Source organism: Streptomyces sp. NPDC058864 (genome assembly GCF_042742985.1).
Taxonomy (GTDB): Bacteria; Actinomycetota; Actinomycetes; order Streptomycetales; family Streptomycetaceae; genus Actinacidiphila.
This window is the reverse complement of the sequence record NZ_JBHYMQ010000006.1, coordinates 55,107-111,878: the sequence shown is the minus strand read 5'-3', so window position 1 is coordinate 111,878 and position 56,772 is coordinate 55,107. Positions and strand designations below refer to the sequence as shown.

Annotated in this window: 49 protein-coding genes and 1 tRNA gene (1 of these 50 cut by a window edge); 29 read left to right on the top strand and 21 right to left on the bottom strand. The window is 72.9% G+C overall.

Annotated features, from left to right (window positions below; genetic code table 11):
* Positions 1-48 precede the first annotated feature (48 nt).
* Genes ACFW3D_RS07265 through ACFW3D_RS07250 form a run of 4 tightly spaced genes read left to right on the top strand, consistent with a single transcriptional unit; the run spans position 49 to position 7,215 of the window.
* Positions 49-1,548: a cytochrome ubiquinol oxidase subunit I gene (locus ACFW3D_RS07265; protein WP_500502392.1), complete on the top strand. Its 1,500-nt coding sequence runs from the start codon at positions 49-51 to the stop codon at positions 1,546-1,548.
* An 11-nt stretch (positions 1,549-1,559) separates the two neighbouring features.
* Positions 1,560-2,561 carry a cytochrome d ubiquinol oxidase subunit II gene (cydB, locus tag ACFW3D_RS07260; protein WP_500502389.1) on the top strand — a complete coding sequence of 334 codons (1,002 nt, stop codon included), beginning with the start codon at positions 1,560-1,562 and terminating at the stop codon, positions 2,559-2,561.
* Positions 2,562-2,574: 13 nt separating this feature from the next.
* On the top strand, positions 2,575-6,057 hold the full coding sequence (cydD, locus tag ACFW3D_RS07255) for a thiol reductant ABC exporter subunit CydD (RefSeq protein WP_500502387.1): 3,483 nt from the start codon (positions 2,575-2,577) through the stop codon (positions 6,055-6,057).
* A 27-nt stretch (positions 6,058-6,084) separates the two neighbouring features.
* Positions 6,085-7,215, top strand: a complete 1,131-nt coding sequence (locus tag ACFW3D_RS07250) for a GAF domain-containing sensor histidine kinase (protein WP_500502384.1) — start codon at positions 6,085-6,087, stop codon at positions 7,213-7,215.
* 15 nt (positions 7,216-7,230) lie between these two features.
* Here ACFW3D_RS07250 and ACFW3D_RS07245 read toward each other — a convergent pair whose 3' ends face one another.
* Positions 7,231-8,091: an HAD family hydrolase gene (locus tag ACFW3D_RS07245; protein ID WP_500502382.1), complete on the bottom strand. Its 861-nt coding sequence runs from the start codon at positions 8,089-8,091 to the stop codon at positions 7,231-7,233.
* Positions 8,092-8,199: 108 nt separating this feature from the next.
* On the opposite strand from ACFW3D_RS07245, the gene ACFW3D_RS07240 reads away from it, so the two are divergent.
* Positions 8,200-8,616 carry a DUF6083 domain-containing protein gene (locus tag ACFW3D_RS07240; protein ID WP_500502380.1) on the top strand — a complete coding sequence of 139 codons (417 nt, stop codon included), beginning with the start codon at positions 8,200-8,202 and terminating at the stop codon, positions 8,614-8,616.
* On the opposite strand, the gene ACFW3D_RS07235 is transcribed toward ACFW3D_RS07240, so the two are convergent.
* On the bottom strand, positions 8,609-9,499 hold the full coding sequence (locus tag ACFW3D_RS07235) for an LLM class flavin-dependent oxidoreductase (RefSeq protein WP_500502378.1): 891 nt from the start codon (positions 9,497-9,499) through the stop codon (positions 8,609-8,611). The genes ACFW3D_RS07240 and ACFW3D_RS07235 overlap by 8 nt on opposite strands.
* A 381-nt stretch (positions 9,500-9,880) precedes the next feature.
* On the opposite strand from ACFW3D_RS07235, the gene ACFW3D_RS07230 reads away from it, so the two are divergent.
* From ACFW3D_RS07230 to ACFW3D_RS07195, 8 genes are all read left to right on the top strand, one after another.
* Positions 9,881-10,513 carry a DUF6344 domain-containing protein gene (locus ACFW3D_RS07230; protein WP_500502376.1) on the top strand — a complete coding sequence of 211 codons (633 nt, stop codon included), beginning with the start codon at positions 9,881-9,883 and terminating at the stop codon, positions 10,511-10,513.
* 807 nt (positions 10,514-11,320) lie between these two features.
* The gene (locus tag ACFW3D_RS07225; protein ID WP_499512942.1) at positions 11,321-12,235 is read left to right on the top strand and encodes an ABC transporter ATP-binding protein; all 915 of its coding nucleotides are present in this window, start codon (positions 11,321-11,323) and stop codon (positions 12,233-12,235) included.
* On the top strand, positions 12,222-13,127 hold the full coding sequence (locus ACFW3D_RS07220) for an ABC transporter permease (protein ID WP_500502373.1): 906 nt from the start codon (positions 12,222-12,224) through the stop codon (positions 13,125-13,127). Before ACFW3D_RS07225 ends, ACFW3D_RS07220 begins: the two co-directional genes overlap by 14 nt.
* Positions 13,124-14,041: an ABC transporter ATP-binding protein gene (locus ACFW3D_RS07215; protein WP_431958914.1), complete on the top strand. Its 918-nt coding sequence runs from the start codon at positions 13,124-13,126 to the stop codon at positions 14,039-14,041. The genes ACFW3D_RS07220 and ACFW3D_RS07215 overlap by 4 nt, the downstream gene beginning before the upstream one ends.
* Before the next feature lie 23 nt (positions 14,042-14,064).
* The gene (locus ACFW3D_RS07210) at positions 14,065-14,784 is read left to right on the top strand and encodes an ABC transporter permease subunit (protein WP_500502371.1); all 720 of its coding nucleotides are present in this window, start codon (positions 14,065-14,067) and stop codon (positions 14,782-14,784) included.
* Between the two features lie 108 nt (positions 14,785-14,892).
* Positions 14,893-15,150, top strand: a complete 258-nt coding sequence (locus ACFW3D_RS07205) for a hypothetical protein (protein WP_500502369.1) — start codon at positions 14,893-14,895, stop codon at positions 15,148-15,150.
* 26 nt (positions 15,151-15,176) lie between these two features.
* The gene (locus tag ACFW3D_RS07200; protein WP_500502366.1) at positions 15,177-15,785 is read left to right on the top strand and encodes a YceI family protein; all 609 of its coding nucleotides are present in this window, start codon (positions 15,177-15,179) and stop codon (positions 15,783-15,785) included.
* Between the two features lie 41 nt (positions 15,786-15,826).
* Entirely contained in the window at positions 15,827-16,552 is a 726-nt protein-coding gene (locus tag ACFW3D_RS07195; protein ID WP_500502364.1) for a rhomboid-like protein, read from the top strand.
* On the opposite strand, the gene ACFW3D_RS07190 is transcribed toward ACFW3D_RS07195, so the two are convergent.
* The 9 genes from ACFW3D_RS07190 to ACFW3D_RS07150 form a co-directional block, all read right to left on the bottom strand.
* The gene (locus ACFW3D_RS07190; protein ID WP_500502361.1) at positions 16,488-17,303 is read right to left on the bottom strand and encodes a Cof-type HAD-IIB family hydrolase; all 816 of its coding nucleotides are present in this window, start codon (positions 17,301-17,303) and stop codon (positions 16,488-16,490) included. The genes ACFW3D_RS07195 and ACFW3D_RS07190 overlap by 65 nt on opposite strands.
* Entirely contained in the window at positions 17,300-18,577 is a 1,278-nt protein-coding gene (gene serS / locus ACFW3D_RS07185) for a serine--tRNA ligase (protein ID WP_500502359.1), read from the bottom strand. Before serS ends, ACFW3D_RS07190 begins: the two co-directional genes overlap by 4 nt.
* A gap of 586 nt (positions 18,578-19,163) precedes the next feature.
* Positions 19,164-20,093, bottom strand: a complete 930-nt coding sequence (gene pheA, locus ACFW3D_RS07180) for a prephenate dehydratase (protein WP_500502357.1) — start codon at positions 20,091-20,093, stop codon at positions 19,164-19,166.
* 35 nt (positions 20,094-20,128) lie between these two features.
* Entirely contained in the window at positions 20,129-21,364 is a 1,236-nt protein-coding gene (efeB, locus tag ACFW3D_RS07175; RefSeq protein WP_500502354.1) for an iron uptake transporter deferrochelatase/peroxidase subunit, read from the bottom strand.
* Positions 21,361-23,247, bottom strand: coding sequence for a copper resistance CopC/CopD family protein (locus ACFW3D_RS07170; RefSeq protein WP_500502352.1), 1,887 nt, complete (start codon positions 23,245-23,247; stop codon positions 21,361-21,363). The genes efeB and ACFW3D_RS07170 overlap by 4 nt, the downstream gene beginning before the upstream one ends.
* A 10-nt stretch (positions 23,248-23,257) precedes the next feature.
* Positions 23,258-23,707, bottom strand: a complete 450-nt coding sequence (locus ACFW3D_RS07165; protein WP_500502350.1) for a copper chaperone PCu(A)C — start codon at positions 23,705-23,707, stop codon at positions 23,258-23,260.
* Positions 23,704-24,369, bottom strand: coding sequence for an SCO family protein (locus tag ACFW3D_RS07160; RefSeq protein WP_500502347.1), 666 nt, complete (start codon positions 24,367-24,369; stop codon positions 23,704-23,706). Before ACFW3D_RS07160 ends, ACFW3D_RS07165 begins: the two co-directional genes overlap by 4 nt.
* Before the next feature lie 77 nt (positions 24,370-24,446).
* Positions 24,447-25,214, bottom strand: a complete 768-nt coding sequence (locus ACFW3D_RS07155; protein ID WP_500502345.1) for a YcnI family copper-binding membrane protein — start codon at positions 25,212-25,214, stop codon at positions 24,447-24,449.
* A 96-nt stretch (positions 25,215-25,310) separates the two neighbouring features.
* Positions 25,311-26,054 (bottom strand): hypothetical protein, encoded by a 744-nt coding sequence (locus tag ACFW3D_RS07150; protein ID WP_500502343.1) that lies wholly within the window; start codon positions 26,052-26,054, stop codon positions 25,311-25,313.
* Positions 26,055-26,266: 212 nt separating this feature from the next.
* Between ACFW3D_RS07150 and ACFW3D_RS07145 the strand changes: the two genes are divergently transcribed.
* Positions 26,267-26,713 (top strand): ATP-binding protein, encoded by a 447-nt coding sequence (locus ACFW3D_RS07145; RefSeq protein WP_018558220.1) that lies wholly within the window; start codon positions 26,267-26,269, stop codon positions 26,711-26,713.
* A gap of 63 nt (positions 26,714-26,776) precedes the next feature.
* Here the strand turns inward: ACFW3D_RS07145 and ACFW3D_RS07140 are convergent, their stop codons facing one another.
* Positions 26,777-28,264 (bottom strand): aminopeptidase P family protein, encoded by a 1,488-nt coding sequence (locus ACFW3D_RS07140; protein WP_500502341.1) that lies wholly within the window; start codon positions 28,262-28,264, stop codon positions 26,777-26,779.
* A 45-nt stretch (positions 28,265-28,309) separates the two neighbouring features.
* Positions 28,310-29,701, bottom strand: a complete 1,392-nt coding sequence (locus ACFW3D_RS07135) for a PP2C family protein-serine/threonine phosphatase (protein WP_500502339.1) — start codon at positions 29,699-29,701, stop codon at positions 28,310-28,312.
* A 588-nt stretch (positions 29,702-30,289) separates the two neighbouring features.
* On the opposite strand from ACFW3D_RS07135, the gene ACFW3D_RS07130 reads away from it, so the two are divergent.
* Together ACFW3D_RS07130 and ACFW3D_RS07125 are read left to right on the top strand one after the other, a co-directional pair.
* The gene (locus tag ACFW3D_RS07130) at positions 30,290-30,943 is read left to right on the top strand and encodes a bifunctional DNA primase/polymerase (protein ID WP_500502336.1); all 654 of its coding nucleotides are present in this window, start codon (positions 30,290-30,292) and stop codon (positions 30,941-30,943) included.
* A 148-nt stretch (positions 30,944-31,091) separates the two neighbouring features.
* Positions 31,092-31,622, top strand: a complete 531-nt coding sequence (locus ACFW3D_RS07125; protein WP_500502334.1) for a hypothetical protein — start codon at positions 31,092-31,094, stop codon at positions 31,620-31,622.
* Positions 31,623-31,824: 202 nt separating this feature from the next.
* On the opposite strand, the gene ACFW3D_RS07120 is transcribed toward ACFW3D_RS07125, so the two are convergent.
* The 3 genes from ACFW3D_RS07120 to ACFW3D_RS07110 all read right to left on the bottom strand — a co-directional run bounded on the left by ACFW3D_RS07120 (position 31,825) and on the right by ACFW3D_RS07110 (position 34,462).
* A complete protein-coding gene (locus ACFW3D_RS07120; protein WP_500502331.1) occupies positions 31,825-32,796 on the bottom strand; it encodes a DUF5926 family protein in 972 nt (323 codons plus the stop codon).
* Positions 32,797-32,906: 110 nt separating this feature from the next.
* The gene (locus ACFW3D_RS07115) at positions 32,907-33,428 is read right to left on the bottom strand and encodes an ATP-binding protein (RefSeq protein WP_500502329.1); all 522 of its coding nucleotides are present in this window, start codon (positions 33,426-33,428) and stop codon (positions 32,907-32,909) included.
* A 158-nt stretch (positions 33,429-33,586) separates the two neighbouring features.
* Complete coding sequence (locus ACFW3D_RS07110; protein ID WP_500502327.1) at positions 33,587-34,462, bottom strand: glycerophosphodiester phosphodiesterase; 876 nt, start codon at positions 34,460-34,462, stop codon at positions 33,587-33,589.
* Between the two features lie 154 nt (positions 34,463-34,616).
* Here ACFW3D_RS07110 and ACFW3D_RS07105 point away from each other — a divergent pair, with 154 nt between their 5' ends.
* The 3 genes from ACFW3D_RS07105 (at position 34,617) to ACFW3D_RS07095 (ending at position 37,200) form a co-directional block, all read left to right on the top strand.
* Positions 34,617-36,179 carry a S1C family serine protease gene (locus tag ACFW3D_RS07105; protein ID WP_500502324.1) on the top strand — a complete coding sequence of 521 codons (1,563 nt, stop codon included), beginning with the start codon at positions 34,617-34,619 and terminating at the stop codon, positions 36,177-36,179.
* Positions 36,180-36,238: 59 nt separating this feature from the next.
* A tRNA-Ser gene (locus ACFW3D_RS07100) sits at positions 36,239-36,325 on the top strand.
* Positions 36,326-36,678: 353 nt separating this feature from the next.
* Positions 36,679-37,200: an SMI1/KNR4 family protein gene (locus ACFW3D_RS07095; RefSeq protein ID WP_500502322.1), complete on the top strand. Its 522-nt coding sequence runs from the start codon at positions 36,679-36,681 to the stop codon at positions 37,198-37,200.
* A gap of 112 nt (positions 37,201-37,312) precedes the next feature.
* On the opposite strand, the gene ACFW3D_RS07090 is transcribed toward ACFW3D_RS07095, so the two are convergent.
* The 3 genes from ACFW3D_RS07090 to ACFW3D_RS07080 all read right to left on the bottom strand — a co-directional run bounded on the left by ACFW3D_RS07090 (position 37,313) and on the right by ACFW3D_RS07080 (position 41,862).
* Complete coding sequence (locus tag ACFW3D_RS07090; RefSeq protein WP_500502320.1) at positions 37,313-37,630, bottom strand: hypothetical protein; 318 nt, start codon at positions 37,628-37,630, stop codon at positions 37,313-37,315.
* A 205-nt stretch (positions 37,631-37,835) separates the two neighbouring features.
* Positions 37,836-40,808 carry a hypothetical protein gene (locus ACFW3D_RS07085; RefSeq protein WP_500502318.1) on the bottom strand — a complete coding sequence of 991 codons (2,973 nt, stop codon included), beginning with the start codon at positions 40,806-40,808 and terminating at the stop codon, positions 37,836-37,838.
* A 256-nt stretch (positions 40,809-41,064) separates the two neighbouring features.
* Positions 41,065-41,862, bottom strand: a complete 798-nt coding sequence (locus tag ACFW3D_RS07080) for a DsbA family protein (RefSeq protein ID WP_500502315.1) — start codon at positions 41,860-41,862, stop codon at positions 41,065-41,067.
* Positions 41,863-42,199: 337 nt separating this feature from the next.
* On the opposite strand from ACFW3D_RS07080, the gene ACFW3D_RS07075 reads away from it, so the two are divergent.
* The 3 genes from ACFW3D_RS07075 to pip all read left to right on the top strand — a co-directional run bounded on the left by ACFW3D_RS07075 (position 42,200) and on the right by pip (position 45,132).
* A complete protein-coding gene (locus ACFW3D_RS07075; RefSeq protein ID WP_500502313.1) occupies positions 42,200-42,487 on the top strand; it encodes a hypothetical protein in 288 nt (95 codons plus the stop codon).
* A 240-nt stretch (positions 42,488-42,727) separates the two neighbouring features.
* Positions 42,728-44,095, top strand: a complete 1,368-nt coding sequence (locus ACFW3D_RS07070; RefSeq protein WP_500502311.1) for an FtsK/SpoIIIE domain-containing protein — start codon at positions 42,728-42,730, stop codon at positions 44,093-44,095.
* Positions 44,096-44,169: 74 nt separating this feature from the next.
* Positions 44,170-45,132, top strand: coding sequence for a prolyl aminopeptidase (gene pip, locus ACFW3D_RS07065; protein WP_500502309.1), 963 nt, complete (start codon positions 44,170-44,172; stop codon positions 45,130-45,132).
* A gap of 37 nt (positions 45,133-45,169) precedes the next feature.
* Here the strand turns inward: pip and ACFW3D_RS07060 are convergent, their stop codons facing one another.
* Positions 45,170-46,654: a multicopper oxidase family protein gene (locus ACFW3D_RS07060; protein WP_500502306.1), complete on the bottom strand. Its 1,485-nt coding sequence runs from the start codon at positions 46,652-46,654 to the stop codon at positions 45,170-45,172.
* A gap of 464 nt (positions 46,655-47,118) precedes the next feature.
* On the opposite strand from ACFW3D_RS07060, the gene ACFW3D_RS07055 reads away from it, so the two are divergent.
* From ACFW3D_RS07055 to ACFW3D_RS07025, 7 genes are all read left to right on the top strand, one after another.
* Complete coding sequence (locus ACFW3D_RS07055; protein ID WP_500502304.1) at positions 47,119-47,424, top strand: hypothetical protein; 306 nt, start codon at positions 47,119-47,121, stop codon at positions 47,422-47,424.
* Positions 47,425-47,627: 203 nt separating this feature from the next.
* Positions 47,628-48,530 carry a Zn-ribbon domain-containing OB-fold protein gene (locus tag ACFW3D_RS07050; RefSeq protein WP_500502302.1) on the top strand — a complete coding sequence of 301 codons (903 nt, stop codon included), beginning with the start codon at positions 47,628-47,630 and terminating at the stop codon, positions 48,528-48,530.
* A gap of 16 nt (positions 48,531-48,546) precedes the next feature.
* A complete protein-coding gene (locus tag ACFW3D_RS07045; RefSeq protein ID WP_500502548.1) occupies positions 48,547-48,933 on the top strand; it encodes a MaoC/PaaZ C-terminal domain-containing protein in 387 nt (128 codons plus the stop codon).
* Positions 48,930-50,120 carry a lipid-transfer protein gene (locus ACFW3D_RS07040; protein WP_500502300.1) on the top strand — a complete coding sequence of 397 codons (1,191 nt, stop codon included), beginning with the start codon at positions 48,930-48,932 and terminating at the stop codon, positions 50,118-50,120. Before ACFW3D_RS07045 ends, ACFW3D_RS07040 begins: the two co-directional genes overlap by 4 nt.
* Positions 50,121-50,229: 109 nt before the next feature.
* Positions 50,230-51,249 (top strand): DUF1906 domain-containing protein, encoded by a 1,020-nt coding sequence (locus ACFW3D_RS07035; RefSeq protein ID WP_500502297.1) that lies wholly within the window; start codon positions 50,230-50,232, stop codon positions 51,247-51,249.
* 172 nt (positions 51,250-51,421) lie between these two features.
* Positions 51,422-51,946: a SigE family RNA polymerase sigma factor gene (locus ACFW3D_RS07030; RefSeq protein WP_500502295.1), complete on the top strand. Its 525-nt coding sequence runs from the start codon at positions 51,422-51,424 to the stop codon at positions 51,944-51,946.
* Between the two features lie 78 nt (positions 51,947-52,024).
* Entirely contained in the window at positions 52,025-53,674 is a 1,650-nt protein-coding gene (locus tag ACFW3D_RS07025; RefSeq protein WP_500502292.1) for a long-chain fatty acid--CoA ligase, read from the top strand.
* A 294-nt stretch (positions 53,675-53,968) separates the two neighbouring features.
* Here ACFW3D_RS07025 and ACFW3D_RS07020 read toward each other — a convergent pair whose 3' ends face one another.
* On the bottom strand, positions 53,969-56,772 hold the 3' portion of the coding sequence (locus ACFW3D_RS07020; protein ID WP_500502290.1) for a hybrid sensor histidine kinase/response regulator. Its footprint extends 574 nt past the window's final position; only the last 2,804 of its 3,378 coding nucleotides appear in the window; its start codon lies beyond the right edge, outside the window; its stop codon occupies positions 53,969-53,971.

Sequence of the window (56,772 nt, the reverse complement as noted above, 5' to 3'; positions counted from 1 at the left end):
TTGTGAATGCGTTCACTTTCACAAGCTCGGCATGTTAGGAGGCGTGACGTGGACCTGGCACTGGACTCCGTTGCCGTCGCGCGATGGCAATTCGGCATCACGACCGTCTACCACTACCTCTTCGTCCCCCTCACGATCTCCCTCGCCGCCCTCACCGCCGGCCTCCAGACCGCCTGGGTGCGCACGGGCAAGGAGAAGTACCTCCGGGCGACCAAGTTCTGGGGCAAGCTCTTCCTGATCAACATCGCCATGGGCGTGGCCACCGGCCTGGTCCAGGAGTTCCAGTTCGGCATGAACTGGTCGGACTACTCGCGCTTCGTCGGCGACGTGTTCGGCGCCCCGCTCGCCTTCGAGTCACTCATCGCCTTCTTCTTCGAGTCCACCTTCATCGGCCTGTGGATCTTCGGCTGGGACAAGCTCCCGCAGAAGCTCCACCTGGCCTGCATCTGGCTGGTCTCGCTGGGCACGATCCTGTCCGCGTACTTCATCCTCGCCGCGAACTCCTGGATGCAGCACCCGGTCGGCTACCGCTACAACAAGGTCACCGGCCGAGCGGAGCTGACCGACTTCTGGGCGGTGCTCAGCCAGAACACCACCCTCGTCGTGGTCTTCCACACGCTGACCGCGGCCTTCCTGACCGGCGCCGCCTTCATGATCGGCATATCGGCCTACCACCTGGCCCGGCGCAAGCACGTGGCCGTCATGCGGACCTCGCTGCGCCTCGCCCTGGTCACCGCGGTCGTCGCCGGCCTGCTCACCGCGATCAGCGGCGACCGGCTGGGCAAGGTCATGTACGAGCAGCAGCCGATGAAGATGGCCGCGGCCGAGGCCCTGTGGGACGGCGAGGCCCCGGCACCCTTCTCGATCTTCGCCTACGGCGACGTCGAGAAGGGCCACAACTCCGTGGCCGTCGAGGTCCCCGGCCTGCTGTCCTTCCTCGCCCACGACGACTTCGACTCGTACGTCCCCGGCATCAACGACGTCAACAAGGCCGAACAGGAGAAGTACGGTCCCGGCGACTACCGGCCGAACATCCCGGTCGCCTACTGGGGCTTCCGCTGGATGATCGGCTTCGGCATGACCTCCTTCGCGGTCGGCCTGGCGGGACTCTGGCTCACCCGCCGCAGGTTCTGGCTCGCCGAGGACCTGCGCACCGCCGAGGACGAGCCGCCGCGGCTGATGCTCACCAGGAACACCGCCCTCTCCCCGGCGCTGTCCCGCTGGTACTGGCGGATCGGGCTGCTCACCATGGGCTTCCCGCTGATCGCCAACTCCTGGGGCTGGATCTTCACCGAGAACGGCCGCCAGCCGTGGGTGGTGTACGGACTGCTGCGCACCGAGGACGCGGTCTCCCCCGGCGTCTCCACCGCCGAGATGCTGACCTCGCTGATCGTCCTCACCGCGCTCTACGCCGTCCTCGCCGTCGTCGAGGTCAAGCTCCTGGTCAAGTACGCCAAGGCCGGGCCGCCCGAGCTCACCGAGGCCGACCTGAATCCCCCCACGAAGATCGGCGGCGACGCCGACCGCCCGATGGCCTTCTCGTACTAGGGAGAGACGGCATGCACCTCCACGACGTCTGGTTCGTCCTCATCGCGGTCCTGTGGACCGGCTACTTCTTCCTCGAGGGCTTCGACTTCGGCATCGGCGTCCTCACCCGGCTGCTCGCCCGCGACCGCCCCGAGCGGCGGGTGCTGATCAACACCATCGGCCCGGTCTGGGACGGCAACGAGGTCTGGCTGATCACCGCCGGCGGCGCCACCTTCGCCGCCTTCCCCGAGTGGTACGCCACCCTCTTCTCCGGCTTCTACCTGCCGCTCCTGGCGATCCTGCTCTGCCTGATCGTCCGGGTCGTCGCCTTCGAGTACCGGGCCAAGCGCAGCAGCGAACGCTGGCAGACCGCCTGGGAGCAGGCGATCTTCTGGACCTCACTGCTCCCCGCGTTCCTGTGGGGCGTGGCGTTCGCCAACATCGTGCACGGGGTGGAGATCGACGCCTCGGGCGAGTACACCGGCGGGGTCCTGGACCTGCTCGGCCCCTACGCCCTGCTCGGCGGGCTCGTCACGCTCAGCCTCTTCACCTTCCACGGCGCGGTCTTCGCGGCGCTGAAGACCCTCGGCGACATCCGCGCCCGCGCCCGCCGCTTCGCCACCCGGGCCGGAGCGGTCACCGCGGTGCTCGCGGTCGCCTTCCTGGCCTGGACGCAGGGCAGCGGCGGCGACGCCTGGAGCCTGGCCGCCGCGGCCGTCGCCGTTCTCGCGCTGCTCGCCGCGTTGGGCGCCAACCTGAGGGGCCGCGAGGGCTGGGCGTTCGCCTTCTCCGGGGTCACCGTCGTCGCCGTGGTGGCGATGTTCTTCCTGGTGCTCTTCCCGGACGTCATGCCCTCCACGCTGGACCCGGCGTGGAGCCTGACGGTGGAGAACGCCTCCTCGACCCCGTACACGCTGAAGATCATGACCTGGTGCGCCGCGATCGCGGCCCCGCTGGTCGTGCTCTACCAGGCATGGACGTACTGGGTGTTCCGCAAGCGGATCGGCACCCAGCACATCGCCGAAGCGCACTGAGGAGCTGTTTCACGTGAAACCCGTCGACCCCCGGCTCCTGAGGTACGCCCGCGCGACCCGTGTGTTCCTCGCCGTCTCCGTCCTGCTCGGTCTCGCCGGTGCGGGCCTGGTCATCGCGCAGGCGATGATCGTCGCGGAGATCGTCGTCGGGGGTTTCGAGGACGGTCTCGACGCCGGGGCGCTGCGCACCCCGCTGCTGCTGCTCGCCGGCGTCGCGGCCGGCCGGGCGGCCGTCTCCTGGCTCACCGAACTGTGCGCGCACCGCGCCTCCGCAGCCGTCAAGTCCCAGCTGCGCACGCGGCTGCTGGAGCACGTCACCGCGCTCGGCCCGGCAGGCCTCACCGAGCGTCGCACCGGGGAGCTCACCGCTCTCGCCACCCGGGGAATCGACGCCCTGGACGGATACTTCGCCCGCTATCTGCCCCAACTGGGCCTGGCCGTCGTGGTGCCCGCCGCCGTCCTCGCCCGCATCGTCACCGAGGACTGGATCTCGGCGCTCACCATCGCCCTGACGCTCCCCCTCATCCCGGTCTTCATGGTCCTCATCGGCTGGGCCACCCAGGCCCGCATGGACCGTCAGTGGCAGTTGCTCGCCCGGTTGTCCGGCCACTTCCTCGACGTCGTGGCCGGCCTGCCCACCCTCAAGGTCTTCGGCCGGGCCAAGGCCCAGGCCGAGTCCATCCGCGCCATCACCGCCGACCACCGGCGCGCCACGATGCGGACGCTGCGCATCACCTTCCTCTCCTCCTTCGCCCTGGAACTGCTCTCCACCATCTCCGTCGCCCTGGTCGCCGTCGGCGTCGGCATGCGGCTGGTCCACGGCGAACTCGACCTCCGCACCGGGCTGGTCATCCTCGTCCTGGCGCCCGAGGCGTACCTGCCGCTGCGCCAGGTGGGCGCGCACTACCACGCGGCCGCCGAGGGGCTCTCCGCCGCGGACGAGGTCTTCGCCGTCCTGGAGACCGCGCCGCCCCGCCGCGGCACGGCTCCGGCCCCCGATCTGCGGACCGCGGTCGTCGAACTGGACCGGGTCGCCGTGCAGGGCCGCCTCGGCCCGGTCTCCCTGCGGGTCTCCCCCGGCGAGACGATCGCCCTCACCGGCCCCAGCGGTATCGGCAAGAGCACCCTGCTCTCCGTGCTGCTGGGCTTCACCGAGCCGACCTCGGGACGGGTGCTGGCCGGCGGCACCGACCTCGCCGCCCACGACCCGGCCGGCTGGCACCGGCAGATCGCCTGGGTCCCCCAGCGGCCGCACCTGTTCGCCGGGACCATCGCCGACAACGTACGGCTGGCCCGGCCGGACGCGAGCCCGGCCGAGGTCCGCGCCGCGCTCCGGGACGCCGGCGCCCCGGAACTCGACCCCGCGACGGCGGTCGGCGAGGGCGGGGCCGGGCTCTCCGCCGGCCAGCGGCAACGCGTCGCGCTGGCCCGGGCGTTCCTCGCCGACCGGCCGCTGCTGCTGCTCGACGAGCCCACGGCGGCCCTGGACGGCGAGACCGAGGCGGCCGTGGTCGACGCCGTCCGGCGGCTCGCGACGGGTCGCACGGTGCTGCTCGTGGTCCACCGTCCCGCGCTGCTCGCCGTGGCGGACCGCACGGTACGGCTCGACGGCGCTCCGCGGCGCGCCGTGCCGGCCGCCGCCGAGCGCCCCGCCCGGACCGCGGCCGCCGCGCCCGCCCCCGAACCCCTGGGCGCCGCCCACGCCGTCGCCCCGCCGGCGTCCTCTCCGTCCTCCCCGTCCTCCCCGGCCCCCGCCCCGCTGACCCGGGTGCGCCGGACGGCCTCGCCGCTGCGGCCGCGGTTCGCCCTCGCGCTGCTGCTCGGCACCCTCGCCCTGCTGAGCGCCGTCGGTCTGATGGCGACCTCGGCCTGGCTGATATCCCGGGCCTCCCAGCAACCGCCGGTCCTGTACCTGATGGTCGCGGTCACCGCGACCCGGGCCTTCGGGATCGGCCGGGCGGTCTTCCGCTACGCCGAGCGCCTGGTCGCGCACGACGCCGTCTTCCGCGCCCTCGCCGACCTCAGGGTCACGGTGTACGGCCGGCTGGAACGGCTTGCACCCGCAGCGCTGCGGGACACCCGGCGCGGCGACCTGCTCTCCCGCCTGGTCGCCGACGTGGACGGCCTGCAGGACTACTTCCTGCGCTGGCTGCTCCCGGCCGGCGCCGCCGTGCTCACCGGCACCGCGGCGGCCGCGTTCACCACGTGGCTGCTGCCCGGCGCCGGAGCGGCGTTGGCGGTGGGACTGCTCACCGCGGGCGCGGCCGTACCGGCCGCGTCCGCGGCCCTCGCCCGGCGCGCCGAACGCGCCCTCGCCCCCGCCCGCGGCGAACTGGCGGCCCAGGTGGTCGAGGTCCTCACCGGCACCGCCGAACTGACCGTCGCCGGGGCACTGCCGGGGCGCCGCGCCAAGGCGGCCGAGGCGGACCGCGTGCTCACCCGGATCGCGGCCCGGTCCGCGGCCGGCGCGGCGCTCGGGGCCGGGCTCAGCGCACTGGTCAGCGGACTCACCGTCACGGTCTGCGCCTGGGCGGGCGTGCGGGCGGTGGCAGGCGGCGGACTGTCCGGGGTCGCGCTCGCGGTCGTCGTGCTCACCCCGCTCGCCGCCTTCGAGGCGGTGGCGGCCATGCCGCTCGCCGCGCAGTACCGGCAGCGCAGCCGGCAGGCGGCGCGGCGCGTCCACGACGTGCTCGACACCCCCGAGCCCGTACGGGAGCCGGAACACCCCGCGGCCGCGCCCGCCGGACCCCACCCCCTGGTGCTGCGCGGGCTCACCGCCCGCCACCCGGGGCAGCCGCGGCCCGCGCTGGACGGCGTCGGTCTGGAGCTGACCCCCGGTCGCCGGATCGCCGTCGTGGGCCCCTCCGGATCGGGCAAGACGACCCTCGCCCATGTGCTGCTGCGCTTCCTGGACGTCGAAGCGGGCACGTACACCCTCGCGGGCACTGACGCCACGTCCCTCGACGGCGACGCGGTGCGCCGCCTGGTCGGCCTGTGCGCCCAGGACGAGTACGCCTTCGACAGCACGGTCCGGGAGAACCTGCGCCTGGCCCGCCCCGGCGCGGACGACGCGGAACTGCGGAAGGCGCTCGCCGCGGCCCGGCTCGACCTGGACCTCGACCTGCCGGTCGGCGAGCACGGCACCCGCCTGTCCGGCGGCCAGCGCCAGCGCCTGGCGCTGGCCCGCGCGCTGCTCGCCGACTTCCCCGTCCTGGTGCTCGACGAGCCGGCCGAACACCTCGACCTGCCCACCGCCGACGCCCTGACCGCCGATCTGCTGGCCGCGACCACGGGCCGGACGACCGTGCTGATCACCCACCGCCTCACCGGTCTGGAGGAGGTCGACGAGATCCTCGTCCTCGACCGCGGCCGGGTCGTCCAGCGCGGTACGCACCCGGAGCTGGCCGCCGCCGACGGCCCGTTCCGCCGCGGACTGGACCGCGAGCGCGCGGCCGGAGCACCGGGCGCGCCGGAGCCGGAGTCGATCACGGCGTAGGACGCGGCACCGCCCTAGGCTCGCCGTATGGCAGAACCACTGGCCAAGCTGCTGGACGCCGTCGGCTCGGTCACCAGCGCGCTGCTGGCGGACGAACAACCGGGCGAGGACGCGCTCGACGTCGTCGCCGAGCAGGCCCGCGCGCTCGTGGGGGCCGACGCGGGGCTGGTGCTGCTGCCGACCGTCGAGGGAGGCCTCGAGGTGGTCGCCGTCTCGGCCGAGCAGCCCGCGGGCCTGGTCGGCACGGTGCTCGAGGCGGACAGCCCGCCCGTGGCACCGCTGATGGCGGGCGAGCCGGTGTTCGTGGAGGACGCCTCGGCCGACGACCGGATGACCACGGCGATCGCCCCGCGCTTCGGCGCCTGCATGATCCTGCCGCTGCAGAGCAGCGGCCATGTGATGGGCGCGCTCGCGCTGCCCAGGACGCACGGCGTGCCGGGCTTCACCGAGGACGAGCGCTTTGTGGCCACCCAGTTCGCGGCGCAGGCGGCGCTTGCCCTGCTGCTCGCGGACGCGCAGCGCGACCGCAACCGGCTGGCCGTCTACGAGGAGCGCGACCGGATCGCCCGCGACCTGCACGACCTCGTCATCCAGCGGCTCTTCGCGACGGGCCTGATGCTCCAGGGGGCCCGGCGCAAGGCGCTCCCGCCGGACGCCGAGGAGGGCATCGCGCACGCGGTCGAGGAACTGGACGCCACCATCCAGGAGGTGCGGACGGCGATCTTCGCGCTGCAGCAGGAGCCAGGGGACGACGCACCGTCGGGACTGCGCGCCCAGGTGCTGCGCGAGACCGGCTCCGCCGCGCGTGGCCTGGGCTTCCCGCCCTCCGTCCGCTTCGTCGGACCCGTCGACCACCGGGTCGGCGCGCTCAGCGCCCGCAACCTCGTGGCGGCGCTGCGCGAGGCGCTGTCCAACGTGCAGCGGCACGCGGGCGCCACCTGGGTCGAGGTGGTGCTCGACGCCACCGCCGTGCTCGCCGACGGCCGCGAGGGGGTGCGGCTCATCGTCTCCGACGACGGCGTCGGCATCCCCGAGACCGGGCGGCGCAGCGGGCTGCGCAACCTCGCCCGCCGCGCGGAGTCGCTCGGCGGCGAGTCCACCTTCGGGCCGGGGCCGGACGGCAAGGGCACCACGCTGGCCTGGGAGGCGCCCCTGTGAGCCGGCCGGGCGGGGTCAGCGGGCGGCGAGGATCCGCTCGATGACGCGGGCCACGCCGTCCTCCTCGTTCGCCGCGGTGCGGTGCGTCGTGGCGGCCAGCACGTCGGGGTGGGCGTTGGCGACGGCGTAGGAGGTGCCCGCCCAGGACAGCATGGCGAGGTCGTTGGGCATGTCCCCGAAGGCCACCACCTCCTCGGCTGCGATGCCGAGGTCCGCGCAGCAGCGCGCGAGCGTCGTCGCCTTGCTGACCCCCGTGCCGCTGATCTCCAGCAGCGCCGACGCGCTGGACCTGGTGATCTCGGCGTGCTCCCCGGCCACCGCGCGCGCGGTGCGCAGGAACACGTCCGGGTCGATGGAGGGGTGTTTGGCCAGCAGCTTCAGCACGGGCTGGCCCTGCCGCGCGCCGTCCAGCAGGTGCTCCACCGGGGCGACGACCGCGTCGGGGGCGGGCGCGTACGGCGGGTACTCCGGCTCGTACGCGAAACCGCCGGTCAGCTCGACGGCGAAGGTCGTGCCGGGGACGGCGGTGCGCAGGGCCGCGATGACCGCGAGGGCGTCCCGCGGGTCGAGGGGGTAGGCCGCCAGCAGCCGCCTGCCGCGGTGCAGGTCGTAGACGGCGGCGCCGTTGGCGCATATCGCCATGCCGTGGCCGGCGGTGTGCGCGGCGACGACGTCCATCCACCGGGCGGGGCGGCCGGTGACGAAGAAGACCTCGATGCCCGCGGCCTCGGCGTCCGCCAGGGCGGCGATCGTCCGGGCCGAAACGGTCTTGTCGTCGCGCAGGAGCGTGCCGTCCAGATCGGTGGCGATCAGCCGCGGCGCGGGGGCCGCGAGGGTGGCGTCCGGGGTCCGGGGATGCTGGGTGGCTGAGGTCACCGACCCATGGTCCCCCATGTGCGTGCATATGACAGCAGGCGGGTGCGGAGTGCGATCACCGCCACACTCTCCGTCGCCGTTGTCAGTGCCGGGTGCCACCATCTCGCCATGGCCCTTCTGCGTTGTGAAGAGCAGCCCGACCGGGAACCGGTGCTCCTGGCCGACGCTCTGCCGACCGTCGTGGACGGCATCCGCCTGGCCGCGCGCACCGCGATACCCGTCGTCGACCCGGCGGCCGGCACCGCCACGACCTGCGGCCGGTGCGCCTGCGCCGCCCACCGCCACCGCACCGCCGGCGGTCACTGGATCCTGGTCGAGCCCGGCGAGTGGCCCCTGGCCGCCGTCCCGGCCGGCCGCCGCTGGCGCATCGCGGGCGACGGCACGGCGGTCAACCTGCGTGCCGCCGTGCCCTCCGACACCTGCCGGATCAGCCATTTCGACGTCTGTCCCGCGGGCCCGCCGCCCGCGGCGTCGCCCGTGCTGCTCGGCCAGTGGCGGCGCAACGCCCGCCGCCGGCTCAACTGAGCTGGGCCGGCGCCTCGGTGGCGATGCGCTCGAAGACCTTCTCGTCCGCCGCGTAGACGGAGTCCGGTACCGGCCAGTGGAGCACGATCTCCGTGATGCCGGCCTCCGCGTAGCGGCCCGCGAAGTCGACGAAGGCGTCGAGCGACTCCAGCGGGCGCTCGGCCGTGGACCCGGTCAGCAGGATGCGGTCGAGCTCGCCCGGATCGCGCTCGATCTCCGCGCAGGCGATCTCCAGCTGGTCGTACTGGTGCGAGACGACCTCGGGGCACTTGTCCACCGGCACGTCCGCCGGGCCCTTCGGGTCGCCGTAGGTCACCCATGCCTGGCCGTAGCGTGCCGCCAGCCGCAGTCCGCGCGGGCCGGTCGCCGCCACCGCGAAGGGCACCCGGGGCCGCTGCACGCAGCCGGGGACGTTCCGCACCTCGTGCGCCGAGTAGAACTCGCCCTCGTAACTCACCACCGGCTCCGTCAGCAGCCGGTCCAGCACGGCGACGAACTCGCCGAAGCGGTCGGCCCGTTCGCGCGGGGTCCACGCGACCTGGCCCAGCGCGGTCGCGTCGTAGCCCACCCCGCCGGCGCCGATGCCGAGCGTCAGCCGCCCGTCGCTGACGTCGTCGAGGGTGATCAGCTCCTTGGCGAGCGTCACCGGGTGCCGGAAGTTCGGCGAGGTCACGAGCGTGCCCAGCCGGATCCGCTCCGTCGCCGCGGCCGCCGCCGTCAGCGTCGGCACCGCCCCGAACCACGGGCCGTCGCGGAAGCTCCGCCACGACAGGTGGTCGTAGGTGTAGGCGGAGTGGAAGCCGAGCTCCTCGGCCCGCCGCCACACCTCCCGCCCCTGCTCGTGCCAGCGGTAGATCGGCAGGATCACAGTGCTCAGGCGCATGTTCCCCACCCTACGGGGTGGCCCTCGGAGCGCCCGGTCCGAAGCGGTCGGGTGATCGGGCCGGCAGCCGCCGTCCGGTGGAAACCCCTCGGCGAGCCGGGCCCGCCCGGCCGGTGCCCGCGCACGTCACGGGAGCGCGGGACCGCCCCGCAGGCGCCCCGGCCGGATCCTCGACCGCTACCCCGAGGGGTGAGGGGCCGCAACTCGGGGCGCACCGCGCCGAAAGGCCGTGGCCGGAGCGGCCGCCCGGGGCACGGCTGGGCCACCCGGGTGGTGTTGATCGGAATATCGGCACCCTCGGGGTGCGGCACCGAGGATTTCGTGCTCACTTCCGCATCATCGGATTAGTCGCTCCCGACTCACCGAAGGAAGTGAGAGGTCATGGCTGCCAACAACCATGTCAGGACGTTCTGGGACGTCTTCGTGACGCTCCTGCTCAAGATGGTCGCGTACTTCGGGTTCGCCGTCCCGGCGTCGCGTAGCACGGCTCCGGCCGCGCCGCGACCGGAGACCGTCCCCGGCACCCGGTTCCTGCCGACCGCCGAGGCGGTGCAGCGCTGGGCACCGGCCCCGCGGACGGAACCGGCGCCACAACCCGTGGCCGTGGGTGCCGCCGCGTCCGGTACCGGACTGCGCGTCGAACCAGGCCTCCGCGTCGAACCGGGGCTCCGTTCCGAACCGGGCCTCCGTGCCGCGCCCGCCCGACGCACATCCGAGGTCCCGCCGTCCCGCAGCGCGTCGCGTCGGTCGTCCCTCACGCCGTACCGCGACGAACCCGTCGTGCCCGAGCCGTCCGCACCCTTCGTCCCGGCGCCCTGTCTGACCGCCGCGGCCGACGCCCAGTCCCTGCCGCCGACGATGAAGCAGCGCATCCGCGCCGAGGCCCACGGCGCCTCGCCCGTGGCCCGCGTGCGCACCCGTCCGATCGGCGACGCCGGCCTCGATCCCGCGCTGAGCGACGTGACCGAGGCCCCGGCCCGTACCCCCCGCCGCGAGTGGGCGCTCTGCGCATGACCGCCGCGGACGCACGTGACCAGCCGGTACGGCATGCCGCACGGCCTCCGTTGACGGAACGTCAAGCCGTACCGCCCCCGAAGTCCCCGCAGGACCGCGTCGAGCGGACCGTCCGAGGACAAGCGCACCAGCACCAGCACCGGCACGGCGCCGGACACGGCGCCCGCTCCAGCGCAACCGTCCGGACTCCCCGGACGACGGTCGCACACACGGCCCCGGCCCGGAGCACGGCGGTGAGCACGACCCCCGGCACCACCCGGAGCAGGACCACGAGCACGAGAACGAGCACGAGAACGAGGACGACGATGCCGGAGACGACCCGCACCCCCGAGGCTGTGACGGTCACCGCCGGCCCGACCCGGCCCCACCCGCGGGCCACGGACCGTCCGGTCGCCGACTCGCCCGCGCACGACGGCGGCCCCCACCGCCGCATCCGCGCGTACGGCGAGGCAGGCACACCCACGCACCGCACACCCACGCATCGCACACCCCCGCACCTCCCACGCGAGCGACGTACACGCACATCCGTGCATCCGCACCCGTGCCCGCATGCGCGCCCGCACCCCACGACCCGACGCAGCACCACGCGGCAGCACCGCGGGGTCCGGCCCGTCGGGGGCGACCGGTGGAGCCGACCGTGCTCCCGGACGACGCCCCGCCACGGCTGAACCGCGCGACCCGCAGGAGGAAACCCGGCAAGACGGACGTGAGCATCGCCTCCCCTACGGGGAGGTCAACCCGAAGGACTACGCACAACCGCCCCCCAGACTGACGACGGGGTGTGGCCCGCGCCACTAGGTTCGTGGCGTGACTGTGATCGCTACCGAAAGCCTGACGAAGCGGTACCCGAGGGTGACCGCTCTGGACCGGCTCACCGTCGACATCGCACCCGGCGTGACCGGGTTGGTCGGTGCCAACGGAGCCGGCAAGTCGACCCTGATCAAGATCCTCCTCGGGTTGGCGCCGGCCACGGAAGGCCGGGCCGCCGTCCTGGGCATGGATGTGGCGACAGAGGGCGCGGCGATCCGCGCCCATGTGGGCTACATGCCGGAGCACGACTGCCTGCCCCCGGACGTGTCGGCGACGGAGTTCGTCGTCCACATGGCCCGCATCTCGGGGCTGCCGCCGGCCGCCGCGCGCGAGCGCACCGCGGACACGCTCCGCCACGTCGGCCTGTACGAGGAGCGGTACCGCCCCATGGGCGGGTACTCCACGGGCATGAAGCAGCGGGTGAAACTGGCCCAGGCGCTGGTCCACGACCCCCGGCTGGTGCTGCTCGACGAGCCGACGAACGGGCTGGACCCCGTCGGCCGTGACGACATGCTCGAGCTGATCCGCCGCGTCCACACCGAGTTCGGCATCTCCGTGCTGGTCACCTCGCACCTGCTCGGTGAACTGGAGCGCACCAGCGACCACATCGTCGTCATCGACGGCGGCTCCCTCCTGCGCTCCTCCTCGACCAGCGACTTCACGCAGGCGACCGCCTCGCTCACCGTCGAGGTCACCGAGCACGAGGACGAGCTGGTGGAGAAGCTGACCGCCGCCGGGCTCAACGCGCACGCGGACGGCCGGCTGGTCATGGTCGACATCGACGGGGACGAGACGTACGACGCGGTCCGCGACGCGGTCGCGGAGCTCGGCACGGGCCTGGTGCGCATGGAGCAGCACCGGCACCGCATCGCCGAGATCTTCCGGGGAGGGGACGAGCATGACGCAGCTTGAGGGCAGGCCGCCCGCCGCCGACGTCATCCACGACATCGGCTACCGGCACTACGACGGCCCGCGCCTGGGCCGTGGGTACGCGCGCAAGTCGCTGTACGTCCAGAGCCTGCGCAGCGCGTACGGGCTCGGCCGTTCGGCGAAGTCCAAGGTGCTGCCGATGATCCTGCTGGCCGTGATGTGCGGCCCGGCCGCGATCATGGTCGCGGTCGCGATCGGCACCAAGGCGACCAAGCTGCCGATCGAGTACACCCAGTACGTGATCATCATGCAGGCGGTCATCGGCCTCTACCTGGCCGCACAGGCTCCGCAGTCCGTCTCGCTCGACCTGCGGTTCAAGACGACCCCGCTGTACTTCTCCCGTCCGATCGAGGCGGTCGACTACGTCGCGTCGAAGTTCGCGGCGCTGACCACGGCGCTGTTCATCCTCACCGGGACGCCGCTGCTGGTCATGTACATCGGGGCGCTGCTGGCCAAGTTCGACGTGAGCGACCAGAGCGCGGGCTTCGCCAAGGCGATGCTCGCCGCGCTGCTGCTGTCGATGCTGTTCTCGGGCATCGGCCTGGTCATCGCGGCGCTGACGCCGCGCCGGGGCTTCGGCGTCGCCGCGGTCATCGCCGTGTTCACGCTCTCGTACGGCGCGGTGAGCAGCGTCCAGGGCGTGGCCTCCATCAACGGCAACGAGACCGTGATCGCCTGGCTGGGCCTGTTCTCGCCGATCACGCTGATCGACGGCACGCAGACCTGGTGGCTGGGCGCGACCTCCAGCTTCGTCGAAGGCGCGGGCCCGAAGACCGCGGTCGTCGGCACGGTCTACCTCCTCGTCCTCCTCGCCGTGATCGCCGGCTCCTTCGGCCTGCTGATGCGCCGCTACCGAAAGGCCGTTCTGTCGTGACCACCCTGTCCATCGACCATGTGTCCCGCTGGTTCGGCAACGTCGTCGCCGTCAACGACGTGACGATGACGATCGGCCCCGGCGTCACCGGCCTGCTCGGCCCCAACGGCGCGGGCAAGTCCACCCTGATCAACATGATGGGCGGTTTCCTGGCCCCCTCGGCCGGCACCGTCACCCTCGACGGCGCCACGGTCTGGCGCAACGAGCAGGTGTACCGGCACATCGGCATCGTCCCCGAGCGCGAGGCGATGTACGACTTCCTGACGGCCCGCGAGTTCGTGGTCGCCAACGCCGAGCTGCACGGGCTGGCCGATCCGGGGGCGGCGGCGCAGCGCGCCCTGGCCACGGTCGAGATGGAGTTCGCCCAGGACCGCCCGGTCTCCACGTACAGCAAGGGCATGCGGCAGCGCGCCAAGATGGCCTCCGCGCTGGTGCACGACCCGTCGGTGCTGCTGCTGGACGAGCCCTTCAACGGCATGGACCCCCGGCAGCGGCTGCACCTGATGGACCTGCTGCGGCGGATGGGCGCCGAGGGCCGCACGGTGCTGTTCTCCTCGCACATCCTGGAGGAGGTCGAGCAGCTGGCGAGCCACATCGAGGTGGTGGTCGCCGGACGGCACGCCGCCTCGGGCGACTTCCGCAAGATCCGCCGGCTCATGACGGACCGGCCGCACCGCTACCTGGTGCGCTCCAGCGACGACCGGGCGCTCGCCGCCGCGCTGATCGCGGACGGTTCCACGGCCGCCATCGAGCTGGACTGGAAGGAGCGGGCGCTGCGCATCCAGGCGATCGACTTCGCCGGCTTCACCGAGCTGCTGCCGCGCGTCGCGCGGGAGCGGGGCATCCGGCTCTACACGGTCTCGCCGTCCGACGAGTCCCTGGAGAGCGTCTTCTCCTACCTGGTCACGGCGTAGGCACACGGCTGTAAGGAGCTCCGATGTTCAATCCCACCGTGGCCAGGCTGACCTACCGGGGGCTGCTGGGCCGCCGCCGGGCCCTGGTCCTGTTCGCCCTGCCCGCGCTGCTGATCCTGATCTCCGTGGCGGTGCGGGTGCTGGTCGGCGCCGACGACTCCATCGCGAGTTCGGTGCTGGGCGGTTTCGCGCTGGCGACGATGGTGCCGCTGGTCGGCGTGATCGCCGGCACCGGCGCCATCGGGCCGGAGATCGACGACGGCTCGATCATCTACCTGCTGGCCAAGCCGGTGCGGCGGCCGACGATCATCGTCACGAAGCTGCTGGTCGCCATCGCGGTGTCGGTGGTCTTCTCGGCGGTGCCGACCCTGATCGCCGGGTTCATCCTCAACGGCAACAGCCAGGGCATCGCGGTCGCGTTCACCGCCGCCGCGGCGGTCGCCTCCGTCACGTACGCGGCGATCTTCCTGCTGCTGGGCGTGGTGACCCGGCAGGCGGTGGTCTTCGGCCTGGTCTACGCGCTGATCTGGGAGTCGCTGATCGGCAGCCTGGTGCCGGGGGCGCGCACGCTGAGCGTGCAGCAGTGGGCCCTGGCGCTGGCCCAGAGGATCGCCGGCGAGGGCATGGTGACCTCCGACGTGGGGCTGCCGCTCGCGGTGGTGCTGCTGGTCGGCGTCACCCTCGCCGCGACGGCCTTCGCGGGGCAGCGGATGCGGTCGCTGACGCTGGCCGGCGAGGAGTGATCGTTCCGGCCTAGGGCCCGTTCCCCCGTAAGCCGCCCGGGTGGTCTTCTTCCGCCCGGGCGGCCGTGCTCCCCTGACGTCCGCACATCGGATTGTCAGATTTGCGGCGTGATGTCCGAGACTCCGCTGCTCTTCGCCGTGGGCTTGTTCCTGGCCGCCCTCGGCCTGCTCATCGCGCTGTTCAGCCCGGAGCTGGCCCACCGCATCGACGCGCTCGCCGCGCGCTCCGCCGCCGGGTTCCGCCGCCTGTGGTCCCGCGGCCGGGACCGCCGGCGCTTCGTTCCCGTTCCCTGGAAGTGGGCCACGTCACAGGACTCATTGAAAATTCAAGGGAATGCGGTTACGGTGAAGGAGGTTGAATCGTAAACCAACACGTCCCCAAGGAGATCATCATGGGCCTCTTCAGCCGCAAGAGCGACGCCGCCGAGACCGCTGCCGTCACCACCGCGCCGTCCGCCGACCTGGCACACCTGACCGGCGAGTACACCATCGACCCGACCCACAGCGAGGTCGGCTTCGCCGTGCGCCACGCCATGGTCACCACCGTGCGCGGCCAGTTCGCGGAGTACGAGGGCAAGCTGCAGCTGGACGGCGGCAAGCCGGCCAACTCCTCCGCCGAGGTCACCATCAAGGTCGTCAGCATCGACACCAACCAGGCCCAGCGCGACGAGCACCTGCGCACCGGCGACTTCTTCGACGCCGCCACGTACCCGGAGATCAGCTTCCGGAGCACCTCCGCCGAACAGGTCGACGACGAGACCTACCGCATGCACGGTGACCTCACGATCAAGGAGACCACCAAGCCGGTCTCCATCGACTTCACCTACAACGGCTCCGCCACCGACCCCTACGGCAACCTGCGTGTCGGCTTCGAGGGCTCCACGACCGTCAACCGCGGCGACTGGGGCCTCACCTACAACGCGGCCCTCGAGGGTGGCGGCGTCCTGATCAGCGACAAGGTCAAGCTGACCTTCGACATCTCCGCGATCAAGGCGGCCTGAACCCGCTGAAGTCGCCGTCCCCCTGCCGCACGATGGAGGGGATGGCAGCGGACGAGACGGCCGGCACCGCCGGCACCGGGCGCCGCCGCTCCGCACTGCGCGGCGCGGCGGCCCGGGTCGTCGTCCCCGAGCCGGGCGCCTGGGTGCGCTCCACCCCCGGGACGCACATCTGGCTCCTGGTCCTCGCCGTGACCAGCTGCATCATGGCCGCCGCCCCGCCGGAACTGCGGTCCTTCCTGCTGCACGACAACAGCACCAACCTGGCGGAGCTGGGCTCCCGGCCGGTCCGCGCGCTGCTCGGCAGCGCCCTGTGGACCGAGTCCCCGGCGGCCTTCGGGCTGTACCTGCTCTGCTTCGAGGCCGTCCACGCCCCCGCCGAACGCTGGCTGGGCACCCGGCGCTGGCTCTGCGTCGTGGCCCTGGCCCACGTCGGGGCGAGCGTTCTCAGCCAGCAGGCCGTCCTGCTCGGCATCCACGCCGACCGGCTGCCGGCCTCGCTCGCCCGCACCGTCGACATCGGCGTCAGCTACGGGCTGGCCGGGGCCATCGGCGTGCTCACCCACCGGGTACGACCGCCCTGGCGGCTGCCCTACCTGCTCGCCGCCGCGGGCTTCTTCGCGTACCCCCTGGTCACACCGGGCCGCACCTACACCGACCTCGGACACGTCATCGCCCTGCTGACCGGCCTCGCGTGCCGCGGGCTCACGCCCCGGGGAAGAGCCGCTCCAGGACCAGGGCGATCCCGTCCTCGCTGTTGGAGGCCGTGACCTCGTCGGCGGCCGCCTTCAGCAGTGGATGGGCGTTGCCCATCGCGACGCCGTGGCCCGCCCACTCGAACATCGGCAGGTCGTTGGGCATGTCACCGAAGGCGATGGTCTCCGCGGACGTCACGCCCAGCCGCCGCGCGGCCAGCGACAGCCCCCGGGCCTTGGACAGGCCCAGCGGCAGCAGCTCCACGATGCCGGTACCGGACATCACGGCGCTGACCAGGCCGCCGGCCGCAGCGGTCGCGGCCTGCGCGAGCTCGTCGTCGTCCATCCGCGGGTGCTGGATGTAGAGCTTGCTGACGGGCGACGCCCACAGCCCCTCCACGTCGTCCACGGCGCCGCCCACCGGAAGTTCGGAGTCGAACAGCCGGTAGCCGGGGCCGAGCACGATGTCGCCGTCCACGCCGTCGAGTGCCGCCGCCACGGCCAGCCGGCCGGTCTCCGCCTCGATCTTGGCCAGCGCCGCCCGGGCGGTCTGCCGGTCCAGCGTGACCGAGGTCAGCAGCCGGCGCTCCCCCGCGTGGTAGACCTGCGCGCCCTGCATGCAGACGGCCAGGCCCTCGTAGCCGAGGTCGTCCAGGACGTGCACCGTACGGGCCACCGGGCGCCCGGTGACGACGATGTGGTCGGCACCCGCCGCGGTGGCCGCGGCGAGCGCCTTGCGCGAACGTTCGGAGACGGTGTGGTCGGGGCCGAGCAGCGTGCCGTCGAGATCCGTCGCGACCAGACGGTAGGGGAGCGGAGCGGTCACTTGGCGACCGGCTCCAGCACCTCACGGCCGCCCAGGTAGGGGCGCAGCACCTCGGGGACGCGGACCGAACCGTCGGCCTGCTGGTGGTTCTCCAGGATGGCGACGATGGTGCGCGGGATGGCGCACAGCGTGCCGTTGAGCGTGGCCAGCGGGCGGGTGCCCTTCTCGTCCCGCAGCCGCACCGAGAGCCGGCGGGCCTGGAACTCGGTGGTGTTCGAGGTCGAGGTCAGCTCGCGGTACTTGCCCTGGGTGGGGATCCACGCCTCGCAGTCGAACTTGCGCGCCGCGGAGGAGCCGAGGTCGCCCGAGGCCAGCTCGATCACCCGGTAGGGCAGCTCGAGCGAGGTCAGCCACTCCTTCTCCCACTCGACCAGCCGCGCGTGCTCGGCCTCGGCGTCCTCGGGGCGGGTGAAGACGAACATCTCCACCTTGTCGAACTGGTGGACGCGGATGATGCCGCGGGTGTCCTTGCCGTACGAACCCGCCTCGCGCCGGTAGCAGGGCGAGAAGCCCGCGTAGCGCAGCGGCAGCCTGGACGCCTCGATGATCTCGTCCATGTGGTACGCGGCGAGCGGGACCTCGGAGGTGCCGACCAGGTACAGGCCGTCCTTCTCCAGGTAGTACACGTCGTCCTCGACCTGGCCGAGGTAGCCGGTGCCGGCCATGGCCTCCGGCTTGACCAGCGTCGGGACCAGCATCGGGGTGAAGCCGGCCGCGGTGGCCTGCGCGATCGCCGCGTTGACCAGGGCCAGCTCCAGCAGGGCGCCGACGCCGGTCAGGTAGTAGAAGCGCGAGCCGGAGACCTTGGCGCCGCGGTCGACGTCGATGGCGCCGAGCAGTTCGCCGAGGTCGATGTGGTCCTTGGGCTCGAAGCCCTCGGCGGCGAAGTCGCGCGGGCTGCCGACGACCTCCTTGACGACGAAGTCCTCCTCGCCGCCGATGGGGGCGTCCGGGTGGACGATGTTGCCGAGCTGCAGCAGCAGGCGCTGCGCCTCCTCGGCGGCCTCGTGCTGCTCCGCGTCGGCGGCCTTGACGGCGGCCTTGAGCTGCTCGGCCCTCTTGAGCAGTCCGGCCTTCTCGTCGCCCTGCGCCTTGGGGATGAGCTTGCCCAGCGACTTCTGCTCCGCGCGCAGCTCGTCGAAGCGGGTACTGGACGACCTGCGCCGCTCGTCGGCGGAGAGCAGGGCGTCGACGAGCGCGACGTCCTCTCCACGGGCGCGCTGGGAGGCGCGCACACGGTCGGGGTCCTCACGAAGCAGGCGAAGGTCAATCACGGGAACAGGCTACCGGTGCGCCGGGTGGCGACGCGACAAGTTAAGTGCTTTATGAGGCGTTATGTCCGCTTCAAAAGGAGCGGTGCGGGAAATGCCGTACGGCCGATAATGGCGGGTCGGTTACCGTCAACCGAATTCTTCGCGTCCCCCCGGGGAGGGCATGTGGCCTGTGGACAAGGGCAGTTGAGGCAGGTCCGGAGCGGAGAGTTATCCACAGGGGGAGGGGTTTCGCCGCCACTTGTCCACAGCGGGTGTGGATGGGCTGTGGAAGATGGACTTGATCATTCCGCGAGGTGGGTGCGGGGGCATGGATTCCCAGTCCAAACCGTCCTAACACTCACTTTCGAGTGAGAACTCTTCCCTCTATCGAGTTGTTCGAAGGTATTGGGATGACGAATGATGACCTGTGGGTCTGTGGGGCCACTTGGCGCGAGTGTGCCGATTTGTCGATCTGGCGGCTCGTTGGGCGACTTGTTCTGTCGACTTATCCCCAGCCCGCGGCAGAGGCCTGTGGATAACGCGGTGGACAACCGAAGGGGCCACCGGTTGTTCACCGAAGGCCCCGGGGAAGCGGTGCTCGGACGCCTCAGACCCGCCCGTCCAGGGCGCGGCCCAGCCAGTCCGCCGCGGCGGTGAACTCCTCGTCCGTGGTCCCCTTGCGCTGCTGCGGCGGCACCTCGTCCGCGCGCGGGTACGAGCCCAGGAAGCGCACCTGCGGGCAGATCCGCTTCAGGCCCATCAGCGCCTCGCCCACCCGGCGCTCGGTGATGTGCCCCTCGCAGTCCACCGAGAAGCAGTACCGGCCGATCCCCTCGCCGGTGGGCCGCGACTCGATGCGGATCAGGTTGACCCCGCGCACCGCGTACTCCTGCAGCAGTTCCAGCAGGGCGCCGGGATGGTCGTCGCCGAGCCAGAACACGGCGGAGGTCTTGTCGGCGCCGGTCGGCGCGATCGGCCGGGCCGGACGGCCGACCAGCACGAAGCGGGTCTCGGCGTTCGCCGCGTCGTGGATCTCGGTGGCCAGCGGCTCCAGCCCGTACGTCGGCGCCGCGAACTCGCCCGCGAAGGCCGCGTCGTACCGGCCCTCCGCCACCAGCCGGGCGCCGTCGGCGTTCGACGCCGCGGACTCCCAGGCGGCGTCCGGCAGGTGCGCCGACAGCCACTTGCGGACCTGCACCTGGGCGGCCGGATGACCGGTCACCGTCTTGACGTCGCCGAACCCCGTGCCCGGGCGCACCAGCAGCGCGAACGCGATGCGCAGCAGCACCTCGCGGTAGATCATCAGCGGTGAGCCCGCCGCCAGTTCGTCCAGCGTCGCCGAGATGCCGCCCTCCATCGAGTTCTCGATGGGCACCAGTGCGGCCGCCGCCTCCCCGCAGCGCACCGCGTCGAGCGCCGCCTGCACCGAGACCATCGGCACCAGCTCGCGGGTGGCCGCTTCCGGCAACGTCCGGAGCGCGGCCTCGGTGAAAGTGCCCTCAGGGCCGAGATAGGTGTAACGGCTCGCCGGCGACATGTCTGTCAGCCTAGGCCCTGGAACGGCGCCCTTCCTCAGGACTCCAGCAGCCGCTGGCCGACGTACTCGCCCGGCGCAGCGCCGCCCGGGACCGCGAAGAGCCCGCTGGCCTCGTGGCGCAGGAAGCGCGACAGGCCGTCGCCCCGGTCGAGCTTGCGCTGCACCGGCACGAACCCCTTGAGCGGGTCGGCCTGCCAGGCGACGAAGAGCAGCCCGGCGTCCGGCGCGCCGTCCTCGCGGTAGCCGTCGTGGTAGGAGTAGCCGCGCCGCAGCATCGCCGCGCCGCCGTTGGAGGCCGGGGCGGCGACGCGGACGTGCGCGTCGGCGGCGATCGCGAAGGCACGTCCGTCCGGGCCGGTCTTGTCGAGGTCGGGCTTGCTCGCCTCGGTGCCGCCGGACAACGGGGCGCCGTCGGCCTTGCGGCGCCCGATCACCTTCTCCTGGCGCTCCAGGGGGAGGTTGTCCCAGGTGTCCAGCAGCATGCGGATGCGCCGGACGACCACGTACGAGCCGCCCGCCATCCACCGCGGGGAACCGGAGGCGGGGACGAAGACGCGCGCGGCGAAGTCGGGGTCGGAGGGCCGGGGGTTGTTGGAGCCGTCGACCTGGCCCATCAGGTTGCGGGCGGTACGCGGTTCGGCCGTGGTGCCGGGGGTGCGGTTGAAGCCGTTCATCTGCCAGCGCAGCGCCGCCGTGCCCGCGGCCTCCTTCTGCAGCACCCGCAGCGCGTGGAAGGCGACCAGGGCGTCGTCGGCGCCGATCTGGATCCACAGGTCGCCGTCGCTGCGCCCGCGGTCGAGCGCGTCGGAGGCGAAGTCCGGCAGCGGGGCGAGGGCCTCCGGCATCAGGCCGGTCAGTTCCGTCCTGGTGAAGAAGGTGCGGCCGAAACCGAAGGTGACGGTGAGCGAGGACGGCCCGGCGTCCAGGGCGACCTGGTTGTCGCCCGTGGGCGCCCGGCCCTCCGTCATCGCCTCGGCCGCCTCCGACCAGCGGCGCAGCAGGGCGGCGGCGCCCTTGCGGCCGGCACCCGCGGCCAGGTCGAAGGCGGCCAGGTGGCCGCGGGCCTGCAGCGGGGTGGTGATGCCCGCCTGGTGGGTGCCGTGGAAGGGGACGGCCGTGGCGCCGACCGAGGTCAGTGCGGTGGCCTCGTCGCGCGTCGCGTGCGCGGTGACGGCGCCCGAGGCGCCGCCCACGAGCAGTCCCGCGGCGCCCGCCGCGCCCGCGGTGCCGAGCAGTCGGCGCCGCGAGAGGTGCTGAGGACGGTCGTTCATGAGCCGATCTTCACCACCTTGGTGCGGGTGACCTGGTCGATGTCCGAGGTCCGGACGGTCACGGCGATGGTCCACTCCCCGGGCACCGGGATCTGGACGTTCTCGGCACTCCAGTGACCGGTGTCGATCTTCCCCAGCGTCACCGGGATGGGCCCGATCTTCTTGGCCTTCAGGGTGAAGGAGATCTGCACCTCGGGGACGTCGAAGGCCCGGCCGTCGGGGGCGGTCACCAGCAGGTGGAGCTCGTTCTCGGCGATGCCGCCCGGGTCCAGGGTCACCTCCGCCTCGCCCTTGCCGTCGCGGCCGCCGGTGTCGAACGGGATCCTCACGTCCAGCGGCTCGGGCACCTCGGCCACCGGTGCCGTCGCCTGCTGCGCGGCGCCCTCCTCGGCGGCCCTGCCCGGCTGGGTGCCGGTCAGCAGCGTCGTGACGGCCAGCACCACGACCGCGACGGCCACCTCCGCCAGTACCGACTTGCGCAGCCCCGTGCGCTCGGCATCGGCGTCGCGCTCCTTGCGGGCGCGCTCCTTTGCCAGCGCGGCCTCCTGCCGGGCCAGCTGCTCGGCGCGCCCGGACGCGCCATCGCCGCCCGCGCTGCCCCCGCCCTTGCGTCCCGCCGCGACCGGCTGGGCGACGGCGGCTCTGCCGCGTACGGCCGCCTCGCCGAGCCGCCCGGTCCAGCGGCGGGACAGCCAGGCCAGCTCCACCAGCAGGATGACCAGGCCGACCTTGACCAGCAGCAGCTGCCCGTAGCCGGTGGACACCAGCGCGTCCCAGGAGCCGAGCTGACGCCAGGACTGGTAGACGCCGGTGACGACCAGGGTCACCACCGCCCCGAAGGCGATCCGCGAGAAGCGCTGCACCGTGGCCCGTTCCACGCGCTGCCCGCCCCACAACGCGACCAGCAGGGAGGTGAGACCGCCGAGCCAGACGGCCATGGCCAGCAGGTGCACGATGTCGACGGGCATCGCCACCGACGCCTGGATGCCGACCGAGGCGTGCTCGGCCATGGCCCACGTCGCGGCCAGGCCGACCGACACGACCGTGCCGCCGATGGCCAGGCCCCAGGCGAGGTCCTGGCGTTCGACCGGGTCCTCCCGCTTGGCCCAGCTGCCGAAGAGCACGGCGATGAACACCGCGCCCGCGGCGAGCAGCAGCAGCCGGGACAGCAGTGCCGCGCCGGGCCGGGTGTCCAGGACCTCCCGTACGCCGCCGAGGTCGAAGGCGTCGCCGAGGCCTCCCCCGTTCGCGTACGGGGCGCGCAGCATCAGCAGCAGTATGGTCGCGGCGACCATCGCGGCCCAGCCGGTGGCCACCAGCCGCCGCATCGACCGCGTCCGCGCGCCGTCCGGCCAGCACACGCCGATGAAGAAGGCGGCGCCGACCAGCAGCGCGAAGCCGAGGTAGGCGGCGTAGCGGGCGATGTCGTACAGGGTGCCCACGATGCCGCCGCCCACCTCCTGGGCGGGCAGCGCCACCGAGGTCTTGGAGGGTGCGCCGATGGAGAAGGTGAAGGCGCCGGCCACCGGGTGGCTGTCGGCCGAGACGGCCTTCCACGCGACGGTGTACGTGCCGTTGCCGAGCCCCGGGCGCAGGGCGACGGCCGCGGTGGTGTTCCCCCGGCCGCCGTCGTTCGCGTCGCCGGTCTCGGCGCGCCTGCCGTCCGGGCCGAGGACGCGGATGGCGTCCTTCGACAGCAGCACGCCCTCGGAGAAGGTCAGCCGCACCTGCGCCGGCGCGGTCCTGACCACCGATCCCTGGGCCGGGTCGGAGCCGACCAGCGCGGCGTGCGCGGATGCCGGCGCCGCGGTGCCGAGCAGCAGGCCGAGCACGGCGAGCGGCACGGCCAGCAGGCGCAGCGCGGACTTCGTCATCACCCTCATGGCGCTCTCCTCAGTCCCCCGGGCGGTAGCCCGCGGGCTCGACCGGGACCCGTACGTCGATGGTGTCGGCGTCGTCGAAGTGCAGTCGCAGCGCGACCCGCTCGCCGGCCACGGGCTTGTGCTCCAGGTCCGTCAGCATCAGGTGGTTGCCGCCGAGCGCGAGCGTGAGCCGCCCGCCCGCGGGGACGGTGAAGGAGGTCACCCGGCGCATCCGGTTGTCCTCGGTGCTGTGCAGGGTGATGCCGGCGGACAGGTCGCTGGTGACGGAGGTCAGCCGGGCGTCCCGGTCGCCGGTGTTGGTGACGGTGAAGTAGCCGGCCGCCATGTCCGCCAGCGCGGGCTGCGGGATGTAGGCGCCGCTCACCTTCAGTTCGGGGCCGTCCGGTGACCCGGAGCAGGCCGTGGCGCCGAGCAGCAGCAGGGCCGCCGCCACGGGGATCCGCCGCAGGGAGCGGGTCACGGCGTCCGTCCCGCGATGATCTTCGGCAGGTCGGCGCCGAACTCCTCGGACGTGGTGCCCGACATGTACAGCGCGTGCGCCTTGTCGTCCTTCGGCGAGTACGCGATGACCTGGGCGCCGTGCGTCACGGTGACGCTGCCGTCCTTCTCCTTCACGGGCTTCTCCACGTCCACGCCGAGCGTGCGCGCGCCCGCCTGGATGGTGGCGAAGTCACCGGTGAGGCCGACGAAGGACTTGTCCTGCGCGCCCAGCCACTCGCCGAGCCGCTCCGGGGTGTCGCGCTCGGGGTCGGTCGTCACGAAGACCACGACGAGCTTGTTCTGTTCCGCCGCGGGCAGCTTCGACTTGGCGATGGCGATGTCGCTCATCGTCGTCGGGCAGACGTCCGGGCAGTGGGTGTAGCCGAAGAAGAGCAGGGTCGGCCGGCCCTTGGTCCGCTCGACGAAGTCGTACGTCTTGCCGTGCGTGTCCTCGAGGACCATGTCCGGCTTCTCGAACGGCGTGTCGAGGACGGTCGCCGCCTTCGGTGTCGCGTCGACGGAGACGATCGGATCGGCGCCGGAGGCGTCCGCTCCGCCGTCCGTGCCGCCGCAGGCGGCGAGGGTCAGGGCGAGTGCGGCGACGGCGGCGGCCGAGGCTGCCGCCCTGAGGGTGGTACGCATCAGGGGTTCCCCAGGAATTCGTTGCGGCGCCGGGGCGGCCGCGGTGCGTGCACGGCGGCCGCCCCGGCGATGGTGCGTCAGGCGGACGGGGTGCCCGTGCCGCGGCGGCGGCCGGCCAGCACGCCGAAGGCGAGGCCGAGCACGCCGACGACGATGCCGACGACACCCAGCACCCGGGCGGTGGTGTCACTCGCGTCGGCGGAGGCGGCCTTCTCGGTGGCGGCGTCGCCGGTCGCCGAGACGGCCTCGGCCTTGGCGTCGTCCTTCTTGTCGTCCGCGGCGGCGGCGTCGTCGTGGCCGTGGCCGTCGTCCGCGGCGTCGGAGAGGGCCAGCACGGGCGCCGGGTGCTCCGGCTCGTCCTCGCCCTTCTGCTGCTCCTCGATCCAGCGCACGACCTGCTTGTCGTCGTACGTCTGGAGGGCCTTGAAGACCAGCTGGTCGGTGTCCTCGGGCAGCGGGCCCAGGGAGACCGGGAACTGCTGGAACTCGCCGGGCTTGATCTGCCCGCCGCTCCAGGTGATCTTCGAGACGGCCTCGGTGAGGTCGCCGTGCCCGGTCTTCAGCGGGGTCTTGAGCTTGGTCTTGGTGATCTGCACCGTCCAGCCGGGCACCGGCTGGACGGAGACGGAGGCGATCGGGTGGTCGCCCGGCAGGTTGACCTCGACCTTGATCGTCGACGCCTTGTCGTCCTCGTTGGGGACCTTGAACGCGACCGTGCTGTAGCCGCCCTTGGCGGCGTTGCCGGGCTGGACGCTCACGTGCGCGAAGGCGGGGACGGCGGTGGCGAGCACGGCCGCCCCGGTGACGGCGGCGAGGGCGGTGGCGCGGCGCATGACGGTGTTCATGATGCGGAGACTCCACGGTGACGGAGGGAAGGAGACGGATGGCACGCGTGCGGCGCGCGCGATTCCGCCCTCATACGTCGGTGGAGCGGGTCGCGTTCAGGCCGCGGGGGCGTACGCCGGCGGACCGCGCCGGGCCAGGCTGTGCCGCAGCAGCACCGTGCGCGGCACACGGCCGGAGCCGTCGGGGCGGCCCGCGGTGGGGACGGTGCCGTGCGCGGCCAAGCTCCCCGTCAGCAGCAGGCGTACGAGCGCCACGGCATGGCGCAGGGCGCCGCCCGACAGCTCGGCCAGCCCGCGGACCGACAGCGCGACCAGCCGCCACAGCGCGGCCTCGCCGCGGCGCAGCAGCCAGCCGACGGTCACCGCGGCCACCACGTGCGCGAGGAGCATGGGAAGGCTGTAGGAGAGCATCGTGCTCTCGGCGGCCACGGGGGGCATCCCGGGCATCGCGGCCATCCCGTGCATGCCTGCCGTGTGGACCGTTCCGGCGAGGGCGTGCGTGTGGGAGGGCAGCGCCGTCGTCCGCTCGTCGCAGAGCAGCCGTCCGGCGATCTCGGCCATCCCGCCGGCACCGCAGATCCCGCCCACGTTGAACAGCACGTGCAGCACGAGCTGTCCGCCCGCGAGGCCGGCCGCGATGGCGGGCATCGAGCGCTCCCGCCCGGCGAGCGGGGCGACGAACGCGAAGACGACGAGCCAGCCCACCGCCAGCGTCCAGCCGGGCACCCCGTGCCCCGAAGCCAGCATGTGCGCGCCCGCGGACAACACGACGCAGACCGCGGTGAACACCGCGGCCCGCAGCAGTCGCAGATCGGCGCCGGCGCGCACGGGAGAAGACATGACGGGCGTCATCCTCTCACCGAGCACCCCTCTCGCGAACGGCGGGGCCCGGAACACGCCGGTCTGTGCTATGACGTCCGGCGCCGCTCCTACACCGGCCCACGGAGCGAGGGCATCCGCCGTATGGCTGGCATCACGTCAACGCCACGCTTACCGACCGTGTTTCGGGGCAATACGTATCGGTATGTCGAGCCGCAGCCAGGAGGCTGAGCATGAGCATCTGGTGGTCCCTCCACTTGCGGCGCGAGGCTGCGAGCGTTCCGCTCGCCCGCCGGCTCCTGCTGGGGACGATGGAGACGGCCGGGGTGGACCCGGACATCTCCTACGACCTGTCCGTCGCCCTCACCGAGGCCTGTGCCAACGCCGTTGAGCACGCCGCCCACGGCGAGTACCGGGTCACGGCCCGCATCGAGGGCGACCGCTGCCGCATCGAGGTGGCGGACTCCGGCCCGGGCTTCGCCCCGGACCTGCGCCGTACGCACCACTCCGTACGCCCGCTGGCGAAGAAGGACCAGCACGCCGAGCACGGGCGCGGGCTCTTCCTGATCGAGGCCCTGGTGGACCACGTCCACTTCCACAACCGTCCCGGGCACGGGGCGGTGGTCAGTTTCGACAAGATCCTCAAGTGGCGGGACGACTCGCTGCTCAAGGTCTCCTGACGCACGGAGGCCGGGGCCCACGGAGGTCCGTGCGGCCCCGGCCGTCCGTCCGGGTGGCGGGGGTCAGCCCTTGAGGGCCGCCATCCAGCGCTCGACCTCGTCGGAGCGGCGCGGCAGGCCGTCGCTGAGGTTCCGGTTGCCGTCCTCGGTGACGAGGATGTCGTCCTCGATGCGGACGCCGATGCCCCGGTACTCCTCCGGCACGGTCAGGTCGTCGGCCTGGAAGTACAGGCCCGGCTCGACGGTGAGGACCACGCCCGGCTCCAGCGTGCCGTTGACGTAGGTCTCGGTGCGGGCGGCGGCGCAGTCGTGGACGTCCAGGCCCAGCATGTGGCCGGTGCCGTGGAGGGTCCAGCGGCGCTGCAGGCCGAGCTCGAGCACGCGCTCGACCGGGCCCTCGACCAGGCCCCACTCGACGAGCCGCTCGGTGAGCACGCGCTGGGCGGCGTCGTGGAAGTCACGGTAGGCGGCGCCCGGGCGGACGGCGGCGATGCCGGCCTCCTGGGCGTCGTACACGGCGTCGTAGATCTTCCGCTGGATGTCGCTGTACGTGCCGCTCACCGGCAGCGTGCGGGTGACGTCGGCGGTGTAGAGGCTGTGGGTCTCCACGCCGGCGTCGAGCAGCAGCAGGTCGCCGGAGCGGACCGGGCCGTCGTTGCGGACCCAGTGCAGGGTGCAGGCGTGCGGGCCGGCCGCGCAGATGGAGCCGTAACCGACGTCGTTGCCCTCGACGCGGGCCCGCAGGAAGAACGTTCCCTCGATGTAGCGCTCGGAGGTCGCCTCGGCCTTGTCCAGCACCCGGACGACGTCCTCGAAGCCGCGGGCGGTGGAGTCGCAGGCCTTCTGCAGCTCGCCGATCTCCCACTCGTCCTTGACCAGCCGCAGCTCGGACAGGAACTCCTTCAGCTCGGCGTCGCGCTCGGCGGTGACCTTGTCGGTCAGCGCCGCCTCGATGCCGGCGTCGTAGCCGCGGACGACCCGGACCGGGCCGGTGGCCTCGCGCAGCACGTCGGCGACCTTGCGGACGTCGGCGCACGGCAGGCCCAGCAGGACCTCGCCCTCGGCCAGGCTGTGCCGGCGGCCGGTCCACAGCTCTCCCTGGCCGTCCAGCCAGAACTCGCCGTTCTCCCGGGAGGAGCGGGGGAGCAGGTAGGCGGTGGCGTCGTGAGATCCGTCACCGTTGGGCTCCAGGACCAGGACGGCGTCCTGCGTCTGGTCGCCGGTGAGGTGGACGTACTCGCTGGCGGCACGGAAGGGGTAGTCCGTGTCGTTGGCGCGGGTGCGCAGATTGCCCGCCGGGACCACCAGCCGCTCGCCGGGGAAGCGCGCCGACAGCGCCGCGCGCCGCTTGGCGGCGTACGGTGCCTGCTCGACCGGCTGCAGGTCGCGCAGTTCGGTGTCCGCCCAGCCGGACTTCATCACCTCGGTGAGCTCGTCGGAGACGGCCGGGTACAGGCCGTTCTTCCGCTGCTTGATGGGCTCGTCGCCTTCCGGGGTCTCCGGAGCGCGGTCCTCGGCCACGTCATGCCTCCTCGCAGTAGACCACCCCATCGTAAGTGGGTGCGGAGGACGGTCGTCGGCGGTCCCCGCCGGAGCTCAGTCGAAGCGGGCGGCGAGCAGGACGACGTCCTCGGTCGGGTGGGGGTCCTCGTGGTCGTCGGGGAGCATGGTGTGCAGGACGTGCTCCACCAGCTGCGCCGGGTCGTCCCGGGCGGACCGCGGGGCGGACGCCGCGGCCGCGTGCAGGCGGGCGAAGGCACGGTCGACGGGATCGCCGGTGCGGTGCAGCAGGCCGTCGGTGTAGAGCAGCAGGGTCTCCCCGGCCAGTGCCCGGAACTCGACGCTGGGAGCCTCCCAGCAGCTGAGCATGCCCAGCGGCGCGGACAGCGAGGTCTCCACGTACTCGACCCGGTGCCCGCCGACGACGAGCGGGGGGCAGTGCCCCGCCCCCGCGACCACGACCTTCCGGGAGGCCGGCTCGGCGTACGCGAACAGCGCCGTCGCCGACCGGGCGGGCTCGGTCAGCCGCAGCAGCAGCTCCAGGTCGGACAGGACCGCGACCGGGTCCTCGCCCTCCATCACCGCGTACGCCCGCAGCGAGGCCCGCATCCGTCCCATCGCGGCCACCGCGCTCATGCCGCCGCCGCTCACCCCGCCGACCGACAGCCCCAGCGCGCCTTCGGGCAGCGGGAGGGCGTCGTACCAGTCGCCCCCGCCCCCGGCGGCCGGGCGGTGCCGTACGGCCAGCCGGACGCCGGGGACCCGCGGCAGCCTGGTCGGCAGCAGCTCCTGGCGGAGCGTGGCGACGGTGGCGCGGCTGCGGTCCAGCTCCAGCAGCCGGGCCAGGTGCTCGGCCGCGTGGCGGCAGTACAGGCCGATGAGGTGGCGCCGGCGCTCGACGGGTTCGGCCGGCTCGTCGTAGAACCACAGCGCGGAGCCCAGCCGGCCGGCGGAGTCCGCGGACAGACGGACGGCGTAGCTGGCGCCGAAGCCGAGCCGCAGGGCGACCTCGCGGTGGCGCGGGTCGATCCCGGGCTCGCGGCACAGGTCGGTGTGGATCTCCTCCGCGGGCACCGCCTCGGGCGCCGCGGGCAGCGGGACGGTCTCCAGCGCGCCGAGCTCGGCCGGCCCGAGACCGAGGCCGACGACGGTGGCCGGACTCAGCCGGTCGGCGGGGGAGACGGCGGCCAGACCGCGCCGGGCACCGACCAAGGCGCCGCCGGCGCGCAGCAGTTCGCGCAGCGCGTCGTGCAGGGTCGCGGTCCTGGCCAGCCGCTCCGTGAGCTCGTGCAGGGTGGTCAGGTCGGAGATCCAGGAGGCCAGCCTGTCCTGCGCGGCGGTGAGTTGGCCGACCTGATCCGGTGTCCCGGGACGGGCGTCCGGGTCATCCGGATGGGATTGCCGTTCGACCACGGGGGAGGCAGTGTGCGCCGGTGTCGGAATGGGTGGGTCGATTCCGGCCACTTTCGGAAGGCGCGCGGCGCTCATGGCCGCCGGCTTTCACGATCTTCGTCGTGCCGCGGCGACGGCTCCGCAGAGCAGCGCATTTCCGTCAATAGCATCGCAAACCCCCAAGCTCATGCTGCGCCGCTATCAATGGATTCCCTTCTACCGCGTACTCGTGGGTGTGTCCAGGATTGCGCAGGTGGAAGGGCTGGTGTCGGCGAGTCCGGGGAGATGCAGGACTATGGCCGAAAAAGGGCACCGCGTGCCACAATTAGTTGTCGACTGAAGGGGTTCGACAGCGCGTCATATCCATCGCAGTGGGTACGTACGGGATGGGAGTTGGCGGCCTCAGGAACCCGGCGCCCGGCCAGGGCGTCATAGACGGAGACGGCCGACCCTCCCCCCAGGCGGGGTTGTTGCACAGCCAGCGGGACCGCACACAGCAGCACACGCAAGCACACGCAGCAGTTCCCAGCACTCCGCAGGACGAACAAGCGCCAGTGTGCGCCACCCCCCGCCACGTTCCACGCTCGGCTCGAGACGTGATGCGCTGACTCGTAAGCGGTGTGCTCCAGATTACGTTGTGTCATGGGCAGATCCCTGAGCGCTAACGGAAAGGAACGAGCGCAGATGCGCGAGATCCTCGGAAAGCGACGCAAGAGCAGTCCCGAGCTGCTGCGTGCGGCGCTCACCTGCGCCGAACGGTGGCACTGGCCCGTGGTACCCGGAGCCGGTACGGACGCACGCGGCGGTTGCGCCTGCCTGCGGCCCGACTGTCCGGTGCCGGGCGCCCATCCGCACGATCCGGGCCTCCTCGCGGCGACCCGCGATCCACGGATGGTCCGCTGGTGGTGGACGCGGCGGCCGGACCAGCCGCTCGTGCTCGCCACCGGCGACCGGGTCTCGGCGGTGAGCCTGCCGGCCGTGGCGGGGGCGCGCGCGCTGGGCGCCTTCGGCAAGCTGGGGGTGCGCACCGGCCCGGTCGTGGCCACCCCCACGCGCTTCGCGGTGCTGGTGGAGCCGTACTCCCTGGAAGAGCTCGGCGAGTTGCTCGACCGCCACGAATGGGTGCCGAGTTCGCTGCGGTACCACGGCGAGGGCGGTTACCTCGTCCTGCCGCCCTCCCCGGTCGGATCCGGCGGCACCGCGGGGGCACGCTGGGTCCGGCGGCCGGTGGTGGACCCGGGCGACCGGGCACCGTGGCTGCCGAGCGTGCGGGTGGTCGTCGACACCCTCGTGCAGGCGGGGCGTACGGCGCCGGACGGCAGCCGGCTCTCGTACTGACCGGGGCCCCGCGGCGGGGCCCGTGGGAGGTGCGTGACGGCCGTCGTCGCCGTCGGCCGTCACTCGTTCGGGTAGGAGCGGGAATCGTTGCCCGGCGAATGGGCAACGACCCCCGCTCCATGTCCGTTTCTCCCGCTATGTTCTGTGCATGATGCGTGCGCCGAACCTGCGGATGGCCGCCCTCGCCACGGTCGTGGCGGTCGCCGCGATGCTGCCCCTGACCGGCGCCACCGCCGGGACCGTACTCCCCGCCGTGCCCGTGGACGTGACGACGGCGGTCACCGACGACAAGCCCCTGTCAAGCGGTTCCAGTGTCTTCGACAGCCTGCCGAAGCTGGCCGGATCCGAACGCCAGACCGCATCGTGCGGTCCCCAACTCACCTCGCCGGCAGGCCTGCGGGCGCAGACCTGCACCATCGGCGAGGACGGCGACACCTGGGCGCGCACGTACTACAGCAACACCACGGGGCGGCCCCTGGACGGCGTGCTGACCCTCATGGCCCCCGACGGCCGGACGGTGCAGGCGCGGTGTGTCATCACCGCGGACGGGGGGAGCGGGAGCTGCGAGACGCCGCGCGAGCCTACGGTGGCGGGGGCGGCGGGGCCGTACACGGCGGTGGCGGAGATCGCCGAGCAGGGCGGGGAACGCCCGTTGCTGCGCAGTGGATCCGAGCATTGACCCGGACATGGAAACGTCCGGTCGCTGGCGACGGGGGATGCACCAGCGACCGGACTGTTTAAACGGTAACAAGACTTCGCCCGTACGCAAATCCGGGGTACGGGTTCAGGCCCGCGTTCCGGGCCCGGCCGGCAGCGGCTGTGACCAGGATCACCCAGCGGCGATCAAGGCCTGAACTGCGGCTGCCGGCGCGGGAGACCGGTCAGCTCAGGGTGATCTGCCGGTTGGTGAAACCGCTGCGCGCCCGCCGCTCCTCCGGCGTCAGCGGGGCCGTCCGCTCCAGCGCCTCGGCCAGCCGCTCGCCGAAGGCCGCCGCCGGCTTCTCGACCTCGTCCGCCGAGACGCCCGTCGGCAGGTCCCACACCGGGACGACCAGCCCGTGCGCCCGGAAGGAGCCCACCAGCCGGGTGTCCTCGCCGAGCGACGAGGCGCCCGCGGCATGCAGCCGGGCCAGCGCGTCCAGCAACTGCTCCTCGGGGTGCGGCATGACCCAGCGCAGGTGGTTCTTCTCCGGGGTCTCGCACCAGTACGCCGCGTCGACACCGGTCAGCCGCACGGTCGGGATCACGGCCGCGTTCGCCCGCTCCAGGGAGGCGGCGACCTCGCCGGTGGCGGACTCCGCGTTCTCCAGCCAGAACTCGAAACCGGTGTGCACCACGGGCTCGAACGCGGCGCCGAGGTCCAGCAGGTCCTGCAGCCGGGGACCGTCGGGCGCCGGGCGCTCCCCGCCCACCGGGTTGCCCGGCTCCGCCCGCAGCGAGCGGAGCAGGGTGTCCGCCAGGTCCCGGCTGATGTCCCCGGAGGCGGTGTCGTTTTGCAGGCCCAGCAGCACCGCGCCGGTGTCCCGGCGCAGCCCCGGCCAGGCCATCGGCAGCACGGTCGCCAGCGTGACGGACGGCACGCCCTCCGGCAGCGGGTCCTTGAGCGTCAACTCGGCCGTGGCGGCGGGCACCAGCTCGCGCAGCGCCACCCAGTCGCACTCGCCCGGCAGGCCCTCGAAGGGACGCCGCACCAGCTCCGTCACCGCGTGCGCCGCCTCACGGCCGTGGCACGCCTTGTAACGCCGGCCCGAGCCGCACGGGCAGGGTTCCCGGGCCCCGACGGCGGGGATCTCCCCGTCGGTGATCTGCGGGCGGGCGGGGGCCTTCGTCTTCGTCGGGCGCTTCTTCGCCATGGCTCGATCTCTCCCGGTAACGGCGGTGTTCCGGCCGTGAGCCTAGCGCCACGCCGTCCGCCCTCATCGGAGGTCGCGCCCGTGGAGGCCCGGCAACCGCCCCGCGGGACCTACGCGAGGTCGTCGAAGGGGTCCGCGAAGTCGATCGGGACGTCGAGTTGGGGCACGAGGTCGTCACGCCGCGCGTGCCGGCTGCGCACCGCGAGCATCGCCCACACCGTGACCTCGCCGGGGGCGTCGCGCACGCCCCAGCGCAGCGACAGGTTCCGTACGATGCCCAGCCCGCGGCCGCCGCGGGCGGTGAGCGAGGGGCTGGCCGGAAGCGGGCGGGTGGGCCCGCCGCCGTCGGTGACCTCCACCGTCAGCAGCCCGTCCTCCTCGATCCGCCAGGCGGCCCTGATACCGCTGCCGCCCGAGGACGGTGCGTCCTCGCCCAACGGCCGGGCGTGCCGGCAGGAGTTGCTGAGCAGTTCCGACAGGATGAGAACGGCGTCGTCGACGACCGGTTCCGCGACCCCGTACGCGCAGAGTTCCTTGCGCAGCCTGCGCCGCGCCTCGGCCACGCCCGCCGGACCATGAGGCAAGGCCATGGTCGAGGACGTCGGCACCTCCTGGGCCACCACCAACGCCACCCCCGAGACCTCCTTCACCCCACGCCACGGGATGGATGCCCTCTCGTTCTGGGCCGGAAACCGGCCAACTGCGATCTCTTGGGGCACACCCAACGATCGAACAGGTTCGGAACGCGCCGGTGCACACCGCCCGGGGAGTGCGATCGTCCGTATTCCGTTCAGCAGCGCCCGAGTTGGGCCAGCACCTGCCGCGGGCGGTTGGTGATGACGGCGTCGACGCCGAGCCGTACGCAGAGTTCGACGTCCTCGGGTTCGTTGACCGTCCACACGTGCACCCGGTGCCCCGCCTCGTGCAGCCGCTCCACGTAACCGGGGTTGGCGCGCAGGATGCGGATGCCCGGACCGGCGATCCCCACCCCGGCCGGCAACCGGCCGTCGCGGTGCCGGGGCAGTACGTACTGCATCAGGAAGACGGTCGGCAGGTCGCGCGAGGCCATCCGGATCCGGCGCAGGGAGCGCGAGGAGAAGCTCATGACGCGGACCCGGGACGGCTCGCCCGGCTCGGGCCACAGCATCCCGAACCGGTCCAGCAGCTCCACCAGCCGTTCCTCGACCTGGCCCGCCCAGCGCGTGGGGTGCTTGGTCTCGATCGCCAGCTCCACCCGGCGGCCGGTGTCCGCGACCAGCTCCAGCAGCCGCTCGAGGGTCAGGACGCGGCTGAGCTCGTCGGGGTCGCCGTCGGAGCGGTCGGGGGCCTCGGCGTCCGCGTCGAGGAGGGAGCGCAGCTCCGCGGACGGGCGCCGCCGCGGCCCCCCGGCCCGTCCGGTGCCGGCCTCCGCCTTCCAGCTGCCGAAGTCCAGGGTCCTGAGGTCGGCCAGTTCCAGCGCGGACACCGCGCCCCGCCCGTTGGAGGTGCGGTTCACCCGGCGGTCGTGCACGCAGACCAGCGTGCCGTCGGCGGTGAGGCGTACGTCGCACTCCAGGGCGTCCGCGCCGTCCTCGATGGCCTTCCGGTAGGCGGCGAGCGTGTGCTCCGGGGCGTCCTCGGACGCTCCCCGGTGAGCCACGACCTGGATCGCGCGGAGATCGGTCACCGGGCTATCGTGCCATCCGCCGGACCGGGAACGGCCGCTGCTTACGGCGGTCTGACACCCGGTGGGAAAAGCTGTGTCCATCACGACGGTCGTCGTACGTACCGTAGCCGTAACCGTACGCACGGCATACAACGCATATCCGAGGAGAACAGCCGTGAGCACCGAGAACGAGGTCGGCCCGGTCCCGGCGGCGCTGCCGACCCAGCCGCCCGCTGACACTGTGTCCGCCGCTCCCGCTGCGCCTCCCGCGCCGGCCGCCGCCCCGCCGGCCGACACCCCGGCCGAGGCACAGGCGCCGGAACCGGGGCCGGCCGCCGCCCCCGCGGCCACGGAGGCTCCCGCGGCTCCCGCGGCCCCCGCCGCACAGGCACCTGCCGCGGCGGCGCCTCCGGCCGGTCCCCCCGCCGGGTCCCCTGCCGCGCCCCAGGCCGCTCCCCCGGCCGCCCCCGTGGCACCGCCCGCCGAGGTGCACACCGCGCCCCTGCCGCCGGTCGCACCGCCGCCCACCCTGCCGTACGGCGGCCCCGCCGGGCCCTCCGGCCCCATGGGCCCGTCCGGTCCCGCGGGCCCGGTCTGGGGCACGCCGGTGCCGGCCGCCCCCGCACCCAAGAAGCGCGGCAACGGCGGCCTGGTCGCGGCAGTCCTGGTCGCCGCACTCGTCGCGGGAGGCGTCGGCGGCGGGGTCGGCTTCTGGGCCGCGGACCGCAACGACAGCTCCTCCTCGACCACCGTCTCCTCGGTCGGCAACCCCAAGGACCTCAGCCGTGCCGCCGACTCGGTCGCGGGCATCGCCAAGCAGGCCCTCCCCAGCGTCGTCACGATCGAGGCCAGCGGCCGCCAGGAGAGCGGCACCGGCACCGGCTTCGTCTACGACAAGGAAGGCCACATCCTCACCAACAACCACGTGGTCGCCCCGGCGGCCGACGGCGGCAAGCTCACCGCCACGTTCTCCGACGGCAAGAAGTACGAGGCCGAGGTCGTCGGCCGCGCCCAGGGCTACGACGTCGCCGTCATCAAGCTCAAGGGGGTCACCCCCGACAAGCTCACCCCGCTCGCCCTCGGCGACTCCGACAAGGTGGCCGTCGGCGACTCCACCATCGCCATCGGTGCCCCCTTCGGGCTCTCCGGAACCGTCACCACCGGCATCGTCAGCGCCCTGCACCGTCCCATCGCCTCCAGCGACGGCGAGGGTTCCAACGCCTCCTACATGAGCGCCATACAGACCGACGCCTCTATCAACCCCGGCAACTCCGGCGGCCCCCTCCTCAACTCCGAGGGTGCTGTCATCGGCATCAACTCCGCCATCCAGTCCACCGGCGGCAACGACGGTGTCACCCAGTCCGGCAGCGTGGGCCTGGGCTTCGCCATCCCCATCGACCAGGCCCGCCGCGTCGCCGAGGGCCTGATCAAGACCGGCGTGCCCGTCTACGCGGTCATCGGCGTGCACGTCGACTCCAGCTACAGCGGCGAGGGTGCCAAGATCGCCACCGGCGCCGACGCCGTCACCGCGGGCGGCCCCGCCGACCAGGCGGGCCTGCGTTCCGGCGACGTCATCACCAAGTTCGACGACACCGTCGTCGACTCCAGCCCCACCCTCATCGGCGAGATCTGGCAGCACCAGCCCGGCGAGAAGGTGAACCTCACGTACACCCGTGGCGGCCAGACCCGCACCGCCACCCTCACCCTCGGCGAACGCAAGGGCGACAGCACCAGCTGAGCCGACCCGTTAGGCTGTCCCCGCGCCGCCCGGCCCACCAGCCGGACTCCGCGGCGCGGGGAGAGTTGCCCGAGCGGCCTAAGGGAACGGTCTTGAAAACCGTCGTGGCAGCGATGTCACCGTGGGTTCAAATCCCACACTCTCCGCAATGGCCGGCGAAGGCGCTGGACAGAAGGGGTGCCCCAAGACACGGGGGCGCCCCTTCTTCGTGTCCGGGGGCACCGTTGCCATCGGGCGGGAGATCGGGGACCGTGCGCCGGCCGTGGACCGGGCCGGCTCCTTGCCTGCCCGCAATAGCCTGATGTGGGCCCCGAACTTCGAGGCTCGCCCCATGGCGGCTGCGTCAAGCCGCGGCGCCGCCGCGCTCTGCACGGCGGAAGCGTCTTGATGAGGTAGAGAAGCCTGTAACACGTACTGTGTGGCCGCTGTTTGACCCGTCTCCCCGTCGCCCCACCGGCAAGATTGCGATCTACGGCTGGAGTGCCAGAAGGGTATGGCGATGGCAACGCTTGCAGAGATCGAAGCCTTGTTGGGTGAGCCCCGGTTCAACTGGTCGGATCCGGCTCCGTGGACGGACTTGGAGCAGGAACTCGGTATCGAGTTTCCTGCGGACTTCCGTGAGACCGTCGATGCCTATGGCTCGATCGAGATCAACGGCCAGTTGTATCTGAAGCATCCCGCAGGTCATCTTCTGCACAGTCTGGGAGTGAAGATCAGGGGGGACATCGAGCACTGGCGTGATGAGGACATGGCGGAGTTTCTGCCCAGTCCGGTGGGGGCGGGTCCCGGCGAGTTGATACCGGTGGCGACGGCCACGACGGGCGAGTCGGTTTTCCTCCGCGTTCCCGACGACCCCTCGTCGCCCTGGCGCGTCGTGGTCCAGGAGTTCGACAGCCCGGCGTGGACTCTCCACGTGATGACGTTCGGTGAGTGGCTGCTGGCTTACCTCAGGGGTGAGGATGTGACCGTGTGTTCTCGCAACCGTGCGCCTGACCGCCCGTTCTACGAATTTCTGCCCTGAGAACGGCACGGTCCCGCGGGCGGGTGCGGAGCCAACGGGCCCGCCTCCGCGACCTCAAGGTCGTGGGACCGGGCAGCGGCGCAAGGCCGAGCGCTCAGTGGACCGGCGACGCTCAGGCCATGGGGGACGGGCCCACACCGAGCAGTTCGACAACCCAGATGTCGCCGTACGCGAGTGAGATACTACGGATGTTGGCACTGCCGACCGCGCCGTGCGGCAGGCGTACCTCCAACGGCCCTGACTTCAGCGCCCACTCCGGGCTGATGCCCGGTGCCTCGCTGCGGTTGGCCTCGGCGGTCCCCTCCCAGACCTTGCGGGACTCACCGCCCTCGGTTCCGGCGTGCTCGACGAGGCGGACCTCGGCGAAGTCGATGCCGCCGACCCTGGCGGGTCCGTCGTAACGGTTCAGGCTGAGGGAAGTCTCGGACACATCTCCAGTATGGCCGCCTTGGAACCATCGACCGACGCCGATCGGGACGGACTCGGTCGGTTGTCGGATCGTCTTCGTCGGTGACTCGGAACTCGTAGCTCAGCGAGTAGCGGTCGCCGGGAGCGACCGGCACAAAGCCCCGTGCGAGTGAGCTCGCACGGGGCTTTTCCTGGGCTTGTCTCGCCGGATCCGGGCGCCGGGTGGTTCAGCGGGTGATCATGACGGCGTCGAGATGCACGGTGGACCGGCCGGAGGCGCTGCCTGAAAGGACGCGCAGCTGGACCTTGTGCGTCTTGATCGTGGAGCCGAGCGTGCGCGTGAAGACGACCTGTCGGTAGGCGGTCTTGGCCGCGTAGGTGTTCACCGTGCCCACGGTCGTGCCGTCCACGACGATCGCGAAGCGGCCGCCGTCGGCCTTCCGGGTGGCCACGATACGCAGTTGCGTGCCGTCCGCCGAGAAGGAGACGTAGGCGCCCGTGGTCGCGGAGGTGCGCTCGGTTCCAGCCCAGGCGGAGGCTGCCGTGACCGACTTCCATGTGCCCTTGTAGAGCAGTGCCGACGAGCGGTCGTCGACCGGGATGCCACTGAGTGCCGCCGGGCTCCACGGGCCGGTCTGGCCGGCGTCGTCGTGGGCGCGGACGTAGAAGCGGTAGGTCAGACCGGCGACCGGCTTGACCGGGCTGCCGGACTTGCCGAAGACCGCCGACGTCGTGGTCGTGCCGGTGCGCCAGGTCTGCAGCGGTCCCAGCTTCCACACACCCGTGGTGCTGCGGCCGGCAACCTTCCAGGCGACGTCGTAGGACTTCGCACCCGGAGTCGTCGCCGACCAGGTGACCGGAACCTGCGCGGTCGTCGAAGCGGTGGCGGCCACGGTCGGCGCCTTGATCGACGCAGTGGGAACCTTCCGGCGCAGCGCCACGGTGCCGGTGACCGCGGTGGCCGGAACGCCGGTCACCGTGTCCTTGGCCGTCAGCGTCCAGGTGTAGGAGCCCTCGGCCGCCTTGGCTCCCGAGTCGGTGGTGCCGGTCCAGGCCGGCTTCACCAGACCGTCCGACGTCGTCCCGCTGAGGGAACGCACCGGCGTGGTGCCGGATTTCAGGGTGAGCGTCCATGTGACCGGCCGGTTGTACCGCCATGCCGGGTTCCAGGTGTCGGCCGAGCCGTCGCCGTTGGGGCTGAAGCCGGTCGGGGCGGAGGCACTGCTGCGGGTCGGCGCGCCTGCCCACACCACGTGGGTGACCCCGTCGGTGCTCATCCATGCGGCCCACGGCGCATCGCGGTCCGCCGCCCACCGAACGGCGGAGACGCTGGTGAGTCGGCCCGGCAGGACGAACAGGGGGCGGGCCGTGGCTCCCGCCACTCCCAGGACCTGCGCGTTCAGGGTGGGCTGAACGACACCGTCGGTCCTGCCGAAGGTGTACAGGACGTTCGTACCCAGGATCGGGACCTGCACCGATGCGTCCACGCTCATGCGGAACGTACTTCCGGCCTTGAGCAGGGTACTGCTGGTGGAGGGAGCCCCGTAGGGCGTCACCAGGATCCAGGAGCCCCGTACCTGCAGGTTACCGGGTTCACGGTCCACCGTGGCGACAGTGCTCACCGTGCCGGTGGCCAGGTCGGTGCGCCGGATGGACCAACCGGAGCCGTTGGAGGCCGAGGTGTAGAGGGCGCCTCCGTCGAGGGCGGAGCCGCCCGGCACATGCCTGCTCGCACCGCTGGTGACGGTCTGCAGCAGAGGTCCGGCGCTGGAGGCCGGGTCGTCGGACAGAACGTACCGGCCGTCGAAGTCGACCACCCGGGCGTCTGCGGCGTGCGGGAGGGCGGCACCGACCCGCTTGCCGTCCTGGTAGACCTCGTAGCCACTGCCCTGATCGGTCAGGACCCTGCCGCCTGCGGCGGCCAGCGTGGAGTGCACGAGCCCGGAGGAGTAGGCCAGCACCCGCGACGGGCTGCCCGCCGAGGCCCCGGCCGCGCCCACCGAGAGGTTGCCGGCGAGCAGCACGCCGTCCCGTCGGGAGGAGTCGTCGCTGGTGTAGAGGGTGCCGCCGGAGAGCGCCATGGCGTCCAGCCGGGCCGGACCGGCAGGGATCGTGGTGGCATCGCCCACGGCCGTGGACACCCGTCCGGCGACGAGAGTCTGGATCCGGGCGTCGGTGTCCGGCCGGTAGAGCGACACCCGCATCCGGCCGTCGTCGCCCACCGAGATGGAGGTGAAGGTCCCGCCGAGATCTGCGGCCGGTGTGGAGCCGTCCCGGGACATGGCGAACAGTTCGTTGCCGCCGTCCGTCTGGCTCCAGCTGTACCAGGCGAGGGTGTCGTCGCTGATCCAGCGGACTCCGTCGACCGGCAGGGTGACGGTGGACGGGCCGTCGTCCGGCGCCGACCGCTGCCACTCCGTCAGGACGGTGCCGTCGACGAACCCCACCCGGCTGGGGGTGAACTCCAGGCCCTGCGGCAGCACCTGGGACGCGGGCCGGTCGACGGTGACCACGGCGGAGGATGCGAAGTCGACGTACACGACGACGTACTGCCAGTTGGCGTCCTTCCTCAGCACCAGGGCGCCGTTCGCATCCGAGGCGAGGACCTCGTACTGCGAGTCGTCGGAGAGCAGCGTCCGGTCCTCGTTGCCAGGAGTGCGCAGCAGCAGGCGTGCGCGATAGGCCGAGTCCTGCAGGTAGTTCTGCTCGACGAGGGCGCCGTCACCGGCCTGTCCGCGGTAGTGCTCGGTGCCTTCCCCGGACTGGTCGTAGTCGACGGAGAGCGTGCTTTCGGCCCCGGAGTCCAGATGGCGCAGCGTGACGTGGTCCGCCAGGGCGCCATTGGGGTTCGTCGAGGTGGCGACAGCCACCACGCCGTTCTGCACGGACACCGGGGCGACCTGCACGGTGTCGGCGGTGTCGGCGAGCGGCCCGAGATCCTGGGGGGTGCCTCCGCGCGTTGCGAGCCAACCGTGGGGCCGGGCGTCGGCAGAGGTCTGCTGGCTCCAGACCATCACCTGCCCGGAACCGGATATGTGGTCCGCCGGCGGCACGGAGCTCGGCCGGGCGGGCAGTGATGTCGCCACGTTCGTCACAGTCGCCGCTGCGGCTGTGGTGGGCGCCAGGGCGACGGCCTGCGGCAGCATTAGTGCTCCGGTGACGGCCACGATGGCGAGCTGATGACACTTGCGCGATGGCATAGCGCCGGGGTTCCTTTCGAACGTCAGAAGCGCGCATCATCGCACGCGCCCCGATCGCGTCCACCAGCAGGGATCCGTTGGTCCGGTACGTCGGCGGCCGCGCACGTCGGTGGTGCCCGAAGCACTGCGCCTGGCCGCACTGGCGAGACCTCGGCACAACACCCCGGGGCTCTCCCGGCGTCTTCTCGGCGATCGAGTGCCGCATGCCACGGCGCCGCGGATGCTCGCGGCAGGGCATTACTGCCTCCCCGCCCGTTCAGGACTCGGTGGCCTCGGCCTCCATCTCCTTCTTGAGAGGCACGTAGACCGCGTCCCACGTACCGGGGCGCTCGTGAAGGTCCGACACCAGGAGACGGAGCGCCTTCGCGTCGAAGTTGGCGCCGTACAGACCGCCGTCGATGGTGTGGCCGTTGACGACGACGGTGGGTGTGCCGGGGCCGATCGGGTCGTCGCCGGTCCGTTGGTAGGCCTGCTGGGAGGCGGTGACGAACGAGCCGTGCTTCATCGTCCTGACAGCCAGGTCGAATGCCGCGTCGCGGAGCCCCGGAACTTTCTCGGCGAGCTTCAGGAGGCGCTCGGTGGTGAACCCGCCACTGCTCTCGACGACAGCCTGGTTCTCGAAGAGCACCGCGTGGTACTCGACGAACTTCCCCTTCTCCAGCGCAGCCCGCAGCGCGTTCACGGCTCGCTTCGAGCCGTCGCCGCCGAGCCGGTCGTCCTTGAAGGAGGCGAAGGTGTACTCGGCCCTGACGTCCCCCGTGAGCAGCAGCTCCCGGAGCGCTTCGGCGCCCGTCCGCTCGTACTCCTCGACGACGGGGCAGCGCGGATCCTCGTACACGTGCACCGTCGAACGGGCCGCGGGATTCCCGACCACGATCGTCGTGCCGTCAGGGGCCGGCCGTTCCGGCAGCCGCTCGGCGGACGCGTAGCGGTTCGGCCCGGTCCACGCCGGAGGCCCGGCGTCCCCCGACCCGGTCCCGCCCGGGGCGCACCCCGCGAAGGCTCCTACGAGACCCGCCGTGACGGCGGCCCGGACCGTTCTGCCGATCTTCATCGGACTCCCATCCCTCCCCTGTGAACAGGCGGACTCTACGGATGCGGTGTGACACGCGCATCAGGAACAGAGGCGGGCCCAGCGTCACCCGGCGGCGGCTTTATCGCTCGCCTACACGCCGGGTGGAAGGTATCGAGAACCGTCGTCGCTCAGCGGATGCCGCCGTGGGTTCACATCCGAGGCGCTGAACGGAAGGGGTGCCCCAAGACACGGGGGCGCCCCTTCTTCGTGCGCGACGGCACCGTGCTCCCCCTCGTCGCCCCGGAGCTTCACACAGGGCACCCGCCGAACATAGGCTCGCCCGTCCCGGTTCGTTCGTCGAGGAGACGGTGGCATCTTGTCCGGCACGCGCGCGACGCGGTGGTGGGTCGCCCACTGGTCAGGGTTGCTGCTCTCCCTGACCTGCATGGTGTCGGCCGTGTGGTGGCTGATCGCGATGGACTACCAGAGCCAGTCCCGCGCATGGACCCGCGCCGGGCGGATGATGCAGAGCCTGCGCCCCGAAGCCATCGCGCCCGCGCTCATCGCCCTGAGCGCGCTTGCTCTGCTGTACTTCGGACATGAGCTCCGCTCCGCCCTGCGTGCCCGCCGTCGGTCGCAGGTGCCGCACGTTGACGCTCGTTGACCGGCAGGTGTGAGACCTCCGGCCGGTCGGCCGCGCCGTGTACTTCGCCGACCACGTCCACGGTCTCCGGAAGGCGGGGGCGGCACCGCGGACGGAACCCGGTGTCGGTGACCGGGGGGCGGGGGCGGGGCTGGAAGAATACGCTTAACGGTCAAACCGGGCATATGGGTCTGCTCGCACGCCGCGGGCGGTCGCCGCGCCCGTTCCGGCCGCCGTCCCGAACGGCAAGGGCTGATCACCATGACGGGTGTCGCGCTCCTGGGTCTGCTGCTGGCCACGGCCGGTGGCCTGGCCTATGCCCGTGAACGGTTCCCGGTCGCGTTCTGGCTGCTGTTCGGGCTGCCGCTGGCCTGGGGGCGGTTCCTGTCGACCTACGGCTCGACCATGGTGGCCTGCGGGCTGGCCGCACCGCCGTCGCGGGCACGGGCGCTGGCGGGGTGGGCGGTGGGGCGCCGGGAGGCGCGGCCGGTGCCGCCGAGGATCCGCCGGGTGGGCGGCTCGCTGACCGGCATGCGGGTGCGGCTGCGGCTGCCCGGCGGACTGGAGCCGGCCGACGTGATCGCCGCGTCCAACCGGCTGCGCCACGCCTGGGGGGTGCACGCGGTGCACGTGGTCGAGCTCGGCCCCGGGGTGGTGGAGTTGCGGATGACCGGCTACGACGTGCTCCGCGACGTACGGATGCCGCGCCGCCTGCCGTCCGGGCCGATGGTGGTGCCGGTGGCGCTGCGGGACGACGGCACCGCCTTTGTGCGCAACTACCGGGAGGTCCCGCACGCGCTCACCCTCGGGGCGAACCAGTCGGGCAAGTCGGTGTACCAGCGCAACCTGATCATGAATCTGGCCAGGCTGCCGGTGGCCCTGGTGGGGATCGACTGCAAGGGCGGGGTGGAGCAGATCCCGTACGCGGCCCGGCTGTCGGCCCTGGCGACCGACCGGGAGCAGGCGGCGGAGCTGCTGGGCGCGCTCGTGGGGGAGATGGAGCACCGCTTCGCGCTGCTCAAGGAGTGCCAGCGCACGGCGCTGGACAGCCCGGACGAGGAGGTGGCCTCCGACATCTGGGGGCTGCCCGCGTACGTGCGGCCGGTGCCCGTCGTGGTGCTGGTGGACGAGGTCGCCGAACTCTTCCTCAGTGCGACGAAGAAGGACGAGGAACGCCGGGACCGCATGGTGGCCGACCTGATCCGGCTGGCCCAGCGGGCCCGCGCGGTCGGCATCTACCTGGAGATCTGCGGGCAGCGCTTCGGGGTCGAGCTCGGCAGGGGCGCCGCCGCGCTCCGGTCGCAGCTCTCCGGGCGCGTCGTGCACCGCGTCAACAAGCAGACCGCCGAGGTGGGCCTGGGCGACATCTCGTCCGAGGCGACGAGCGCCGCGACCGCCATCGCCCGGGACCGGGTGGGCGTCGCGGTGGCGGGCGACGCCTCCGGCGGCTGGTCCCACATCCGTACCCCGCTGGTGTCGATCGCCGAGACGGCGGCCGTCTGCCGGGCCCACGCCCACCTGGTGCCAGAGCTGCCGGCCCTGGACCCGTACCGTCCCTCCGCCCGGGGCGGGGAGGACGGACCGGCGGAGCCCGGGCCCTTCCCCCGGCCGCGCTCCGGCCCCGAGTGACGGCGGGCCCGCGGTCCGGTGCGCGAACGGCTAGCCTCGCGGGGTCGTTCGCCGGTACGGAGGAGGGGATCGTGATGGCCGCAGCGGGGTTTCCGTTGATCGAGCCGTACGCGTCGGGGCTGCTCGACGTCGGGGACGGGCAGCGCGTCTACTGGGAGACCAGCGGGAACCCGGAGGGCAAGCCGGTCCTGTGCGTGCACGGGGGCCCGGGCTCCGGGGGGAAGCGGGGCAGCAGGAAGACCTTCGATCCGGAGGTGTACCGGATCGTGCTGTTCGACCAGCGGGGGTCCGGGCAGAGCCTGCCGCACGCCTCGGACCCGGCGGTGTCGCTCGAGCACAACACCACCGAGCACCTGATCGCCGACATGGAGAGGCTGCGCGAACACCTGGGCGTCGAGCGGTGGATGCTGTACGGCGGCTCGTGGGGCTCGACGCTGATCCTGGCGTACGCGCAGCGGTACCCCGAGCGGGTGTCGGAGATCGTGATCGTCGGGGTCACGACGACCCGCCGGGACGAGATCGACTGGCTCTACCGGGGTGTGGCCCGGCTGGTGCCCGGGCCGTGGGAGGCGTTCCGGGACGGGGTGCCGCCCGGGGAGCGGGACGGGAACCTGCCTGCCGCGTACGACCGGCTGCTGAACAGCCCGGACGCCGCGGTGCGGGCGAAGGCCGTACACGACTGGGTCACCTGGGAGGACGCGGTCATCGCCCACGAGACCAACGGCAAGCCGGGGGCCTACGGCGACCGGCCGGACGACGACCTGGTCGCCTTCGTACGGATCTGCGCCCACTACTTCGCCAACGGCGCCTGGCTGGAGGAGGGGCAGCTGCTGCGGGACGCGCACCGGCTCGCCGGTATCCCGGGGGTGCTGATCCACGGGCGGCTGGACCTGGGCAGTCCGCTGACGACCGCGTGGGAGCTGGCGAAGGCGTGGCCCGGCGCGGAGCTCCAGGTGATCGACGACTCCGGGCACACGGGCAGTGCCGCCATGGGCGAGGCGGTCGTGGCGGCGGCGCGGCGCTTCGGCACGCGCTGACGCGGCCGGCCGTGCCGGGGGCGCCTCCCCGGCACGGTCACTTGCCGCGGTGACGGGGCGGGACGATGTCGAGGACCGCCATCATGCCCATGTCCTCGTGGTTGAGGATGTGGCAGTGCAGCACCGTCCGGCCGGTGAAGTCCGTGAAGGGGACGCGGATGACGACGTTGCCGCGGGCGGGCACGTTGACGGTGTCGAACCAGCGGTGGTCCGGGTCGCTCGCCTTCCCGTCGGTGCTCATCAGCTGGAACTGGTTGGTGTGGACGTGGAAGGAGTGCTCCTCGTCGCTGTCGTTGCGGACGGTCCACTCCTCGACGGTGCCGAGGACGGAGGTGAAGTCCACCCGGCCGGGCGCGTACGTGCGGCCGTTGACGTAGAACACGTCGCCCGCCGCGTTCTCGGTGAACACCACCGTCTTGCGGTCCGCGATCACGGCGTGCGCCAGGTCCTCGCCCGGCGCGAAGTCCACCGGGATCCGCGCCGGGGTCATCGGGGTGCCGCCGGTCACCACGGTGGCCAGGCCGGTGCGGGGGAACCGGTTGCCGGCCTTGCCGGTGTCGTAGGCGAGGGTCTCCAGCGTGGTGGTGCCGGGCCGGCCGCCGGCCTGCACCAGGACGTCGAAGCGCGCGCCGGCGGCGATGACCAGGGTGTCCGCCGCGTAGACCCGCCGGACCGGGTACCCGTCCTGGGCGATCACGTGGAAGCGGCTGCCCTTCAGGTGCAGCCGGTAGTAGATGTTGGCGCCGATGTTGGCCAGCCGCCACAGCTGGGTCTCGCCGGGCCGCAGGGCGATCACCGGGTTCTGCTGCCCGTTGACGGTGCGGTTGGTGCGCGCCCCGATCTTCAGTTTGTGGGTCTTGATCGCGTCGCCGTGGATCTGGAAGTCCTTGAGCGCGACCACGTGTTCGGTGATGCCGCGCAGCGAGGGGGGCAGGTACCGCCGCAGGCCGTCCACCACGATGACGCCCGACTCCCCGCCCGCGACCTGGGCGGCGGACATCATGTCGGCGTGCGAGTGGTACCAGTAGGTGCCGGGCGTGACGGTGGTCGGCAGCCGGTAGGTGTAGTGGTGGCTCCCGCCGTACTTGATGGCGACGAAGATGTCGTCGGCGGGGCTGCGCGGGGAGACGTGGAGCCCGTGCACATGGACGTTGGTGTCCTCCCGCACCCGGTTGGTCATGGTGAGGTCGATGCGGTCGCCGGGCCGGACGCGCAGCGTCGGCGGCATGTACCTCCCGTTGTAGGTGAGGGCGTACAGCCGGTGGTCGCCGACCCGCACCTTGCGGCGCTCGACGACGACGGCGGCCTTGAGGACGCCGTCGCGGCTGACCAGTTCCGGGGGGTCCTGCAGTCGCGGACCGGGTCCGGCCGGGGGTGCCCGGCGGTCCTGCGCGGCGGTCGGGTCCGTGGCGTGGGGGTGCCCGGACGGGGCGTGCCCCGCGCAGCCGGCGAGCCAGGCCACGGCCAGGAGCAGCGCGGCGACCAGCCGGGCCGGCGCGGTTCGGGTACGGGACCGGGTCACATCTCTCCCCAGGGGAAGCGGTGCGGCCGGGCGGGGGACGTCCCGGCGCGAGGGCGCGACGGTTGGCGGGGTCCGTCAGCCGGAGCGTAGGAAGCGGACGGGTGCCTTCCGGTGCGCCACGCACCACTGCGGGGCGGCTTCCGCTCGAACGGCAGCACGGTGGCCACCCGGGCGGCGGCGGCCGGTCCGGGGAGGATGTGCGCCGGGATTGGCCGAAAGTCGTGCCGTAACGATTCCGCGCCCATGGGGCCCGGGTTGTGCCGGCCGGAGAGGGGTCGGTCGCGTCGCCTGCGGCGGTTGTGGAGGTTTGTCGACAGATCGTCACGCTTGCGAGCGAAAGGGATCAAGGTCCGGCTTGTCCGTCATGGTGCTGGGCAACTCTGCTTGCGGCGACGTCGCAGAGCCGGCGGAGCGGTCGGCCGGCCGCGCCGCGCACCTGGTATCCACTCCTCGGAGGGAAACACATGGCAAGCATCCGTACCGCCCGAGTCATGGCCGCCCTGGCCGCACTGCCGCTGGCGGCGGCGCTGTTCGCCGGCACGGCGGTGGCCGACAACGGCGCCGTGGCGGGTGGCACTTCCAGCGCGACCGTGGTGAGCAACAGCGGCGGCAACGTGGGCCGCGACAACTTCGGGACGGTGACGACCACGCAGCAGGCGGCGACCGGGGCGGGGGCCTCCAACCAGAACAGCACGGCCAGTGTGGTCGGTTCGGCCTTCACCACCATCAACCAGCCGTCGCTGAACATCCACTTCGGGCCCATGTGGTGAGCGGACCGGCCCGCCGCCGGGGTGGCGGGCCGGAGGGCTGAAGGGGTCGACTGCGCGACGGCAGCCTCACTGCCGTCGCGCAGTCGTGTCCGGCGTTGTCCACAGCCTGTGGACAACGCCTTCCGTTCCGGACGTCTTGACAGCGACGCCACCTTCTCGCCAATCTGACGATCAGTCAGAAACTGGGGGCGGTGACGGCGGCCATGACGACGGACGACGACCTTCACGAGCGGCTGGTGACGTACGAGGGGCGCCCCGCCGCTGTCGCGGGCGAGGGCAAGGACCCCGTCAACACGCCGATGATCAGGCACTGGTGCGAGGCGATGGGCCACCCCGTCCCGCCGGACGGCGCGGCACCGGCCCCCATGCTCCAGGTCTGGACCATGCGCGGGCTCTCCGGCCACCCGGACACCGCCGGGGGCGGCTCCCGGGCCGGCGCCTACGACGAACTCCTCGCGCTGCTCGACGGGGCCGGCTGCACGGCGGTCGTCGCCACCGACTGCGAGCAGGAGTACCTGCGGCCGCTGCGCCCCGGCGACCGGATCACCTTCGACGCGGTGATCGAGTCCGTGTCGCCGCGCAAGACCACCCGGCTCGGCCGCGGCCACTTCGTCACCACGCGGATGGACGTCCGCGCGAACGGCGAACTCGCCGGCCGCCACCGTTTCCGCATCCTCAAGTACGCCCCCGCGCGGGCGCCGGGCGAGCGGCCGCGGCGGCCCCGCCCGGTCGTCAACCGCGACAACGCCGGGTACTGGGAGGGTGTCGAGCGGCACGAGTTGCTCATCCAACGCTGCTCCTCCTGCGGCACCCTGAGGCTGCCGTGGCTCCCCGGCTGCAACGGCTGCGGCTCCGACGCCTGGGACACGCTACCGGCCTGCGGGCGCGGCACCGTCTTCAGCCGAGTCGTCGTGCACCACCCGCCGTTCCCCGCCTTCGACCCGCCCTACGCGGTCGCCCTGGTCGAACTGGCCGAAGGCGTCCGGCTCCTGGGCGGCGTCGTCGGCGTGCCGTACGAGAAGGTGCGCATCGGCACGCCGGTGACGCTGGAGTTCCGCCACGCCGACGGGGAGCCGGCCGTGCCCGTCTTCCGCGCGGAGGTGTGAGATGACCGGACCGGGGGTGCGGACGGGCGACGTCCTGCCGGAGCTGCGGATCCCCGTCACACGGACGCTGGTCGTCGCCGGGGCGATCGCGACCCGCGACTTCCAGGACGTCCACCACGATCCCGACGCGGCACGGGCCAAGGGCTCGCCCGACGTCTTCCTGAACATCCTGACCACGGGCGGGCTCGTCGGCCGTTACCTCACTGGCCACTTCGGCCCCTCCGCGGCGCTCCGCTCGCTGCGCGTACGGCTGGGCGCGCCGGCGCACCCGGGCGACGAACTGGTGTTCACCGGGAGTGTCACGGCCGTGCGCGGCACGGAGGCGACCGTGGAGTTCCTCGGCACGGTGCGGCGTGGGCGGCACGTGACGGGCACCGCGGTGGTGGAGGTGGGCGGCGGATGAGCGTACGACGGCGCGACGGCCTGGGCGGCCGGGCCGCGATCGCGGGGATCGGCGCCACGGAGTTCTCCAAGGACTCCGGGCGCAGCGAGCTGAAACTGGCCGTGGAGGCCGTGCGGGCGGCGGTCGAGGACGCCGGGCTGACGCCGGCCGACGTGGACGGCATGGTCACCTTCACGATGGACACCAGCCCGGAGATCACCGTCGCCCAGGCGGCCGGCATCGGCGAACTCGGTTTCTTCTCCCGCATCCACTACGGGGGCGGGGCCGCCTGCGCCACCGTGCAGCAGGCCGCGATGGCCGTCGCCACCGGCGTCGCGGACGTCGTCGTCTGCTACCGGGCCTTCAACGAGCGCTCGGGCCGCCGCTTCGGCTCCGGCGTCCAGCAGCGCGAACCCTCGGCGGAGGGCGCGGCGCTCGGTGTCAACCTGCCGTCCGGGCTGCTCACCCCCGCGTCCTGGGTCGCCATGTCGGCAGAGCGCTATCTCCACACATACGGGCTCGAACCGGAGGTTTTCGGCCATGTCGCCGTCGCCGGGCGCCGGCACGCGGCGACCAATCCGGCCGCCTGGTTCCACGGCCGGCCCATCACCCTGGCCGACCACGCCGCCTCGCGGTGGATCGTCGAGCCGCTGCGCCTGCTCGACTGCTGCCAGGAGACCGACGGCGGCCAGGCCCTGGTCGTCACCTCCGCCGAACGCGCCCGCGACCTGCGGCACCCGCCGGCGGTGGTCGCGGCGGCGGCGCAGGGCGCGGGGCGCGGCCAGGAGCAGATGACCGGCTACTACCGGCCGGACCAGGAGCTGTGCGGGCTGCCCGAGTCGGCGGTCGTGGCGCGCCAGTTGTGGCGCACCTCCGGCCTCGGGCCGCAGGACGTCGACACCGCCGTGCTCTACGACCACTTCACCCCCTTCGTCCTGATGCAGCTGGAGGAGTACGGGTTCTGCGGGCGCGGCGAGGCAGCCGCATTCGCCGCGGACGGCGGTCTGGAACTGGGCGGCCGGCTGCCCGTCAACACCCACGGCGGCCAGCTCGGCGAGGCGTACCTGCACGGCATGAACGGCATCGCGGAGGCGGTGCGGCAGCTGCGCGGCACCAGCGTCAACCAGGTCCCGGGCGCGGCCCACGTGCTCGTCACGGCCGGTACGGGGGTGCCCACCTCGGGACTGCTGCTGGCGGTGGCGGACTGAGCGGGCCCCGGCGCCCGGCGGCCCGTCCGGGGCCGGGCGTTGCTGCGTACGGCTGACAACGGGGCGTGGCTCCCCCGTAAGCGGGCAGACGACTGCGTTCACTCGACGCATGCGCGAACACAAGCCGATCATCCGACACGGGGCGATCGTGGCGATGGTGCTTGCCTGCCTCCTGGCCGGGCCCACCGCGGCCGAGGCCGTCGTGCAGCGTCCCGCCGCGCCGGTCGCCGAGCGGGCCCCGGCGACGGCTTCCGCGCCGAACGCGGCCCCCGCCCGGGGACCGGCCCGGGCGCCCGGCGACGGAGGTGACGACGGCCCGTTCGGCTTCGCCGACACCGGCCTGCTCGACGGCCTGGACCTCCCCTACGGCCTCGGCGGCGACGACGGCGCCTCCTCCGGAGGCGGCCCGACCCGGGTCTACCGCGGCTACGGCTTCGACACCTGCCGCACACCGCCGCTGTCCACGATGCGCGCCTGGCTGCGTTCCAAGTACCGCGCCATCGGCGTCTACTACGGCGGCCGCGCCCGTGCCTGCAGCACCCAGCGCCACCTCAACCGCAACTGGGTGCGCTCGGTGCACCGGATGGGCTGGCGCATCCTGCCGATCTACGTGGGCTCGCAGTCGCCCTGCGTGCGCGGCAGACACCTGCGCAACCACCGGATGAGCACCGAAGACCCCTGGGGCCAGGGTGCGAGCGAGGGCTGGGACGCCGTGCGCAGGGCCGCCGCCCTCGGTTTCGAGCCGGGCAGCGCGCTCTACCTCGACATGGAGGCGTACAACGTCAAGCGGTCCCGCTGTGCCGACCAGACCCTCGACTTCATCCGGGCCTGGGACCGCGAGGTCGACGCCGCGGGCTACCTGCCGGGCCTCTACAGCAGCTCGGAGTCCGGCATCCGGCACATCGAGCGGGCCCGCCGGGAGGGCTACGACGACCTGCCGCGCGCCGTGTGGTTCGCCCGCTGGCAGGGAAGGCCCGCGGTGCGCAGCGAACCCGTCCTAGCCCGGGACGCCTGGCATCCGCACGGCCGGATCCACCAGTACTCGGGCAGCGTCCGCGAGAAGCACGGCGGACGCCGGCTGGCGATCGACCGCAACCGGCTGGACGGGCCGGTGGCCGTCGTCGGATGACGCGGCGGGCGGCCGTCAGGACGCCGTCCCTGCGGGGTGACCCGTAGGGGCGGCGGGTCCGGCCTCAGCCCTCCGGAGGTGGGGCGGGCCCCCGCACTACGACTTCAGGGTGACCCCGCTTCGGCACCTGCGGCGGATCCCCCGCAGCCGGACCGGCTCCTAGCGTGGAGCCATGACCACGCCCGTGTGCACAAGCGCCTCGCAGGCCCACTTCACCCGCTACGTCCGGGCCAAGGGCCCGGCGCTGCTGCGGACCGCTCGCTCGCTCACCGCCAACCCCTGCGACGCCGAGGACCTGCTGCAGACCGCCCTCACCAAGACCTACCTGGCGTGGGACCGGATAGACGACCACCGGGCGCTGGACGGCTACGTGCGCCGCACGCTGGTCAACACCCGCACCTCGCAGTGGCGCAGGCGCCGGGTCGAGGAGTACGCCACCGACGAGCTGCCCGAGCCGCACGGCCACGCCGTGACCGGCCCCGACGAGGCCGAGCGGCAGGCCCAGCGCGACGCGCTGCTGCGGGCGATCGGCCGGCTGCCCGCCCGCCAGCGGGCGATGGTCGTCCTCAGGTACTACGAGGACATGAGCGAGGTGCAGACCGCCGAGGCGCTCGGGGTGTCGGTGGGCACGGTCAAGAGCGCGGTGTCACGCGCCCTCGGAAAACTCCGCGAGGACCCCGAATTGCGCCTGGGGTAGTGACATACCGCGCGGTATGCCAGCAGAATCTCAGCACCCACCCACCCACGCGTAGCCGCTTCAACGAGGAGGCGACCGGTGCTGAGCACAATGCAGGACGTTCCCCTGCTGGTGTCCCGGATCCTGACCCACGGCTCGACGGTGCACGGCCGGTCGCAGGTCACGACCTGGACCGGCGAAGGCGAGCCGCAGCGCCGCTCGTTCGCCGAGATCGGCGCCCGCGCCGCACGCCTCGCGCACGCGCTGCGCGACGAGCTCGGGGTCGAGCGCGACGACCGTGTCGCGACGCTGATGTGGAACAACGCGGAGCACGTCGAGGCGTACTTCGCGATCCCCTCCATGGGGGCCGTCCTCCACACGCTCAACCTCCGGCTCCCCGCCGAGCAGCTGGTCTTCATCGCCAACCACGCCGCCGACCGCGTGATCCTGGTCAACGGCACCCTGATCCCGCTGCTGGCACCGCTGCTGCCGGCCATGGAGTCGGTCGAGCACGTGGTCGTCGTCGGCCCCGGCGACACCTCGCCGCTGGAGGGCTGCCGTCCCGCCCTGCACGCCTACGAGTCCCTCATCGAGGACCGCCCCGAGAGCTACGACTGGCCCGAGCTGGACGAACGTTCCGCGGCCGCCATGTGCTACACCTCCGGCACCACCGGCGACCCCAAGGGCGTGCTGTTCTCGCACCGTTCGATCTACCTGCACTCCCTGCAGGTCAACATGGCCGAGTCGATGGGCCTGACCGACGCCGACACCACCCTGGTCGTCGTGCCCCAGTTCCACGTCAACGCCTGGGGCCTGCCGCACGCCACCTTCATGACCGGCATCAACATGCTGATGCCCGACCGCTTCCTGCAGCCCGGCCCGCTCGCCGAGATGATCGAGGCCGAGCGTCCGACGCACGCCGCCGCCGTCCCGACCATCTGGCAGGGCCTGCTCGCCGAACTCGCCGCCAAGCCGCGCGACATCGGCAGCATGGGCCACGTCACCATCGGCGGCTCCGCCTGCCCGCCCTCCCTGATGGAGGCGTACGACAAGCTCGGCGTCCGGCTCCTGCACGCCTGGGGCATGACCGAGACCTCCCCGCTGGGCACCATGGCCCACCCGCCGGCCGGACTCACCGAGGAGGAGCAGTGGCCCTACCGGATCACCCAGGGCCGCTTCCCCGCCTCCGTGGAGGCCCGGCTGGTCGGCCCGTCCGGCGAGGTGCTGCCCTGGGACGGGGAGTCCGCGGGCGAACTGGAGGTCCGCGGGCCGTGGATCGCCGCGGCCTACTACGGCGGCGCCGACGCCGAAGCGCTGCGCCCCGAGGACAAGTTCAGCCCGGACGGCTGGCTGCGCACCGGTGACGTCGGCACCATCACCCACGACGGCTACCTGACCCTGACCGACCGCGCCAAGGACGTCATCAAGTCCGGCGGTGAGTGGATCTCCTCCGTCGAGCTGGAGAACGCCATCATGGCCCACCCGGCCGTCGCCGAGGCCGCGGTGGTGGCCGTGCCCGACGAGCGCTGGGGCGAGCGGCCGCTTGCCACGGTCGTCCTCAAGGACGGCAGCACGGTCGGCTACGAGGAGCTGCGGACCTTCCTCGGCGAGAGCATCGCCCGCTGGCAGCTGCCCGAGCGCTGGGCCGTGATTTCGGCGGTGCCGAAGACCTCGGTCGGCAAGTTCGACAAGAAGGTGATCCGCCGGCAGTACGCGGCGGGAGAGCTGGACGTCACCAAGCTCGTCTGACGACGCGGCGCACGGCACACGGCACACGGACGCAGGGTCCCGGGGGCGCACCTCGGGGCCCTGTGCACGGCGGGCGTTGTCCGTGGGGCCGCCCGGGCTCCCCTGACAGAGGAGCCGGTCAATGGGGGGTACGCGGGATGAACGCGTTTGGACGACGGTACGCATGCGGTCCGGGGCGGCGACTGGATGGTCACCGGCTGCAAGGACGAGCACCACGCCATGTCCGCGATCCTGGACCGGATCGGGGAACTCCGGGAGAAGCCGTAGCCCGACCCGTCCGTGCTCGCGGGGCCCTCAGGAACCGATCTTGCCGAGCATGTCGACGATGCGCCCCTGGACGTCCGCGCTGGTCGAGCGCTCCGCGAGGAAGAGGACCGTCTCGCCGGACGACAGCCGCGGCAGCTCCGCCGGGTCGATGTCGACCGCGGTGTAGACGACCATCGGCGTGCGTTCCAGCCGGCCGTTCGTCCGCAGCCAGTCGATGATCCCCTGCCGCCTGCGGCGGATGAGCATCAGGTCCATCACCACGAGGTTCGGGTGCACCTGCGCGGCGAGCGTCATCGCGTCCGCCTCGGACTGGGCGTGCGCGACGTGCATCCCGCGCCGCTCCAGCGTCGCGGTGAAGGCCTGCGCGATCGGCGTGTGGGCCTCGATCAGCAGCACCCGGGGCGGGTGCTGCTCGCTGTCCCGCGGCGCCAGCGCCTTGAGGAGCACGGCGGGGTCGGCCCCGTACGCGGCCTCACGGGTCGCCTGGCCGAGGCCGGCCGTGACGAGCACCGGCACCTGGGCCTGCGCCGCCGCCTGACGCAGCGACTGCAGGGCGGTCCGGGTGATCGGCCCGGTGAGCGGGTCCACGAAGAGCGCGGCGGGCGGATCGGCGACCTGCGCGTCGACCTCTTCGCGCGAGCGGACGATGACCGGGCGGTAGCCGCGGTCCGTCAGTGCCTGGCGCGTGGCGACGTCCGGCTCGGGCCACACCAGCAGCCGGCGCGGCTCGTCCAGGACGGCCCCGGGCTCCTGGGAGCTCTCCTCCGTGACGTCGACGGCGCCGTTGGGGCCGTCGAGCGGCTCGGGGCCCTCGGTGGCCTCCGTGGGAGCGCCTATGGCGTACGCCCGGCCGGGGGTCTCCGTGCCGTTGACGGCCGCGGGCGCGGTGGGCGGGGTGGGCGCGGCGGGTGCCACGGGTGTCGCGGACTGCGCCGGCTCCGCCTCCGCGGGGGCGGCCAGCTTGCGGCGTCGTCCGGAGCCGCTGGACGGCTGGGCGACCTGCTCGTTGATCTGCTGGGCGAAGGCGACGCCCTGGCCGAGGGTGCGCACGCTGATCGCCCGGCCCTGCGTACCGCCGCCGTTCTGCGCGGCCTGCGCCTCGGGCTGCGGTTGCACCGGCGCGGGGGCCAGTGCCTGGGGCGGGACCATGGGCTGCGGCTGCGGCGGTGCAACGGGCTGGGGCGGCGCGACCGGCTGCGGCTGCGCCATGGGCTGCGGCTGCGGCTCCGGACTGCGCTGCGTCTGCTCGGGGATCATCGGCGGCTCGACGGCCGGCGGTTCCGGCCGCGGCGCCGGGGTGGGCGGAGGCAGCCGCCGCGGGTCGACGATCGCCGACGGGCGCGGGGTGCTCTCCACGATGCCGCGCGGACGGCGCGCCGAACCCTGGGCCTCCGGCCACTCGGTCGCCGGGGTGGCGGGAGCCGGGGGCGCCGGGGCCGAGGGGGCGGCCGGCAGCGCGGGGAGCGCGGGCACCTCCGCTGCGGCCGGGGCCTCCGCGACGGCGGCCCGGCGAGCACGGCGGCCGTTGCCCGGCGCGCCCTGCTCCGGCGCGGGCGCCTCCGGCAGCGCGGGCAGCAGCCCCGGCTGCGGCTCCTGCGGGGTGCCGCGGCGGGCCCGGCGGCCGGTGGGCTGCTCCTCCGCCGTGGCGGGGGCCGGGGGAAGGGCGGGCTGCGCCTGGGGCTGCGGCTCCTCGGGGCGGCGCAGGGCACGGCGCCGCCCGGTGGGGGTCGGTGCGTCGGTGGTGGGCGCGGCGGGCAGCGCGAGCGCGGCACCGGGCGCCACGGCCGGGGTCGCCATCGGCACGGCCGGCCGGGGCGGCTGCGGAGCCGGGACGGCCGGCGGCGCCGGGGCGGGAGCCTGCGGCAGGGCGGCGAGGGCGGTGCCGCGCACCGGCTCGGCCGGCACCGGCATGACGGTCGTCTCCGACTCCCGCCGGGGTTCCTTGACCGCCGTCTTCGCCCCGCCCTTGCCGACCGGCACCTCCATGACGTACGCGCTGCCCTGACCGGGCACCTCGTGCGTCTGGAGCACGCCTCCGTGCTTCTCGACGATCCCGCGCGCGATCGGCAGGTGCACCGGGTTGTCGCCCGCGTGCGGGCCGCGCACCTCGATGCGGACGGAGTCGCCGCGCTGCGCCGCCGCCACCACGATCGTGGAGTCGACGCCGCCGACCACGACCGGCACGTTGCCGGCCGCGTCGACGCCCGCCACGTCCGCGATCAGGTGGGACAGCGCCTGGGACATCCGCTCCGGGTCCACGGTCGCCTCTATCGGCGGCGCGTGCACCGCGTACTGCGCCCGCCCGGGACCGATCAGTTCGACGGCCGCCTCGACACCGGACGCCACGACCTTGTCCATCGAGGTCGTCTCGCGCTGCAGCTTCTCCTCGCCGCGGTCGAGCCGCTGGAAGGACAGGACGCTGTCGATGAGCGTGGTGATCCGCGCGTAGCCCGCGGTGAGGTGGTGCAGGATCTGGTTGGCCTCCGGCCACAGCTGCCCCGCCGGGTCGTTGGCCAGCCCGGCGAGCTCGGCCCGCAGTTCGTCCAGCGGCCCGCGCAGGGCGTCGCCGAGCAGCGACTGCAGTTGCGCGTTGCGCGCGGCGAGCGCGTCGAAGCGCGTGCGGTCGGTGAAGGTCATCACCGCGCCGACCAGCTGGTCGCCCTCCCGCACCGGCGCCGTGATCAGGTCGACCGGTACCGAGCGCCCGTCCTTGCGCCACAGCACCTGGCCGCGGACCCGGTGCTTCAGCCCGGAGCGCAGCGTCTCGGACAGCGGTGTCTCCTCGGACGGGAGCGGGCTGCCGTCCGGACGGGAGTGGTGCACCAGCGGGT

Bases quoted from the DNA above. Each gene is read 5' to 3' on its own strand.
- cydB (WP_500502389.1), top strand. From the start codon at position 1,560: ATGCACCTCCACGACGTCTGGTTCGTCCTCATCGCGGTCCTGTGGACC.
- ACFW3D_RS07250 (WP_500502384.1), top strand. From the start codon at position 6,085: ATGGCAGAACCACTGGCCAAGCTGCTGGACGCCGTCGGCTCGGTCACC.
- ACFW3D_RS07240 (WP_500502380.1), top strand. From the start codon at position 8,200: ATGGCCCTTCTGCGTTGTGAAGAGCAGCCCGACCGGGAACCGGTGCTC.
- ACFW3D_RS07235 (WP_500502378.1), bottom strand. From the start codon at position 9,499: ATGCGCCTGAGCACTGTGATCCTGCCGATCTACCGCTGGCACGAGCAG.
- ACFW3D_RS07230 (WP_500502376.1), top strand. From the start codon at position 9,881: ATGGCTGCCAACAACCATGTCAGGACGTTCTGGGACGTCTTCGTGACG.
- ACFW3D_RS07220 (WP_500502373.1), top strand. From the start codon at position 12,222: ATGACGCAGCTTGAGGGCAGGCCGCCCGCCGCCGACGTCATCCACGAC.
- ACFW3D_RS07210 (WP_500502371.1), top strand. From the start codon at position 14,065: ATGTTCAATCCCACCGTGGCCAGGCTGACCTACCGGGGGCTGCTGGGC.
- ACFW3D_RS07200 (WP_500502366.1), top strand. From the start codon at position 15,177: ATGGGCCTCTTCAGCCGCAAGAGCGACGCCGCCGAGACCGCTGCCGTC.
- ACFW3D_RS07195 (WP_500502364.1), top strand. From the start codon at position 15,827: ATGGCAGCGGACGAGACGGCCGGCACCGCCGGCACCGGGCGCCGCCGC.
- pheA (WP_500502357.1), bottom strand. From the start codon at position 20,093: ATGTCGCCGGCGAGCCGTTACACCTATCTCGGCCCTGAGGGCACTTTC.
- efeB (WP_500502354.1), bottom strand. From the start codon at position 21,364: ATGAACGACCGTCCTCAGCACCTCTCGCGGCGCCGACTGCTCGGCACC.
- ACFW3D_RS07170 (WP_500502352.1), bottom strand. From the start codon at position 23,247: ATGAGGGTGATGACGAAGTCCGCGCTGCGCCTGCTGGCCGTGCCGCTC.
- ACFW3D_RS07160 (WP_500502347.1), bottom strand. From the start codon at position 24,369: ATGCGTACCACCCTCAGGGCGGCAGCCTCGGCCGCCGCCGTCGCCGCA.
- ACFW3D_RS07155 (WP_500502345.1), bottom strand. From the start codon at position 25,214: ATGAACACCGTCATGCGCCGCGCCACCGCCCTCGCCGCCGTCACCGGG.
- ACFW3D_RS07150 (WP_500502343.1), bottom strand. From the start codon at position 26,054: ATGTCTTCTCCCGTGCGCGCCGGCGCCGATCTGCGACTGCTGCGGGCC.
- ACFW3D_RS07145 (WP_018558220.1), top strand. From the start codon at position 26,267: ATGAGCATCTGGTGGTCCCTCCACTTGCGGCGCGAGGCTGCGAGCGTT.
- ACFW3D_RS07140 (WP_500502341.1), bottom strand. From the start codon at position 28,264: ATGGGGTGGTCTACTGCGAGGAGGCATGACGTGGCCGAGGACCGCGCT.
- ACFW3D_RS07135 (WP_500502339.1), bottom strand. From the start codon at position 29,701: ATGAGCGCCGCGCGCCTTCCGAAAGTGGCCGGAATCGACCCACCCATT.
- ACFW3D_RS07130 (WP_500502336.1), top strand. From the start codon at position 30,290: ATGCGCGAGATCCTCGGAAAGCGACGCAAGAGCAGTCCCGAGCTGCTG.
- ACFW3D_RS07125 (WP_500502334.1), top strand. From the start codon at position 31,092: ATGATGCGTGCGCCGAACCTGCGGATGGCCGCCCTCGCCACGGTCGTG.
- ACFW3D_RS07120 (WP_500502331.1), bottom strand. From the start codon at position 32,796: ATGGCGAAGAAGCGCCCGACGAAGACGAAGGCCCCCGCCCGCCCGCAG.
- ACFW3D_RS07095 (WP_500502322.1), top strand. From the start codon at position 36,679: ATGGCAACGCTTGCAGAGATCGAAGCCTTGTTGGGTGAGCCCCGGTTC.
- ACFW3D_RS07085 (WP_500502318.1), bottom strand. From the start codon at position 40,808: ATGCCATCGCGCAAGTGTCATCAGCTCGCCATCGTGGCCGTCACCGGA.
- ACFW3D_RS07080 (WP_500502315.1), bottom strand. From the start codon at position 41,862: ATGAAGATCGGCAGAACGGTCCGGGCCGCCGTCACGGCGGGTCTCGTA.
- ACFW3D_RS07070 (WP_500502311.1), top strand. From the start codon at position 42,728: ATGACGGGTGTCGCGCTCCTGGGTCTGCTGCTGGCCACGGCCGGTGGC.
- pip (WP_500502309.1), top strand. From the start codon at position 44,170: ATGGCCGCAGCGGGGTTTCCGTTGATCGAGCCGTACGCGTCGGGGCTG.
- ACFW3D_RS07055 (WP_500502304.1), top strand. From the start codon at position 47,119: ATGGCAAGCATCCGTACCGCCCGAGTCATGGCCGCCCTGGCCGCACTG.
- ACFW3D_RS07050 (WP_500502302.1), top strand. From the start codon at position 47,628: ATGACGACGGACGACGACCTTCACGAGCGGCTGGTGACGTACGAGGGG.
- ACFW3D_RS07040 (WP_500502300.1), top strand. From the start codon at position 48,930: ATGAGCGTACGACGGCGCGACGGCCTGGGCGGCCGGGCCGCGATCGCG.
- ACFW3D_RS07035 (WP_500502297.1), top strand. From the start codon at position 50,230: ATGCGCGAACACAAGCCGATCATCCGACACGGGGCGATCGTGGCGATG.
- ACFW3D_RS07030 (WP_500502295.1), top strand. From the start codon at position 51,422: ATGACCACGCCCGTGTGCACAAGCGCCTCGCAGGCCCACTTCACCCGC.